Source organism: Pseudomonas umsongensis, from assembly GCF_002236105.1.
GTDB classification, from domain to species: Bacteria; Pseudomonadota; Gammaproteobacteria; order Pseudomonadales; family Pseudomonadaceae; genus Aquipseudomonas; species Aquipseudomonas umsongensis.
On the sequence record NZ_NIWU01000001.1, the window covers coordinates 342,639 to 400,309 of the forward strand.

Below are 57,671 nucleotides of genomic sequence, written 5' to 3' on the forward strand. Positions count from 1 at the left end.
CAAGCCCGCGCTTTCGATCGGGTTGTCCCAGGGCAAGAGCGCCGAAGCCTTGTCCGGCGAAACGCCACTGGCCATCGAGCAGCGTCTGAACCTGCGGGTTTATCCGCACTGCAAGGTGCTGGGCATCGACAGTACGGCACGGCGCCTGCGCACCAGTTTCGGTGACATGGAATACGGCCAGTTGGTCCTCGCCAGCGGTGCGCAACCGATTCGCTTGCCGATCCAGGGCGATACTTCAGCGCTGATCAGCGTCAACAATCTGCAGGACTACCAGGGGTTTCGTGAGCGCCTGGGCGGCGTGCGGCGCGTCGCCATTCTCGGGGACGGCCTGATCGGCTGCGAGTTTGCCAACGATCTGGCCCATAACGGTTTTGACGTCGATGTCATCGGCCTGGGCCGCTGGCCGATGGAGCGCCTGTTGCCCGCCGAGGCCGGGCAGATGCTGCAATATGCGCTGGGTGAACTCGGGGTGCGGTGGCATTTGCAGAACACGCTGCAGGCCATCGACTCCAGTGGGCAGGGCTATCGCCTGACGCTCGCCGATGGTCGCACCCTCGAGGTGGACCTGGTGTTGTCCGCCGTTGGTCTGCGCCCCGACCTGAGCCTGGCCGAGAGCGCCGGCGTGGCGGTTGGACGCGGCATTCAAGTCAACGCCCAGCTGCAAACCTCAGTACCGGGCATCTATGCCCTGGGTGACTGCATCGAGATCGGCGGGCAACTGCTGCCTTACCTGGCACCGATCAACCAGGGCATCCAGGCCCTGAGCAAAACCCTGCTCGGCCAACCGACCGCCGTCGACTACCCCTTGATGCCCGTCACGGTTAAAACCCCGGCCGCGCCGCTGTGTCTGTTGGCGCCTGCCAGCGCCTGCGAGGGTCAATGGCGCTGTACGCCGACCGAGGATGGCTTGAGTGCCGGTTTCTACGATGACCGCGGCCAGCTCAATGGTTTTGTCCTGCTTGGACGCCAAGCGCAAACGCAACGCAGCGCATTGCTGCAGTCCTGTCAGCACTCTCAGCAGGCAGTTGCCTGAGGCCAGACACATGAAAAACACGATCAACCTGCCTTACGACGATGCGAGTTGCGGCTGGTATGCAGCGTTGCCCGATCAACCGGCCTGCAGACGCCTGTCCGGCGAACAGCGTGCCGACTACGCCGTCATCGGCGCAGGCTTTGCCGGCCTGGCGGCAGCACGTCGCCTGGCCGAGCATCATCCGCAAGCCCGTATCCTGTTGGTGGATGCGCAACGGGTCGCCCATGGGGCCTCGGGGCGCAACTCGGGATTCGTGATCGACCTGCCGCACAAGTTCGCCCTCGAGCATCCGGACCCCGCGCACAAACAGCGCTTGCTATCGCTCAACCGCGCCGCGATTGCGCAGCTGCAAGGCCTGGTCGAAACCCGTGGGATCGATTGCCAGTGGTCCCATGCCGGTAAATATCAAGGCGCCGTCGGCGAGCGTGGCCTGGCTTACCTGGATCATTTCGAACGCCTGATGAGCGACCTCGGCGAACCGTTTCGCCGGGCCGATAGCGCGGAGCTGGCCAAGGTGTTGGGCACCGGCCATTATCGCGGCGCCATCTACACTCCCGGCTGCTACCTGATGCAACCGGCGGCGCTTGTCACGGGCCTGGCCCGGACCTTGCCGGCCAACGTCGAATTGCTGGAAGAATCACCCATCCAGCGGCTGGAGCGCGACGGCCGTGGCGGCTGGATCTTGCACGGCACGGCAGGGCAGATACGTACCCCGCAGTTGCTCCTGGGCACGAGCATCTTCACCCAGGAGTTCGGCTACCTGCGCAATCGCCTGTTGCCGGTCATGACCTTCGCCAGTTGGACCCGTCCCCTGACCGATGCGGAGCTGGCGACCTATGGCGGCCAACTGGACTGGGGACTGACCCCGGCGGATCACGCCGGCACCACCGTGCGCATGACCCAGGACCGCCGCCTGATTATCCGCAACACCTACAAGCACGTGCCCAAATACGGTCGCAGCACCAGCGATGCCATGCGTTCGAAAGTGCAGGATTCGCATCGCAAGGCCTTCATGGCGCGCTTCCCGCAGTTGGCGCAGGTGCCTTTCAGTCATACCTGGGGCGGCGTCTACGCCATCTCGCGTAACTTCACCAACTTCTTTGGCGAACTGGAAAACGGTGTCTACGCGTCGGCGTGCGACAACGGCGTCGGTGCCGCCTGGGGCACCATCTCCGGGACAATGCTGGCTGATCTCGCGGTGGGTGCCGAATCTGCCCAGCTCAACGATATCCGTGCGGTGACCGGCATGCCGTCGCTCAACCCGCCAGAACCCTTCCTTGGCCTTGGCGTTCGTTCGCGCATTCGCCTGGCGGCCTGGAACAGCCGGAGCGAGCTATGAGCCCGGCGGATAAAGGCAGCCGCCGGGTGCTGCGCATCGACCATCGGGACCTGGACTTTACCGTTCGAGGTGGCCCGCCAGGCGCCGCGTATGTGGCGCGAGCCCTCAGCAACGAAGTCTCGCCGAACATCGGTGTGGGTTTTGCCCGCTGGGAAGGGGCGCAAGTGGCCTGGACGGTGCTGTATGACGAGGTGATTTTCGTCATCGAAGGCTGCTTCGAGTTGCAGGTCGGCGACGAGCTGTTTGCCGTCACACCCGGCCAGTTGCTGTGGATTCCCGAAGGCACCGAACTGGTTTACGGCGGACACGCGTTGTTCGGGTATGTGGTTCACCCGGGCAACTGGAAGCAACTGCACGGTTTGGCTTGAACCACCTTTATTCAGGGAGTCGGTACGGTGATAACACTGACAAGAACCTTCGGCGCCCTCTACCTGGCCAGCTTGTTGATGCAATTGGGATCGACCTTGCTGATGACCTATCTGGCGCTGCGCCTCAATGCTTTGGGTGCAAGCGAAACGGCGGGTGGCGCGTTGATGGCCGCCAATGCCCTGGGGATGGTGCTGGGTGGCTGGGTCGGGCGCAGCCTGATCGCTCAGGTCGGGCACATTCGCACCTACGCCGCTTGCGCGGCAACGATTGCGGCGGCGGTCCTGGCCCATGAGTTCAGCACGTCCCTGGCCTTCTGGCTGGTACTGCGGGCGCTGGTGGGACTGGCCATGATGTGCCAATTGATGGTGCTGGAAAGCTGGCTCAACGACCAGGCCCGGACCGAGCAGCGCGGCGGTGTCCTGGCGCTGTACATGGTCGCCAGCTACGTCGGCATGATGCTCGGACAATTGGCCTTGAGTCTCGACGAGGGGCTGGGAATCCGTGCGCTGTTGGCTGTGGCGATGGTGTTCGCCCTGTGTTCGGTGCCGGTGGCGCTGACCCGCCGCACGCATCCCATGGCAGTACACGCGACCTCGATTGACCTGCGCTTGTTCCTGCGGCGCGTTCCACAGGCATTGGGGACGATCCTGGTGTCGGGCATGCTCAATGGCAGCTTCTACGGCCTGGCTGCGATCTATGCGAGCAAGCAAGGATTGGGCACGGCGCAGGTCGGTCAGTTCCTGGCGTTGACCATCGGTGCCGGGCTATTGGCCCAGTTGCCGTTGGGCTGGCTGTCGGACCGGCTGCCCCGGGCGAGCCTGATCCGCGCGGTGGCGGTATTGCTGGTACTCATCAGCCTGCCGCTGGGGTTCGCTCAAGCGCCATCGTTCACGACATTGCTGTGGTTCGGTGCAGGCATCGGTTTTCTGCAGTTCTGCCTGTACCCGCTGGGCGTGGCGTTGGCCAATGACAACATGGAGCCGTCCTTGCGCGTTTCGCTCTCGGGCATGCTGTTGATCACCTTTGGGGTCGGCGCCTGTATCGGGCCACTCATTGCGGGGGCGCTGATGGAAGGCTTCGGTGCGTCGAGCTTTTATTTTTTCCTCGGGGGCAGCGCCGTGTTGCTGGCCCTGTTCGTAGGGCAGGCGAAAGTCACGCTCTTGAGCGAACAGGGGGCCTGCGAAAGTACCCTGGAAACAGGCGCTTGATTGCGTCCTATTGATGCGTTTTTCTCATGAGTCGGTGACGAAAAATGGTTTGAGCGCTGGTCAGCTTTAAACGATCTTGGTGACGCTGCCAAAGGCGTAATAAACCGGAATTTACCTGCAGGTGAAACCGTCCTGGTGTCATTCGATACCAGGCGATAAGCGAACTGCGGAACATATCCAAACCCTTAAACAAAAACAAAAGGGGAAAACAATGCGTGCTCAATCCGGCCTGTTGAAAGGCCTTAATCCGAATGTGACCGTGGCTTCGATATTAGCGGTGATCATATTTGTCGTGTTCTGTGCATTTAAAGACGAGCAGGCAGCCAAGGCTTTTGAAATGGCTTCGGTGTTTATCCTGCATAACTTCAAATGGTATTACATCGCCCTGATCAGTGGCGTGCTTGGCGTACTGCTTTATATATCGATCAGCCGTTTCGGCAACTTAAAACTTGGCACCGAACAGGATATTCCCGAGTTCAGTTTCGCTTCATGGATTGCCATGCTGTTCAGCGCGGGAATGGGCATCGGACTGATTTTCTGGTCCGTGGCCGAACCCATGCTGCACTACGCCGACAACCCGTTTTCCAAGGGCTTGACGGACGAGTCCGCGACCCTGGCGATGCGCATCACCCTGTTCCACTGGGGCCTGCATCCATGGGCGATCTTCTCCATGATTGGCTTGAGCCTGGCGTACTTCGCCTACCGTAAAGGTTTGCCGCTGGCCCTGCGATCGCTGCTTTATCCGCTGATTGGCGATCGTATCTACGGCTGGATCGGCCATGTGGTCGATATCATGGGAGTGGTCATCACGGCCTTTGGCGTGTCCCAGTCCCTTGGCCTCGGTGTGGTGCAGATCAATACCGGATTGCATCAGGTATTCGGTATTCCGGTCAGTGTCGGCTTGCAGTTATCGATCATTCTGTTTGTCAGTATCGTTGCTTGTATTTCGCTGTTGGCCGGACTGTCCAAGGGAATGAAGCGTATCTCCACGCTCAATATGTACCTGTCATTCATCCTGATGCTGGCCGTGTTGGCAATTGGTCCCACCCGTTACATTCTCAACCTGATGTTTGAATCCACCGGCGACTATGTGCAAAACATAGTTGGCCTGAGTTTCTGGATGGACACGCAAAAAGACAGCGAATGGCAAAACTGGTGGACGGCGTTCTACTGGCCATGGTGGATGACCTGGGGGCCTTTTGTCGGCCTGTTCATCGCGCGCATTTCCAAAGGCCGGACCATCCGCGAACTGGTGATCGGGGCGCTGGTGGTGCCGACCCTGGTGACCATCCTGTGGATGTCGGTGTTCGGTGGCGCGGCGCTGAAAAACGAACAGCAGGACAGGCAGGCCTACCAGGCGTCCGTCGCCAGCCAGGTGGTGACCCAGGAGCAGCCGAAGTTCGAAGGCGGCACCGTGTTGCTCGCCACCAAGAAAGAAACCACCGCGGCCATGTTCACCTTGCTGCAGTCGCTCGATGGCCAGGCCATGGGTGCCGCGCTGTCGATACTGGTTTGCGTGTTGCTGGGTGTGCATTTCGTCACCACCGCGGATGCCGGCACCCAGGTTCTGTGCACCTTGTGTGCGTTGGGCAGCACCAATCCGCCGAACTGGATCAGGCTGCTCTGGTGCATTCTTGAAGGTGCCATTGCCGCAGGGTTGTTGCTGGCCGGGGGACTCAAGGCCATTCAGATGGCGAGTATCGCGGCCGGTTTGCCGATCGCCATGTTGCTGCTGGTGATGTCCTATACGCTGATCCACAGCTTGCGCAAGGAGATGCCGAGCGTGCCGGCCTGGGCCCCGGCGCTGGATCGCCTGCCGCAGCAGGGGCGTTCTTCACAAGAGGGGCGTGAAGCTCTGGCGGCCACTGCCGCCTGATGAGCCTCGCTGAGGCATGCGTGAACATACCGCAACCGTCTGCTGCCAACACAGCTGACGGTTGCGGTTTGATGACCTCCTGCAGATTTCGATCCCTGCATTCCTACGCATTCTGTTCACAGTGTTTATCCGCCAGGGCGCTGTTTGGCGCCCGGGCAATCCCCTAGCATCGTCTCTACCGAAGGAACCTGGGCCAAGGGTTCCAGAGGTACTCATCCACCCTGAACGAGACGGTGAACCCCATGAAAAGAATCGCGATTTTGCTTGCACTTAGTTGCATCGGTGCCCAGGCCTTTGCCGAAGAAAGCCATGCCAGAATCTCGGCCAATAAGCCACCGATCGAGACCTACACCTACGGTTCGAGACTGGACATCAAGAAGGTCATTTCCGTGACCGATGTCGCGCCAGAGTGTGGTCCGGTTTCGGCGCAGATGACCTACGAAGACTCCCAGGGCCTGCGCCATGTCATGCAGTATCAAGTCATGGGCACTGGGTGCTCGAACGGTTGAGTACGGCGGTGACGGTGGAGGGTCGACACTCCATCCTCAGATGTTTGCAGGGCGTCTTGATGAACGGGCAATTTTGTCATCGTCAGCCAGCAACCCGGGCAGGTAGTCCTTGAGAAACTCCACCCAGGTTTTTATTTTTGCATCGACGAATTTTCGTGAAGGGTAGATGGCAAACAGGTTCAACTCTTCAAAATGGTACTGCGGCAGTACCCGAACCAGGGTGCCTGCCTTGAGGCCGGCCACGGCGGACGCGATCGGCTGGATGCCAATGCCCATGCCACGGGTGATGGCGACGGTCATGGCATCGGCGGTATTGACGTGAAACGGCGACACCGGTGTGTTGACGGCCTCCACGCCTTCGGGCCCCTCGAATACCCAGTGCTCGGCCGGCATTACCGTGTTGACGATTCTCAGGCAATCATGTGTGCCAAGCGAACCCGGCGTGTCGGGTATTCCGCGTTTTTCAAGGTACGTGGGCGATGCGCAGAGAATGCTGTAGGTGATGCCCAGCCGCTGGGCGACGAAGCCTGAGTCGGGCAGGTCGCGCGCCAGCACGATCGACATGTCATAACCTTCTTCCAGTAGATCGGGCAGCCGATTGGTCAAGGCCAGGTCAAACAGGACCGAGGGGTGTGTCTCGCGGTATTTGGCAATGGCGTCGATCACGTAGTGGTTGCCGATGGCCGACATCGCGTGAATCTTCAGGCGGCCCACGGGGGTGACCTGTGCGGTGCCTGCTTCCTCCTCCGCATCTCGCAGTTCTTCCAGAATCTTCTCGCAGCGTTCCAGATAGCGCGTGCCGGCTTCGGTCAAGGCCAGGCGCCGGGTCGTACGGTTGATCAGGCGGGTTTGCAGGCGGGCCTCGAGACTGGAGACCGCCTTGGAAACGTTGGTCGTGGTGGTGTCCAGCAAATGCGCGGCTGCGGTAAAGCTGCCGCTCTGGGCGACCGCCAGGAAAAATCGCATGCTCTGGAATACATCCATCGTTGTCGCCTCTTGGGTCAACTGGAAAAAAAGGACGGCACATGACCGTCCCCTCGAGGCCTGTCATTGTTTGCGCGGGATGAACCCCGGTACTCCGGTTTCCACCACGGAATTGAAGCGTATCCGCGTTGTGATCTCCTGGCGAATTTCCAGCATGGCCCTGTGGGGCAGGGTGGTGATATCGAAGTTTTCCTGGATATGGGCGGGTGTCGCCGAGGTGGTCAGGAACGCGACACCGCGCTGTACCGCCCAGGCCAGTGCGACCTGGGCCGGGGTTCTTTGCAAGTGCCGGGCGATGCCCAGGATCACTTCGTCCTCCAGCACGTTCGGTTCCATGCCGTGGCCCAGCGGCGCGAAGGCCAGGAGGATGATCCCGTGTTCCTTGCAGTACTCCAGCAATTCCCATTCCGGCAGGTACGGGTGGGATTCGACTTGCACCACCGCGGGTTTGATTCGCGCCACGGCGACGATTTCTTTCAGCGCCTCCAAGGTGATGTCCGACAGGCCGATGGACCTGCAACGACCTTGATCGACCAGTTGCTCAAGGGCCCGCCAGGTGTCGATCAGGGTTACACCAGAGTCGTAGAGGACATGGCCGAAGGCATCCCTGGGGTCCTGGTCGTCCCCGGCCTGGAACGCGAAGGGCGTGTGGATCAGATAGCAATCGATGTAATCCACCTGCAGCCGTCGGCAACTGGCTTCAAAGGCCGGCAACACCCGTTCGGGGCGGTGGTTGGTGTTCCACAGCTTGGTGGTGATGAACAGGTCTTCGCGCCGGGCCTTCCCCGCGTCCATGAAAGCTTGCAGGGCAACGCCGACCGATTCCTCGTTGCGATAACGCTCGGCGCAATCGAAATGACGGAACCCGGTTTCCAGCGCGTGGGTGATCGCCTGGGTGGTGACGCCGAGGTCCTTGAACAGGGTGCCGAAACCCACGGCGGGCATCTGCGCCGAACCGTGATTGAGGGCAAACCGGGTATCTCGCAGTTCATCGTGAAAGGCTTCGTAGGACATGTCTTGACTCCAATTACCGAGGCCGCAGCCTCTACTGATACGAACGTTGTGGTGCCTGGCGGCTGGCCAACCGTTGCTCGAACACGCCGACGGAGTTGCCGCCGAGGGCTACAAACAGCTGCACGGTGTCGAGGTATTGCGCGGTCTTGACGCGGATCTGGCTCAGCAGCGCCTGTTGATAGGCGCGCTCGGCTTCGAGCACCTGGAGCGTGCTGTTCTCGCCCAAGGCATAGGCTTGCCGGTTCAGACGCAAGCTGGTGTCGGCCGCTTGCAATGCATCCTCCTGGGCGCGAAATTCCTGCGCGTCGTGGTTGATTGCTTGCAGCGTATCCGCAACCTGGCCGAACGAGCTGATGACGGTCTGCTGGTAGCCAGCGAGCGTGGCGTTGTAACCCTCGACGGCGGCCTGTTGTTCCGCCTTGAGGGTGCCACCGTTGAAGATCGGCCCGGCGATTCCCGCCGCGAACCCCCAGAGTGCGGCGCCGCCATTGCCTGATGCGGCCTGGGCCAGGGAGGCGGACAACGTCACCCGCGGATAGAGATTGGCGGTCGCCACGCCGACCGCGGCGCTGGCGATGTGCAGCTCGGCCTCGGCCTGGCGCACGTCCGGACGGTCGTGGGCCATTTCCGAGGGCAGGCTGACCGGCACGTTCGACGGCAAGGCAAATTCGTCGAGGTCAAAGTCCGGCGCAATCCAGTCAGCCGGGCCCTTGCCCGTCAGGATAGACAGCGCATGGCGCGCAGCATCCCGTTGCTGGGCCAGGGGCGGCAGCAACGTACGGTCCTGGGCAAGCCGGGTCTCTGCCAGCGACACATCGACCTGGGTGGTGGTGCCGCTGGCATGGGCCGCGCGCACCAGTTCGAGGTTGCGGGTGTCGTTGTCCAGCAAGGTCTCCACGGCCTGCATCTGCGCATTGGCAGAAGCCACCAGCAACGCCTGGCTGGCGACCTCGCCGGTCAGGGTCAGGTACGCGGCTTCGTAACGATGCTTTTGCAAGTCGCTAAAGGCTTGCTGCTGTTCGACGAGCCGCTTGTTGCCACCGAAGACATCGAGGTCGAAACCCACCCGCGGCCCGATTGCATAAAAGTTGGTGACCGACGGGTCCTTGGTGTTGTGCAGCCGTTGGCGACCCGCTGCCGCAGCGAAGTCGACCTGCGGATACAGCGCGCCTCGTGCCGCAGCCACCGATTGTGATGCCTGCCGTATCGTTGCATCGGCAGCGACCAGCTCCAGATTGCCGTCGATGGCCCGGCGCACCAGTTGGTCGAGCGTGGGCGAGCCAAAGGCGGACCACCATTGCCCGGTGACCTTGTTGCCCAGGGCAATGCGCTGCGAACTCCCCTGGCCAAGACGCTGCTCGGCCTGTTGATCGTAGTGCTGCGATTGGCTCGTCGGCGGGGCCTTGAAGTCAGGGCCGACGGTACAGGCAGAGAGCAAGACCATTGCCGACACTGCCGCGATTTTCGTTGGGAACAGATGACTGGATTTCATTGCACAGACTCCACGAAAATTAATTGGCCGGTATCGGTTTGCGCAGAAAGACCACCAGCGGGCTGACCACCAGCATCGCCACCAGCAGGATCTTGAACTGGCCGATAACGGCGATGAACGCGGCCTGATGGGTGATCATGTGGTTAAGCCCTTCGAGTGCCGGCAACGACATCGACGCCGTGCCCCCATGAGCGGCAGCGCGATAGGGCGTCACGTTGGCGGCCAATGCCAGGTGCATCGCCTGGGTATTGTTGAAGAAGAAAATCTGCACGATCGCTACGCCCAGGGTGCTGCCGTAGACCCGCGAAAGATTGAACAGGCCGGTCCCCTCCGCCCGAAGTGCGGGGTCAAGGGTGCTGAACGCGACCTTGGTCAGTGCCGGCATCAGCAGGCCGATGCCGATGCCCTGGATGGCCCCGGCAACCGCCACCGGCGACCAGTCCATCAAGGGCGAATAGTCGAGCATCAGCCCGTTGGCAAAGATCACCAGGGCCACGCCTGCCGCCACGAATAGCCGGCGATCGAAACGCTCGGGCACCCAGCCCATCAGCACAAACGCACCCACCAGCCCGATGCCACGCGGGATGGTCAGGGCACCGGTGGTATCTGGGGGGTAGCCGAGAATTTCATCGAGCATCGGCGAGGTCAGCGCCATGGTCGACAGCAGCACGAAACCCACGGCGAAAAAGATCAGCGTCGACAGCACGAAATTGCGATCACGGAACAGGCGCTTGTTGAGGAAATGCGTCTTGCTGGTCAATACGTGCACCATGAGCAAGTACAACCCCAGCCCACAGGCCAGTGCTTCGATCCGGATTTCCGGCGAATCGAACCAGTCCAGGCGTTCGCCACGGTCGAGCAGCATCTGCAGGCCGATCAAGGCCAGGGTGAAACTGCCGAAGCCGAAGAAGTCGAAAGAAGGCGCTTCCTCGGGTTTTTTCTCGGCCAGCAGCAGGGCCACGACCAAAAAGATGTACGCCGACAGCGGCAGGCTGATGTAGAAGATCGGGCGCCAATCGAAGTGCTCGGCGATCCAGCCACCGATGCTCGGGCCGCTGACGATGCCCAGGAGCACGATGGCGGTCCAGGTCGCACCAAATTTCATGCGCTTCTCGGGCGCCAATGTCTCCATGGCAATCGCCATCGACAGGGGCGCCAGCACGCCACTGGCCAGGCCCTGGATGATCCGCGCAGCGATAAATTGCAGCGGCGTCGTGGCCACCGTCGCGAGCAGCAAGCCGAGGACGAAGACAGCCAGCGCGGCTTGATAGACAAGCTTCAGGCCAAGACGTCCGGCAAGCCACTGGGCAATCGGCAGGGTGATGGCGCTCGCCGCGAGGTACGCCGTGAAAATCCATCCGGCCTGGTCGTCAGTCATCGACAGGGTGCCTTGAATCAGCCGCAGCACCGCATTGGGCAGCGGCAGGTTGGCGGACTGCATGTAAGTGGCGAGCAGCACCGCCAATCGGAGCGAGTGCGCACGGCCCGGATCCGCGGATGTCTGTGCATGGGCGTTCATCAGAAGTTACCTGCGGTCAGCAGCGACTTGAGCGGGTGCCACCATGGCGTGCGATGTCCGGTATCGACCTCGACCGTGGCACTGGTGCCGGAAAACAGTGGCAGGGCAGGGTCCGCGTCATCCAGTTCGAGGCGAACCGGTACCCGCTGGACCACCTTGACCCAGTTACCGGTGGCGTTTTCCGGCGGCAGCACGGCGAAGTCCGACCCGGCGCCGGGGCTCATGCTGGTCACGTGGGCCTTGAATACGCGCCCGGGGTAAGTGTCGATGCTGATGCGCGCTTCCTGGCCTGCTCGCATGTGCGTGACCTGGGTTTCCCGGAAGTTGGCCTCGACCCAGATCTCATGGTCGCTGATCAACGCGAAGGCGGGTGCGCCGCTGTTGAGGTAGTTGCCCACCTGCAAGTCGTCGACCTTGGCAACTATGCCGTCAGCAGGCGCATAGACCGTGGCGTAGGCAAGGTACAGCTGCGCTTCATCGAGCTGCGCCTTGGCTTCACGCACCGAAGGGTGACTGTCGGCCTCGATGTTCGGGTTGCCGTCCAGGGCGACGACGGTGCTGGCGATCTGTTGTTCGATCGAGGCGATGCGTTGCCGAGCGATCTTCAGGTCGGTTTCCGCGCGCTCATAAATGGCCCGGGAAACAAAGTCGGTCGCAACCAGCGTTTTCTTGCGGGCGAATTCCTTCTGGTCAAAGTCCGCTGACTCTTTGGCCGATTGCAGTTCTGCCTGCTGTTGACGGTAGCTGGCCTTGAGCCCATCGATGCGCAGCCGCGCGACACTCAGTTGCGCTTGCGCACGATCGATTGCGATATGCAGGGGCTTGGGGTCGAGGCGAAACAGCACTTGGCCCTTGCTGACCTTCTGGTTGTCCTGGACGGCGATGTCCACGACCTGCCCGGAAATCCGTGCATTGACCGAGGCCTTGGCCACTCGGGCGTAGGCGTTATCGGTGGTAACGAAGGGTTCGCCAGCCACGTAGTACGCATAGCCAATGACAGCGAAAAGGGTAGGCAGGCCCACCATGAGCCAAGGCCGCAGCTTCTCCTTCAGGGGTTTGTTGATCGGCGATTGGGCCTCATAGGCTTGCGAAGCCGTGATGTCGATGGATTGAGTCATGATCGAATGGACCTTTAACCGGGAAGGCGGGCCTGCAGCAATCGCCTGGCACCGACGTCAATGAATGTTGTGGTAAAGCAAACCCGCAGGTGCTTGGGAGGATCGCTCCGGCACCGCTGTTTCGTCGCTGCAACACCCGGTTTGAGCTGCGCTTGAACAAACATGAATCAAGGAATTTGTGGTTCCTTATTTTTGTGCGATTGTGTAAAAATATCCCCGCATCCACCTTCCTGCAAGGATTTTATACGACATGGCACAAAATAAAGTGACAGCGGGCAAAGGCCGCGGCCGACCCCGCGCGTATGACCCGCAGACAGCGTTGCAACAAGCGCTCGGTGTGTTCTGGAGCACTGGCTATTCCGGCGCCTCCCTGGACAGCATCGCCACCGCGGCCGGGATGAATCGCCCCAGCCTCTATGCGGCCTTTGGTGACAAACATGCGCTGTACATCAAGGCGCTCGAGCAGTACTGGGAGTTTGCCGCCGCCGACATGCAGGCCGCGCTGGCCGACAACCAACTGAAGTTGTGCCAGGCGCTGATGCGTTTCTACGAGGGACAGTTGTCGATCTACTTTTCGGGCGACGGTCAGCCACGTGGCTGCTTCGCGATTGGCACGGCGACCACCGAGGCTGTCGAGGATCCGCAGATCCGAGCGGTGCTCAGTGATCGCCTGAGCAGGTTGGATGCCGATCTGGAGGCGCGCCTGCGCAGGGCCATTGCATCTGGCGAATTAAAAGACGATGTCGATGCAGGAGCCCTGGCGGTGCTCGCTTCATCGCTGCTGCACAGCATTTCGATCCGTGCGCGAGCCGGCAAGTCGCGTGAGGAATTGACGGCGCTCGCACGTAATGCGGTCGGTGTGATCTGCGGTGAGTGAAGGGCTCGACGATATACTGGCGCCACAATTGGACGTGGTTTTTTGCGGCATCAACCCAGGCGTGACTGCCGCGGCCCAGGGGCATCATTTTGCCGGTCGGGGCAATCGTTTTTGGCGCACATTGCACCTCGCCGGTTTTACGTCACATCAACTTCAGCCGGAGCAAGACCAGGACATTCTGCGCCATGGCTGTGGTTTGACCGCCGTGGTCCAGCGGCCGACGGCGCGGGCGGACCAGCTGTCGGCCCATGAATTTGTCGCGGCCGCGGCGGCTTTCGAACAAAAGATCGCCGGTATTGCGCCACGTTTCGTGGCGTTTCTCGGTAAGGCGGCGTACTGCGCCTTGTCCGATCAGCGCGACGCTGCCTGGGGACCGCAGCCGAAGACATTCGGCAATGCCGCGGTCTGGGTCCTTCCCAACCCCAGCGGGCGAAATCGTGCCTTTTCCCTTGAGCAATTGGTCGCTGAGTACAGCCAACTGTATGTTGCACTGGGCGCGCGCCTGTTTTAGCGCGAGAGTCCAGAAAAGTCTTGGGTGTGCACCAAGGACGCGCCTGACGCCATTTTTTCCGGCCCTGAATATCGCTCGCCCAGACCCGTTCCGTGGCACTGTGTGGCAGTGATCGGCTGTCCGATGGGAGGCGATCTACGCCGACGCTCGACGGCATCTTCGTTGCATTGGTTTATGTGTGCGATGGGTGATTTGACGGCGTTTTTATAAGAGGCCACTGCATGCATAAACACTTGCTGTCTCTGACAATTCACTTAGGCTGCTTGCGTCGTTTTTTTGACGTTATCCGCCGCCGTTTTATATTTCTATTTATTATTGTGACGTGCTATTGACGTACTGGCTATCTGCTTATAGGCTCCATTTAGCCTGATTCAGATTTCCTCAATCGACTCATCCCAAACCCTCAGCGCAGGGAGGCGGTTATATGCGGACGACAGTTTTCATTAAGTTGATTGTGTTATTTGCGACTCTGAATGGAGTAGCCGTTGCCACTGCCCAAGCAGCCAATTTGCCCTATGAAATTAGTCGCATAAGTAGCGCTTGCGAGGGTGCAAGGACTCAGGCAGCCGTGGCTTCGACCGAAGCTGCGACTGCGGCGTCGACGAGCCTTGGTACAGTCCATGGTGGCTCTTCGCTAGATGCCAAAAGTGCCAAAATTTCCAACGCTGATAATGGATCCAAGTCGGGAGTAAATGCTTCCGTCAATAGTTCAGCATGCGACGGTTTAATGACGGAAGTTGCCAAGCAGCCGTTCGCGATTAATTCAGTACAAGACAAGGGGCTGGCGGGTGATTCGGCGTTTCACGACACTCAGCCCAATGCAGTCCCGGTCTCTGCGGTTGTATGGTTATTCTCTTCCGCACTATTAGGTTTCATCGTTGTCGCCAATCGGCGCAAGATTTAAGTGTGAGTTTTGCGAAATAGTTTTTCTTGTGGGTGCTACAGGCCTAAAGAGGACGCTGATTGTAACGGTTGATCCTCATTAGATGAGCTAACCAGGCGGAGGATTCCAGATGCTGCGTTTAATGTTACCTGCACTGTGTGCGCTGGCGATCTTGCCCGGCGTGGCCCGTGCCGCCGAAGACAACTCCTATCTCCTGAACGCTGGAGACAAGGTTGAAGTGTCCATTTGGGGCGAGCCAGCGGAAAAAATAGAGCGCGTAGATGTGCTGCCCAATGGCTACATCACTTTGAAGCTGGCGGGGCCGGTCAAGGTCAAAGGGCTTGATACGGCTCAAGCTGAAAAGATAATCACTGAAAAACTCACGAAATATTATCCCGATCCGGTAGTCAGCGTTGTGGTAACCGAGGCCAAGGGCAATGTCGTCTATGTCCAGGGCAAGGTAATCAAGCCCGGCAAGGTGCAGATGAACGGTGAGACCGATGTGCTGCAAGCCTTGAGCGAGGCTGGCGGGTTGGACAAGTTCGCTGACAAGGACGAAATCAAGCTCTTGCGGCGCGAAGGGAAAAAACAGAAAGTACTGCTCGTCAACTACGACGATCTGATCGCCGGACGTGACATGTCCACTAACTTTGAACTTCAGGCCGGCGATACGCTGGTCGTTCCCTGACATTGCGCGATGCATTAAGGATTAACTTGCGTTCATTGCAAACAACCGGAGTGGTGATGGCAATATTGACTTTGCCATGTTCCGGCATGACCTACGCCGGCGCCTGGCAGTCGGCAGTTGCGCTGCCCATGACAGTCGAGCACGACAGCAATCCATTGCTCTTGACGAGTGACGAGAAAGCGATCACGCGAACGATCATTGCCCCCGATTACACGCTGGTGGGTAATTTTGATCGGGACCAGTGGAAGTTTGGCCTCGGTGTCAATGTGGAGCGCTCGTCCGATACCGACGTCGTGTCCAATCGAGAAGACCCGAGGCTATCGTTTGGTTGGCAGCGTGAGACCGAAAAGGGTGGCTATGGACTCACGGCGAGATACATCGAGAGTTCGACGCTTTCCACTGAAGTCCAGCAAACCGGTGTCACAGACTCGACCGATGGCACGCAAAAGCTCTCGAACATCGGCGGTAACTGGCGATCCGCGGTGACCGAGCGCAGCAGCCTGGTCGACGAAATCGACCTCACCCATGTCGAATACGACACCGCCTCGCTGACCAACTACGATGAGCTGACCAACCGTCTCAGCTGGCTTTATCAATGGAATGAGCGGGTCGAACTGTTCACCCGATTCGAAGCGACGCGTTATGAGCCCAAGGACGACACCAGCACCCTGGGCTCCTCGAACAGCTACACCCCGGTGGTCGGCGTGAACTACCAGATCTCCGAGCGGTTTACGGGATCTGTGTACGGCGGTATGAACAAGGTATCCAACAGCAACAGTGGTCCCACTGGCCAGGGTGGCGTGAGCCTGCGTTACACCGGTGAGCGTGTCGAGACCAATGCCGAAGCCAGTCGCAGCACGATCGCCAACGGGGAGAACGGCCTGGTCGAGTCCGATGAGCTTCGGGGTAACTGGAGTTATCTACTCGACGAGACCAGTCGTGTCGGTGTTGATGGCTCCTGGCAAAAAACCAAAGGGGACGCGCCCAGTACCTTTCGCACATACGGCGCGTTTGTGAGTCGCGAGCTCTCGCCTTTTTGGCTTGCACGCCTATCCTTCACCTACAAAGAGCGCGAGCGAGACGGCTTGCCAAATGCCGATGCCAACATCATAGGGATGACCTTGATCTATAGTCACCCCGACTTCTGACCTTCAGCAGCGTGGTATTTATGTCCTCTGAATACGAAATGTCGGTCAACGACTACATTGCAGTAATCAAGCACCGGGCCTGGCTGTTGATTGTGACGGGGGCCGTGATAATCGGGGCGGCTGTATTGGTGGCGACCTCCATGCCACCGATCTATCAGTCGTCCGGAACTATCCTGGTGGAATCTCAGCAGATTTCGCCGGACCTGGTGGCGGGGAACAATAATACCTTTGCTGACGAGCGCATCGAAGTCATCCGCCAGCGTGTGATGACCCGTGAGCACTTGGAGGCGATCATCAACAAGTACAATCTTTTCGAAACGGGCAGCCGGCGCCTGACCCTGACCGAAAAGATCGAAGAGATGCGCAATGCGATTTCCGTCGCCCTGGTCAGTGCGGCGGTGAAGGGGCGAGGCGAGGTAACGATTGCCTTCCGCCTTGCCTTCGAGCACAGGGAGCCAGAAGTCGCGAACGAAGTGGCCAACGAACTGGTGACGCTGTTCCTCAATGAGAACATCAAGCAGCGTACCGAGCGCGCCAGTGAAACCACGGAGTTCCTGACCCAGGAGGCGAACAAGCTGCGCACTGAACTGGAAGTGCTGGAGAACAAGCTGGCGGACTTCAAGCAAGCCCATGGCAACGCGTTGCCTGAGCATCAGGAACTGCGCATGAACATGTTGTCGCGCTCTGAACTCGAGCTCAAGGATATCGACCGTGACTACAAGGCGGCCAACGAGGATTTGCGCTTCCAGGACCTGGAACTGTCGGCGGCCCATGCCGGTCTATCGATCAAGCAGGGCACGGCAGGTGCGGCCGCTGAACCGGTAGAGGATCTGGCCAGCCTCAAGGCCGAGTACGCCCGGCTGCTGACGATCTACACCGAAGCCCACCCGGATGTTCGGACGGTCAAACGCAAGATCGCCGCCATGCAGGCCAGTCAAGGTCGCGGCGGTTCCGTCACGCCGGTCAGCCTGGACGTTGCCAGGGTCCAGGCGCGCATTGCCGCCTCGGAACAGCGCATGCGATCGCTGGCCGCGCAGAAGCAGCAGTTGTTGGACAAGATCGCGACCCTGGAAAGCCAGATTCTCGAGGCGCCGCAAGTGGAACGTGGCCTGGTCACGCTGATGCGCGACCATGAAAACGCACGCAAGAAATACGAAGAAATTCGCACCAAGGAGATGAGTGCGAAGATTACCGAAAGCCTGGAGCAGGAAAACAAAGCCGAGCGTTTTGTGCTGCTCGAAGCGCCGCTGATGCCGGAAAAACCGGTACGGCCGAACCGCAAGAAAGTCGTGGCCCTGGGCTTTGTCCTTGCGCCGGTAGGGGCGGGTGCACTGGTGATGTTGCTGGAGATGCTGAGCCAGCGGGTACGGGGTGTCGACGCGCTAACCAGTGTGCTGGGCAGGCGCGTACTGGTTGCCATTCCCTACATTCATACCCAGGCGGAACTGGCTCGTCGCAAACAGTGGCGAACGATACTGGTGCTCTGTGGCGTCTTGATGATCGTGGTCTCTCTGGTGCTCCTGCACTTCTTCTACATGCCACTGGATCTGCTGATGTTCAAGGCTCTGGCGCGGTTTGAATAAGGAATATTGCGATGGAAATTATTAAGCCACCTCTGGGTAAGGGCGAACAATCGCCTTCGTCAGGCCTGGTGCTCTCTTCATCCGGACAGCCTGCACCGCTCAATGCGCTCAGTTACGTACAAACCAAGGTTGTACCGTTGCGGGCCGAGCACCTGGAGCGCCATCGCATTGTCGCCTACAACAAGAATTCGAACATGGGCTGGGCGTTCGATCTGCTGCGTACCCAGGTCTTGAAGGCCATGGAGGAGAATGGCTGGCGCACGCTCGCCATCACCTCGCCGACGCCGGAGGCGGGCAAGTCGGTGTTGGCGATCAACCTGGCAATGAGTATCGCGCACCACACGACCAAGACGGCGCTGCTGGTGGATTTCGATCTGCGTTGTCCCAAGGTCGGTAGCTACCTGGGGCTGCCGATGGAAAAATCGCTCAATGAATTCCTGACCAACGAAGCAGAGCTGCAAGAGGTCCTGGTCAATCCGACCTTGCCGCGCTTTGTGGTCTTGCCGACGCGCGAACCGATTCCGCTCTCCACCGAGGTGCTGTCTTCGCCGGTGGTGGGCGATTTGATCGTTGATCTGCGCGAACGCTACAACTCTCGAGTTGTGATCTTCGATTTGCCGCCGGTGCTGAGTTCGGATGATGTGATAACTATCCTGCCCAAGTTCGACTGTGTCTTGCTGGTGGTTGCCAATGGCATGAATACCAAGAAAGAGATCGAGGAGAGTCTGCATCATCTGGGCAGGGCGAACCTGATTGGTACGGTGCTGAACAAGTCGGGGCCGGCGAAACGGCCTTACTAGGAATTGCCGCACGGCTCGCGGTTGTCCCCGATCAACTGTGGGAGCGAGCCTGCTCGCGAAGGTGGCCTGACGGCCGACCTATTGTTCGTTGTCTGAGTTCATATCCATTGGTGCGGTAAAGGCTGGATTTCGCTTTTACCTTAGGAGCCAGGCTTGCCGGCGAAGGCGTCCTGGCGGCCAATGGGGATTTGTGACTGAGTACATATCCATTCCTGCGGTAACGGTCACTTATGGTTTCGCCCTTACGGCGAGTCACTTGGAAGAGCCCCAAGTAACCAAGGGCTCTTGCCCCTGGCGTTCGGTGCCTCGCTAAGGCTCGGCATACCCTCGCTCCGGTCCTGCTCCGTGGGCCCGCCGCGATGGGCCATCCTTGGCCCAGCGCGGCTAAACCGGCATCCTTGCCGGTTTACCCACTGCGCAGAACCTCCACTCGGCCTCTCGAGGGGGCAAGAAAATCAAAAGCCAGATCACAATCAAAAGCGAGGCGGCCGACCGGCCGGCCTGACCGGAAGCCATACGCATACCTCCTGTAGGAGCGAGCATGCTCGCGAAAAACCTGAGAGCACTGCGGGCTACCAGGTGCCCGGCGTTATCGTTGACGACCATCGCGACGGTGCGACGATTCGACATGCTCGCTTCTACAGGGGATCGAGGTACACCCGTAACAGTCAGGTCGGCTTTAAGGCCGCCTCGCTTTTGTTTTTGATCTGGGCGCCCCGTTAACCACGATGGCCGAACGCAGGCGTTGCGCAGTGGGTAAACCGGCAGGACGCCGGTTTAGCCGCGCTGGGCCAGGGATGGCCCTTCGCGGCGACCCACGGAGCAATGCCGGAGAGAGGGCATGCCGAGCCCAAGCGAGGCACCGAGTGGTGGGGCAAAGCCTTTTGCTTCCTTTTTGGCGTTTGAAAAAGGGAGTCGCTGTAAAAGCGAAACCATAGGAGGCCGTTACCGCAGCAATGGATATGTACTCCGACAACCAATTTCACACAGGGCTTCCTGTGACGCTTCGCATCAACGTTGCGCACGGCTCAATTAACGCGTCGTCAGTGGAACGCAGAGCGTCCCTGGCGGCATTCCCACGCAGAGCGTGGGAACGATCAAAACACAGGCATCACCAAAAGCAGGTCGGCTTTAAGGCCGCCTCGCTTTGCTGTTGATCGCGAGCGCCCCGTTAACCACGATGGCCGAACGCAGGCATTGCGCAGTGGGGAAACCGGCAGGACGCCGGTTTAGCCGCGCAGGGCCAAGGATGGCCCATCGCGGCGACCCACGGAGCAATGCCGGAGAGAGGGCATGCCGAGCTCTAGCGAGGCACCGAGTGGTGGGGCAAAGCCTTTTGCTTCCTTTTTGCTGGGCCGGCACTCCGGCGTTTGAAAAAGGGAGTCGCCGTAAGGGCGAAACCATAGGCGGCCGTTACCGCAGCAATGGATATGCACTCCGACAACCAATTTCACACAGGGCTTCCTGTGACGCCCCGCATCACCGTCGCGCACGGCTCAATTAATGCGTCATCAGCGGAACGCGGAGCGTCCCTGGCGGCATTCCCACGCAGAGCGTGGGAACGATCAATCGAGGTACACCCGTCAAAGTCAGGTCGGCTTTAAGGCCGCCTCGCTTTGCTTTTGATCGCGAGCGCCCCGTTAACCACGATGGCCGAACGCAGGCATTGCGCAGTGGGTAAACCGGCAGGACGCCGGTTTAGCCGCGCTGGGCCAGGGAAGGCCCATCGCGGCGACCCACGGAGCAATGCCGGAGAGAGGGCATGCCGAGCCCAAGCGAGGCGCCGAGTGGTGGGGCAAAGCCTTTTGCTTCCTTTTTGCTGGGCCGGCACTCCGGCGTTTGAAAAAGGGAGTCGCCGTAAGGGCGAAACCATAAGTGGCCGTTACCGCAGCAATGGATATGTACTCCGACAACCAATTTCACACAGGGCTTCCTGTGACGCCCCGCATCATCGTCGCGCACGGCTCAATTAATGCGTCATCAGCGGAACGCGGAGCGCCCTGGCGGCATTCCCACGCAGAGCGTGGGAACGATCAATCAACAGGCTCAGGGCCCGAGGGGACTCTTGATTAGCTGCCCACCGCAATAGGCCTTAAATAATCAGTGCGCCCCAGCAGCCTTGTTCAAATCGCTCTCAGCCCATTCGGTATAAACACAGGCATCGGCAGTCGCCCAGCGCACACGCACCGGATCCCCCGCCTTCATGGGCATGCCCGCCGCGGAAAGCGCCTTGACGGTCATCGACGTACCGCCCGAAGTCACCACGCTGCACGTCTGGCTTTCCCCCAGGAAAAGCACTTCCACCACCTTGGCCGTCACTTCATTCCAACCGGCGGCCAACGGCTCCTGAGCGGCTTGCTCGAGACTCAAGGCCAGCGCCTTTTCCGGTCGCACCATCAACAGTACGTCCTGGTTGGTTTGCAGGCCGGCTGTCAGGCGGATCGACAGCGACTGCCCCTCAAACGTTGCCACGGCGTTGCCCTGGGCCTTGAGCTTGAGGAAGTTCGAGTTACCAAGGAACGAGGCGACAAAGGCATTCGGCGGATTCTGGTACAGGTCGTAACCGCTGCCCAGGCCGACGATCTTGCCGTGGCTGAAGATGGCGATGCGCTGGGACAGGCGCATGGCTTCTTCCTGGTCGTGGGTCACGTAGACGATGGTGATGCCCAGGCGCCGATGCAGCTGGCGCAGTTCGTCCTGCAAATCTTCACGCAGTTTCTTGTCCAGTGCGCCCAGCGGTTCATCCATCAGCAGGATGCGTGGCTCGTAGACCAGCGCCCGAGCGATGGCGACCCGTTGCTGCTGGCCGCCGGAGAGTTGCGAAGGGCGGCGATGGGCGAATTGCTCAAGCTGCACCAGCTTGAGCATCGCATCGACCCGGCGATCACGCTCGGCCGGGGCCAGTTTGCGGATGGCCAGCGGGAAGGCAATGTTGTCGCGCACCGACAGGTGCGGGAACAGCGAGTAGCGCTGGAACACCATACCGATGTCACGCTTGTGCGGCGGCACATTGACCAGTGACTGGCCGTTGACCAGGATCTCGCCGCTGCTCGGGGTTTCGAAACCGGCGAGCATCGACAGCGTCGTACTTTTACCCGAGCCGCTGGAGCCGAGGAAGGTCAGGAATTCACCGTCCTTGATGTCCAGCGAGATGTCGTCCACGGCAGCAAAGTCGCCGTAGTATTTATTCAAGTTGCGCAAGCTCACCAGGGGCTTGTCATTTTGCTGCGCGGTATCTTTGATCACTGCACTCATGTCGTACTCCTGCGCGCTCAGGCGCTGATTTCATTGCGCCGGCGCAGTGCGGCGGCGATCACCATGACCAATACCGAGAGGCCGATCAGCAGCGTCGAGGCGACGGCGATCACGGGCGTCAGGTCCTGGCGCAGGGTGGTCCACATTTTCACGGGGAGGGTTTGCAGGGTCGGGCTTGCCATCATCACGCTCAGCACCACTTCATCCCACGAGACAAGGAAGGCGAAGAGGGCGCCGGCCACCATGCCCGGGCGAATCGCCGGGAAGGTCACCTTGAATACCGCTTGCAGGCGCGAGGCGCCGCAAATCACTGCGGCATCCTCGATCGACTGGTCGAACAGCTTCAGCGAGTTGATGATCGAGATGATGGTGAACGGCAACGCGACGATGACGTGGCTGACCACGAACGCGAACATGGTTCCGGTGTAGCCCAGTTTCAGGAACAACGCGTACACCGCGACCGCAATGATCACCAGCGGCACGATCATCGGCAGGGTAAACAGGCCGTAGAGCATTTCCCGGCCCGGAAAGCGCCCGCGTACCAGGGCGAAAGCGGTCGGCAGGCCCAGGGCCACGGCAAAGAACGTGGTCAGTACCGCGACCTTGAGGCTGGCCATGGCCGCGTTCATCCAGTCGGCATTGGAGAAGAACTGGCCGTACCATTTGAGCGTCCAGCCCGGTGGTGGGAACACCAGCCACTGGGATGAGCCGAATGACAGCAGGACGATGAACACGATCGGTAGCAACAGGAACAGCCCGATCAGCCCGGTGGTGGCGTACAGGCCAAGGCGCATCCGGCGGCTCATGGCATTGGGGGTCAGGAGCATGACGGCTTACCTCGCGTTGCTGGCGCCAACCGGGGATTCCGGCTGAAGCTTCAGGTAGAAGTAGAACAGCACCAGCGTGATGACGATCAGCAACGCGGCACCGGCGCTGGCCAGGCCCCAGTTGAGGAACGACTGCACCTGCTGGATGATGAACTCGGGCAGCATCATGTTCTGCGCACCGCCCAGCAGGGCCGGGGTGACGTAGTAACCGAGCGACATCACGAACACCATCAAGCCACCGGAGAACAGCCCCGGCCGGCACAGCGGCAGGAATACCCGGAAGAAGTTGGTCCACGGACTGGCCCCGCAGATCGAACCGGCCTGCAGGATCATCGGGTCGATGGCCTGCATGGTTGCCTGCAATGGCAACACGATGAACGGGATCATGATGTAGCTCATGCCGATCACCACGCCGGTGAGGTTATGCACCATCTCCAGCGGCTGATCGATGATGCCCATGGCCATCAACGCCTTGTTGATCACCCCGGAGGCTTGCAGCAACACCAGCCAGGAATAGGTGCGGGCGAGCAGGCTGGTCCACATCGACAACAGCACGATGTTCAGGATCCAGCGACCCCAGCCACGGGGCACCAACGTGATCGCCCAGGCCAGCGGGAAACCCAATAGCAGGCTGAACAGCGTCACCAGTCCGGCCACCGAGAAGGTGTTGAGCAAGACCCGGGCATACGCCGAGTTGGCGAAAAGTTGCTCGTAGTTGCCCAGCCCCGGAGTCGGTTCCAGCACGCCGCGTAGCAGCAAGCCGATCAGTGGTGCGAGGAAGAACAGGCCGAGGAACAGCAGGGCGGGGATCAGGTTGCTCGATCCGCGCCAGCGTTGCGCCAGGGTCGGGGTTTGCGTCATCGCAGCCGCCTTGCCGGCAGCGCCGGAGGCGCTCCCGACCGGCGTGGATGGACGGGACGCGGTTACCGTCATTTTCATTTGACCAGCCATTCGTTCCACCGTGTCGCGATAGCAGGACCGTTCTTGGCCCAGTACGCGAAATCAAGAGTGATTTGATCCTTGGCGTAGGCAGTCGGCAGGTTGGGCGCCAGGGTCGAGTCCAGGCGCGCCACGCTGTCGACGTTGACCGGGGCGTAGGCGGTCAGGTTGGAGAAGTCGGCCTGGCCTTTGGCACTGCTGGCATTGGCCAGGAACTTCATCGCCGCGTCCTTGTTCTTCGAACCCTTTGGAATGACCAGGATGTCGGCCATGACCAGGTTCTGTTTCCAGCTCACGCCAACCGGCGCACCGTCTTCTTGGAGGGCATGAATGCGGCCGTTCCAGAACTGGCCCATGCTCGCTTCACCGGAGGCCAGCAGCTGTTGCGACTGAGCGCCGCCGCCCCACCAGACGATGTCTTTCTTGATGGTGTCGAGCTTCTTGAAGGCGCGGTCCAGGTCCAGCGGATAGAGCTTGTCGGCGGCGACGCCATCGGCCAGCAGCGCCAGCTCCAGCACGCCAGGACTTGGCCATTTATACAGGGCGCGTTTGCCGGGGTAGGTCTTGGTGTCGAACAGCGCGGACCAGTCCTGGGGTTTGTTGGCACCCAACTTGCCTTCGTTGTAGCCGAGGACGAAGGAGAAGAAGAACGAGCCGACGCCGTGATCGGAGACGAATCGCGGGTCGATCTTGTCGCGATCGATGACTTTGAAATCGAGGGGTTCGAGCAGGCCTTCGGAGGCCGCGCGCAAGGCGAAGTCAGCTTCGACGTCGACCACGTCCCACTGCACGTTGCCGCTTTCGACCATGGCCTTGAGCTTGCCGTAGTCGGTGGGGCCATCCTGGACCACGGTGATGCCGCTGGCCTTGCTGAACGGATCGGCCCAAGCCTGCTTCTGTGCATCCTGGGTGCTACCGCCCCAGCTGACGAAGTTGACGCTTTCAGCAGCCGTTGCCATATGACTGACCGTGGCCAACAAGCCTGCGAACAGTACTGCGGATGCACGTTTGTTCAACACCATTTTCACGCCCTCATTTGTTGTGTTTTTGAGCGGGCTTGGTAATGCCCGCCTATCGGGAGCAGTAGGTCCATCTGGCCTTGAAAGGCGACCGTGCCAAGGGCTGTTGTGAGTGCTTTCCCTCGCGGGTGCGCTTGGCTAAATCGTCCGGTCTATGGAATATCATATTATGGTATTCCAAACTTTGTGCAAGCACTTTGCCTTACCGGCTATCCGCCAAAAATGCTTTTTTCGAGCTGCGGGGCGTACCCGGTACCGCGCAAACATCGCAATCCTTGTGGGAGCGAGCCCGCTCGCGAAGAGGGCGTGTCAGTTGACACACATGTTGCCGGGTACATCGCCTTCGCGAGCAGGCTCGCTCCCACAGGGGACTACACATATCCGAGGATCACTGGGTGAACGGGATGCTTTCCACCACTTCCAGGTCATACCCGGTCAAACCTGCATATTTCAGCGGCGCCCCCAGATGCCTCAGCTTGCCCACGCCGAGGTTCTGCAGGATCTGCGCACCGGTGCCGACTTCCGAATAGATCCGCGACTGCGAACGGCTGAACTGCCGCGGCGCCTGGGTCAATTGCGGCACCCGCTCCAGCAACGCTTGCGACGATTCGTGGTTGGCCAGGACCACAACGACGCCGCGACCTTCCTCAGCCACTCGCTGCAAAGCCGCCCACAACGTCCAGTTCGAAGGGCCGCTGTATTCGGCGCCGACCAGGTCGCGCAACGGGTCGATGACGTGCACGCGCACCAGCGTCGCTTCCTCGCGGCGCAGATCACCCATGACCATTGCCATGTGGACACCGCCTTCGATGCGATCCTCAAAGGTGATCAGACGAAAGGTGCCATGCACCGTCGGCAGCTCGCGCTCGCCAATGCGCACCACCGTGTGCTCGGTACTTAAACGATAGTGGATCAGGTCGGCGATGGTGCCGATCTTGATTCCGTGTTTTCGCGCGAACACTTCCAGGTCCGGGCGGCGGGCCATGGTGCCGTCATCGTTCATCACTTCGACGATCACCGAGGCGGGGGTAAAACCGGCCAGGCGCGCCAGGTCGCAACCGGCTTCGGTATGGCCGGCGCGGGTCAATACGCCACCCTCCCGGGCACGCAGGGGGAAGATGTGGCCGGGCTGCACGATATCGGCGGCACTCGCGCCATGGGCAACGGCAGCGGCCACGGTACGCGCCCGGTCGGCGGCGGAGATGCCGGTGGTCACGCCAACAGCCGCTTCGATCGATACGGTGAATGCGGTACTGAACACGCTGCCATTGCTTGGCACCATCTGCTCGAGGCCCAAGCGCTGGCAATGCTCGTCGGTCAAGGTCAGGCAGATCAGGCCGCGCGCTTCACGGGCCATGAAGCTGATGGCTTCGGCGCTGCAGCGGTCGGCGGCCAGCAGCAGGTCGCCTTCATTTTCCCGGTCCTCGTCGTCCACCAGGAGCACCATCTTGCCTTGGCGGTAGTCTTCGATGATTTCTTCGATGCTGTTGAAGGCCATTTGGGGATTCTCGATGTTTGATGGAGATATACTGTGGTATACCATAATACAAAACAGGCAGAGAGGTCACTATGAAGGCGTACTGGATTGCTCACGTGGATATCACCGCCCCCGATCAATACAGCCAATACACCCAGCGGGCACCCCAGGCGTTTGCCCAATACGGTGGTCGGATATTGGCGCGTGGCGGGCGCAGCGAAGCGATGGAAGGTCGGTCGACGCCGCAACGCAGCGTGGTGATCGAATTTGATTCCTACGAACAGGCGCTGGCCTGCTATCGATCCGATCTGTATCAGGAGGCGAAAGGGCACCGCGAAGGCGTGGCGAAGGCAGAGGTGATCATTGTCGAAGGAATCGCCCCGGCATAACCCTGTAGGAGCTGCCGCAGGCTGCGATCTTTTGATCTTGATCTTGATCTTCGGGCAGCCTTCAGGGCGCCAAAGATCAAAAGATCGCAGCCTGCGGCAGCTCCTACAGTGATTGTGTCGCGTTCTGTCAGCGAATGAAGTGAATCTTGCCGCTATCGTCGTTGCCGATGTAGATCCCGTAGACCCCGGCCTGCCGCTCCTCGATGTAGCGTTCGAGAATCTGCCGGATTGCCGGGTAGTAGATGCTGTCCCAGGGAATGTCCTCGGGCGCGAAGAATTTGTAGTCGAGGGTTTCCGGTCCGTACTGCCCGGTGATCTCCAGCGCGATGGCGCGGAAGATGATGTACACCTCGCAGATTGTAGGCACGCTGAAGATCGAGTAGGGCGAGAGGATTTCCGCGCGCACGCCGCTCTCTTCCCAGACCTCGCGCAACGCCGCCTGCTCGGTGGTCTCACCACCTTCCATGAAGCCCGCCGGCAAGGTCCAGGTGCCGGGGCGCGGAGGGATTGCGCGTTGGCACAGCAAGTACTTGCCGTCCTGCTCGATGATGCAGCCGGCAATGATTTTCGGATTGACGTAGTGGATGTAGCCGCAGCCGCGGCACATCAGGCGCTCGTGCGTATCGCCCGGTGGCAACTGTGACTTGAGGTCATTGCTGCCGCACCTTGGACAATAGCTCGGGCTGAACATGATCAACGACCTATGCGGGGTTCTTTGAGGGCGATGGGCTGGGTGATCTCGGGGATCGCCCCGGTTTCTTCCTGCTTGCGCTTGAGGTAATCGAGGGCGACGGTGGCGGCGGCCCGAACGTGGTCGACGCAAGCCTGGTGGGCGGCCAGGGGATCGCCGCTCTTGATCGCTTCGACCATGCGTTCCATTTCCTGGTTGCTGGCGCCGCGACGGTTTTCCTGGGACACCGAAGTCGCGCGCAGGTAGCTGATGCGCGCCTGCAGTTGACGCAACTGGGTCGCGGCGACATGGTTGCCAGAGCCTTCGAGCAGGACGTCGTAGAAACCTTGCACGGAGTCGATGACCTGTTGCAGTTCGCCTTCCTTCAAGGCCTGGCGGTTTTCTTCCAGGGCCTTTTCCAGGGCCTTGATGTCCTTGGCCTTGGCACGCAGGGTGAACAGTTGAACGATCAGGCCTTCCAGTACGCAACGCAGCTCATAGATATCGACGGCATCGGCCAGGGTGATGATCGCTACCCGAGGGCCCTTGGCATCGGCGAACTCCACCAGGCCTTCGGATTCAAGGTGACGCAGCGCTTCGCGCACCGAAGTGCGGCTCACGCCCAGGCGATCGCACAGATCGCGTTCGACCAGTCGATCTCCCGGCAGAAGCTGGAAGTTCATGATGGCGCTTCGCAGTTTATCCAGCACGATTTCGCGCAGGGTAACGGGGTTGCGATTGACCTTGAAGCTGTCGTCGAGTGGCAGGCGTTTCATGGGGTCCGCTCTGAATGTGGCTGTCCATGCAAAAAGAGCACTTTGATCGTAATAATCCTAGTGCTCGTTCAGTCAGATAGCCAAGGGTTAACTGGAGGCCTCGGCATCGGCTTCGGCGAACGCTTCACGGGCGAGCCGGAAACTGTCCACGGCCGCGGGGACACCGCAATAAATACCGACCTGAAGCAGAATTTCGCGTATTTGTTCACGACTCAGCCCGTTACGCAAGGCACCACGCACGTGCAGCTTGAGTTCGTGAGGCCGATTGAGGGCCGAAATCATCGCCAAGTTTATCATGCTGCGCTCTTTAAGCGACAAACCCTCACGCCCCCACACGTGGCCCCAGCAGTACTCGGTGACCATTTCCTGCAGGGGGCGGGTGAAGTCATCGGCGTTTTCGATGGAGCGGTTCACATAGGCTTCGCCCAGCACCTGGGTGCGGATCTTCAAGCCTTTTTCGTACTTTTCGTTACTCACTTCAGAGCCCGCCCATTAGTGTGTATTTGAGTTCCAGATAATCCTCGATGCCGTACTTGGAGCCTTCACGACCCAGGCCCGAGGATTTGATCCCGCCAAACGGCGCGACTTCGGTGGAAATCAGTCCTTCGTTGATCCCGACCATGCCGTATTCCAGCGCCTCACTCATGCGCCAGGCGCGGCCCAGGTCGCGGGTGTAGCAGTAGGCAGCGAGGCCGAATTCGGTGTCGTTGGCCATCTGCACGGCCTGCGCCTCGCTGGTGAAACGAAACACCGCGGCGAGAGGGCCGAAGGTCTCATCCCGGGCAACTTTCATCTGCGTGGTGACGCCGGACAATACCGTTGGCTGGAAAAAGCCGTGGCCCAGCGCATGACGTTCGCCACCGCAAACCAACCGGGCACCTTGCGCCAGTGCGTCCAGCACATGGTCTTCAACCTTGGCCACGGCGCGCTCGTTGATCAGCGGACCCTGGGTGACGCCGTCAGTGAAACCACTGCCCACCTTGAGCTGCGACACCCGCTCGGCCAGGCGCGCAACAAAGGCGTCGTGTATGCCGTCTTGCACCAGGAAGCGATTGACGCAGACGCAGGTCTGGCCAGCATTGCGAAACTTGGCAATCATCGCGCCTTCTACCGCACGCTCAAGGTCGGCATCGTCGAAGACAATGAACGGTGCGTTGCCGCCCAGTTCCAGCGAAACTTTCTTCAGCGTCGGCGCGCACTGCGCCATCAGCAACTTGCCAATCGCCGTGGAGCCGGTGAACGACAGTTTGCGCACCAATGGGCTTGCCGTCAGCTCAGCGCCGATGGCGATGGCATCGCCGGTGATCACGTTAAAAATACCCGCAGGAATGCCGGCCTGTTCGGCCAGCGCCGCCATGGCCAGCGCCGAGAATGGCGTCTCCGGTGCCGGCTTGACGATGCACGGACAACCGGCGGCCAGCGCCGGGCCGGCCTTGCGGGTGATCATCGCTGCGGGGAAGTTCCACGGCGTGATGGCCGCGACGACACCGATCGGTTCCTTGCTGACGACGATGCGCGCATCGCCCTTGTGGCTGGGAATCGTGTCGCCATAGATGCGCTTGGCTTCTTCGGCGAACCACTCGATGAAACTGGCGGCGTAGAGGATTTCACCCTTGGCTTCGGCCAACGGCTTGCCTTGTTCGAGGGTCAGGATTTCGGCAAGGGCATCGGCGTTTTCCAGCATCAGCGCGTGCCAGCGCTTGAGGGTGTTGCTGCGCTCCTTGGCGGTCAGGGCGCGCCAGGCCGGCCAGGCGTTGTTGGCGGCAACGATGGCTTGGCGGGCGTGCTCAGTGCCAAGGTTCGGCACGCTACCGATGAGTTCACCGGTGGCGGGGTTGAAGATGTCCTGTCGCGCCCCATCGGGCGCATCCAGCCATTGGCCGTTGATGTACGCCTGCTGGCGGAACAGTTGCGAGGCTGCTGGGCTCATGCCGGCTCCTGGAGAAACATAAAAGACCTACGCGGGCCCCTGTGGGAGCGGGCTTGCTCGCGAAAGCGGTGGGTCAGTCAATATTGATGTCAACTGACACTCGGCCTTCGCGAGCAAGCCCGCTCCCACAGGGCATTGTGTAGAGCCATCAGGCCAGGGCGGGCAGGGGGCCCAGCTTGCCTTTGTGGTAGATCATCGGCGTCACCGGTTGCTCGGGCAGGATCAGGTTCTTCACCGCGCCGACGATGATGGCGTGGTCGCCGCCATCGTATTCACGCCACAGTTCGCACTCGATGATCGCCGTGGCTTTGCGCAGCAACGGGTTGCCCAGTTCGCTCAAGTGCCATTCGATGCCATTGGCCTTATCCTTGCCCTTGCCGGCGAACGCATAGGCTTCGGCGGTCTGGTCGGCGGACAGCAAATGAATTGCGAATTGCTTGCTGTCGCGCAGGATCGGGTACGTGTCAGAGGCGTAGTTGGGGCAGAACAGCACCAGTGCCGGATCGATCGATAGCGCACTGAAGGCGCTGGCGGTGATGCCGACGATGCCGCCGTCCGGGTCCAGGGTGGTGACCACCGTGACCCCGGAAGGGAACGAGCTCATGACGTCTTTGTAAATGCCGGGTTCGATCATTTCTCAGGACTCCTAGCGCATCACAAACGGATCAGGCATCGGTGCCTGGGAAAGATTGATCCACACCGTTTTCAGCTCGGTGTAGGCCAGCACGGAATCGATGCCGCTTTCGCGTCCATAGCCACTGTTCTTGAAGCCGCCGATCGGCGCCATGGCCGACACGGCGCGGTAGGTATTGACCCAGATGATCCCCGAACGCACGTCCCGGGCCAGGCGATGGGCACGGCCCAGGTCGCGGGTCCAGATGCCGGCGGCGAGGCCGAACTGCGAGTCGTTGGCAATCGCCAGGGCTTCGGCTTCGTCCTTGAAACGGATGACCGAGGCCACCGGACCAAAGACTTCTTCCTGCATGATCTTCATCGAGTTGCGGTCGCATTCGAACAGGGTCGGCTCATAGAACCAGCCTTCGCCCAGGTTCTGCGGACGCTTGCCACCGAGGCGCAAACGCGCACCTTCGGCAATGGCATCCGCCACCAGGCCTTCCACCACGGCCAGTTGCTGGGCAGTGGCCATCGGGCCCATTTCACTGCTGTCTTCCTGCGGGTTGCCGATGCGGATGCGCTGGGCGCGTTCCACCAGGCGAGCGACGAATTCGTCGTAGATTTCGTCCTGCACCAACAGACGCGAACCCGACACACAGCTTTGCCCGGACGCGGCATAGATCCCGGCGATGGCGCCGTTGATCGCGCTGTCGAGGTCGGCGTCGGCGAAAATGATGTTCGGCGATTTGCCGCCCAGTTCCAGGGACAATTTCGCGAAGTTCTCGGCACTGCTGCGCACCACATGCCGGGCCGTGGCCGCGCCGCCGGTGAAGGCGATCTTGCGTACCAGCGGATGGCGGGTCAGGGCGGCGCCGGTGCTCGGGCCGTAACCGGTGACGACATTGACCACTCCCGGTGGAATCCCGGCTTCCAGCGCCAGGCGCGCCAGTTCCAGAATGGTCGCCGAGGCGTGTTCGGACGGCTTGATCACGATGGTATTGCCTGCCGCGAGGGCCGGCGCCAGTTTGATTGCGGTCAGGTACAGCGGACTGTTCCACGGAATGATCGCGGCGACCACGCCCATGGCTTCGTGCACGGTGTAGGCAAACAGGTCCGGCTTGTCGAGGGGCAGGGTGCCGCCTTCGAGTTTGTCGGCCAGGCCTGCGGTGTAGTGGAAGAACTCCGGCAAATAGCCGACCTGGCCGCGGGTCTCGCGGATCAGCTTGCCGTTGTCGCGGCTTTCCAGCTGCGCCAGTTGTTCCTTGTTTTCGGCGATCAGGTCGCCCAGGCGCCGCAGCAACTTGCCGCGTGCCGTGGCGGTCAGACTGCGCCAGGCCGGGCTGTCGAAGGCGCCCTGCGCCGCCTGTACGGCGCGCTCGACGTCGGCTTCGTCGGCATCGGGCAATTCGGCCCAAGGTTCGGCCAGGGCCGGATTGAGGCTTTCAAAAGTCTTGCCGGACAGGGCATCGACCCATTCACCGCCGATGCACATCTGGAAGCGTGAGAGAGTCATGCAACGATCCCCTTAATCTGGTTTGGTCGGGCGTGCGCCGTGTCGAGGAACTCCAGCAACAGCTGGTTGACCAGGCGCGGCGATTCTACGGGCATCATATGCCGCTGCTCGCCGAGTACGGCAACCTTGGCGCCGGGAATGCGCCCGGCCAGTTGCTCGGCCATTTCCGGGGTCGACCCCGGATCGAGTTCGCCGGTAGCGACCAGCGTCGGCACCTGGATGCTGGCCAGGTCATCGGCGCGGTACATGTCCTGGGTGGCGAACAATTCATAGGTAGTCAGGTAGCCCTGCGGATCATTCTGCGCGAGCGTCTGGCGCAAAGCGGCGATCTGCGCCGGATTGGCTGCCTGGTATTCGCGGCTGAACCAGCGCGACAGTGCGGCTTCGGCGTTGGCATCCGGCCCGTGTTCGGCCGCCTGGGCTGTGCGGGCGATGACACCGGCGCGTTGCTCGGCGGTGCGATTGAACACACTGTTGAGCACCACAAGGCTCTGCAGGCGCTGCGGGTAATGCAGGGCAAAAGCCCGCGCCACCAGGCCGCCCATGGAGAAACCGATCACTGCCGCCTTGGGCAATTGCAAATGATCGAGCAGCTCCAGCAACTGGTCGGCGTAACCGAGCAGCGGCGTGCCGCTTTCCGGACGCGGGCTGGCGCCATGACCGAGCATGTCGTAGGCGATCACGCGGTATTGGGTGGCCAGGCCAACGATCTGGCCGCCCCACATTTCTTTGTTCAGGCCCACGCCGTGGATCAAGACCACGGGCTGGCCTTGGCCGGTCGCCAGGTAACTGGTGCCAGCCGGGGTGCGTTCAGCGGTGAGCCGAATCATGGAGCGCTCCTGCATACCTTTTTGTTGTAGTGACCGACCGGCTTACTGGGCTTTTTCGGCGGCCAGTTCTTCCAGGTCGATGTAGCGATTGCCGATGCGTGGGTGCAGGCGGCCGCCATCGGCGCAACCCAGGACCACGACGATTTCGTCGGCACGCGGCGCGTCTTCGATCTGCATTTCCAGGGTGATGTAGTGCGAACGCAGGCCTTCGTCGTCCTTGTGCATCATCGGGATCTGGATCGAGGTGCCCGGGCCGCCGCGCTTGTTGGTGAAGCTCAGGTAGCTCTTGGCTTTCACCGCTTCGCGGTAGTGGTTGCCGAAGCGCAGGGTGTGGATCACCGCGGAGGCGTGTTCGATTTCACCGTCGGCGCCGACCACGGCGGCCTTGCCGTACGCTTCGATTTTCTCGGCACCGCCGATGATGCCCACCAGGCGCTCGACCATCAGCGCGCCGAGGTCGGAGCAGTTGGCGCGGATTTGCGGCTTGAGGTCTTCAACGAAGCCGTTGCCCAACCAAGGGTTCTTCATCACAACGGCCAGCCCGACCATGGTTACGGGCTTGTCGGTGGCCTTGCCGCCTTCAATGAAGGTTTCTTCGACATAGCTGACGATCTTGCGGATTTCGAAACTCATGAGCTGCTCCGTATCAGGGTGAAAAAGCGTTTGTGCGTATGATGGTATACCATAATACCGGATGCGCAATACCCTGAAAGGAGTTTCTGGTCGGATGGTGATGAAAACTGTAGGAGCGAGGCTTACCCGCGAAGGCGGCCTGTCAGCCGACCTGCGTTTGGTTGACTGCGGACAGACCAGCAATCCGGTCGGCTGTCAGGGAGTACATATCCATTGCTGCGATAACGGCCTCCTATGGTTTCGCTTTTACAGCGACTCCCTTTTTCAAACACCAAAAAGGAAGCAAAAGGCTTTGCCCCACCACTCGGTGCCTCGCTGGGGCTCGGCATGCCCTCTCTCCGGCATTGCTCCGTGGGTCGCCGCGATGGGCCATCCATGGCCCAGCGCGGCTAAACCGGCGTCCTGCCGGTTTACCCACTGCGCAATGCCTGCGTTCGGCCATCGTGGTTAACGGGGCGCCCAGATCAAAAACAAAAGCGAGGCGGCCTTAAAGCCGACCTGACTTTGACGGGTGTACCTCGATTGATCGTTCCCACGCTCTGCGTGGGAATGCCGCCAGGGACGCTCCGCGTTCCGCTGACGACGCATTAGTTGAGCCGTACGCAACGGTGATGCGGGGCGTCACAGGAAGCCCTGTGTGAAATTGGTTGCCTGCGTACATATCCGTTGCTGCGGTAACGGCGGCTTATGGTTTCGCCCTTACGGCGACTCCCTTTTCCAAACGCCGAAAAGGAAGCAAAAGGCTTTGCCCCACCACTCGGTGCCTCGCTGGGGCTCGGCATGCCCTCTCTCCGGCATTGCTCCGTGGGTCGCCGCGATGGGCCATCCATGGCCCAGCGCGGCTAAACCGGCGTCCTGCCGGTTTCCCCACTGCGCAATGCCTGCGTTCGGCCATCGTGGTTAACGGGGCGCCCGCGATCAACAGCAAAGCGAGGCGGCCTTAAAGCCGACCTGACTTTGACGGGTGCACCTGGATCCCCTGTGGGAGCGAGCCTGCTGGCGATTGATCGTTCCCACGCTCTGCGTGGGAATGCCGCCAGGGACGCTCTGCGTTCCGCTGACGACGCATTAATTGAGCCGTGCGCAGCAGTGATGTGGGGCGTCACAGGAAGCCCTATGTGAAATTGGTTGCCTGCGTACATATCCATTGCTGCGGTAACGGCCACCTATGGTTTCGCCCTTACGGCGACTCCCTTTTCCAAACGCCGAAAAGGAAGCAAAAGGCTTTTGCCCCACCACTCGGTGCCTCGCTTAGGCTCGGCATGCCAGAACGAAGGCATTGCTCCGTGGGTCGCCGCGATGGGCCATCCATGGCCCATCGCGGCTAAACCGGCGTCCTGCCGTTTTCCCCACTGCGCAATGCCTGCGTTCGGCCATCGTGGTTAACGGGGCGCCCAGATCAAAAACAAAAGCGAGGCGGCCTGACAGCCGACCTGACTTTTCGGGTGCACCTGGATCCCCTGTGGGAGCGAGCCTGCTCGCGATTGATCGTTCCCACGCGCAGCAAAGGAATGCCGCCAGGGACGCTCCGCGTTCCGCTGACGACGCATTAATTGAGCCGTGCGCAACGGTGATGCGAAGCGTCACAGGAAGCCCTGTGTGAAGTTGGTTGTCGGAGTACATATCCATTGCTGCGATAACGGCCACTTAGGGTTTCGCTTTTACAGCGACTCCCTTTTTCAAACGCCAAAAAGGAAGCAAAAGGCTTTGCCCCACCACTCGGTGCCTCGCTGGGGCTCGGCATGCCCTCTCTCCGGCATTGCTCCGTGGGTCGCCGCGATGGGCCATCCATGGCCCAGCGCGGCTAAACCGGCGTCCTGCCGGTTTACCCACTGCGCAATGCCTGCGTTCGGCCATCGTGGTTAACGGGGCGCTCGCGATCAACAGCAAAGCGAGGCGGCCTTAAAGCCGACCTGACTTTGACGGGTGTACCTCGATCCCCTGTAGGAGTGAGCATGCTCCGGGCGGCGTTCCGACGATGGTCGTTAACGATGACGCGGGGCACCTGGTAGCCCGCGGTGCTCTCAGGTTCATCGCGAGCATGCTCGCTCCTACAGAGGGTATGCGTATGGCTTCCGGTCAGGCCGGCCGGTCGGCCGCCTCGCTTTTGATTGTGATCTGGCTTTTGATTTTCTTGCCCCCTCGAGAGGCCGAGTGGAGGTTCTGCGCAGTGGGTAAACCGGCAAGGATGCCGGTTTAGCCGCGCTGGGCCAAGGATGGCCCATCGCGGCGGGCCCACGGAGCAGGACCGGAGCGAGGGTATGCCGAGCCTTAGCGAGGCACCGAACGCCAGGGGCAAGAGCCCTTGGTTACTTGGGGCCGGGCGGCGTTCCGTTTTTCCAAGTGACTCGCCGTAAGGGCGAAACCCCAAGTGGTCGTTACCGCAGCAATGGATATGTACGCCTGAAAGACAATTATCGCCTGCCAGGACGCCTTCGCCGGCAAGCCTGGCTCCTACAGTTAAAGCGGAACCCTGAGTGGTCGTTACCGCAGGAATGGATATGTACACCAAGGGAACGGCTCGGCTGTCAGAGCTGAAACCTGCCTCAGACACCAATATTCGAAGACGCAGCCAACCGAACCCCACTGCGCACTTCCCTGGCCGTACACCCAAAGTGCTGGCGAAAGCTTCGCGTAAATTGCGCCTGGTCGCTGAAGCCCCAGCGCATGGCCAGCTCGCCGATCGACAGGTGGCAGTTGGGGTCGCGCAGGCCTCTGTTGACCGCCTCAAGGCGGCGCAGGCGAATCCATTCGCCGAGGCTGTAGGACGTGGTGCTGAAGAGTTTGTGCACATAACGCACGGACAACCCGCAGGCCTCGGCGATCATCGGCGGCGCCAGGTCCGGGTTGCCCAGTTGCTGGTCGACGTACTGCTCGATGCGTTGCAAATGCAGGGCGGCCAGGTTCGAGCTTTCGCTGCTCAGCACCCGCTCATCATCACGCAATGCCATCAACAACGTCGAAAGGGCCTGCTCCAGCAGCATATGCCGGGCGGCCTCGTCGCACTCGTCGAAACGTGCGGCGCACATCGCCAGTTGGTCGACAAAGACCCGCCCGAGTGCGCGCCTGGCGTCGAAGCACAGGCGCGTGTAGCGTTCGGCTCCGCGCAATTGGCCATGCAGCGCGCGTTCGGGGAGCTTGAACACCCACAGATCGTTGTCGCTGGCATAGTGAAAGCGGTAGGGCGCGTCGCCCCGTTCGAAGATGAAACCACCCGGTTGGCAATGCAAGGCGCGGCCGTCCTGTTCGAAATGCACTTCGCTGCGCCGCGGTACGGTGACGAGGTAGCAGGCTTCGTGGTCTTCGCTGACCTGGGCTTTGCTGCGCGAATAGCCCAGTTGGCTGGAGCGCAAGCGAGAAAGGGTTAGCGCGGTGCTGCCGGTTTCCCAGATCTGCAGGCTGCCGCTGAAAGGGCGGTCAGGTGCGAATTCCAGGGACAGCGGAAAGTAGGCACTGCCAATGGCCTGGGCCCAGAGCGGCTGGCGTTGACTGTCTGGCCAGGAGCGTGTGGAGAGTTTGTAGGCCATGGCTGCCCTCGTATCTTTTTTATTATGAGGACGGTGCCGACGCAAAAAAGCCGTCGGCACCGTTGGGTTGCCATCATTTGCCAATGTCTACGGGCGGTCAATCACCGGGTGTCAGCCGGTAGGTGGCCGATGGCGCGAGCGTGGCCTGCCAGCCAGGAGGGACAACGATGTTGGTGGTCGCCTCTTCGATCACGCAGGGGCCTTTTACCGTTTGCCCCGATTGCAAGCGGTCACCGTTGTACACCGGCGTTTGCTGCCAGGACGACTGGGCGCTGAACAACATCGACCGATGATCGGTGGCCTTAGGCGCGACATCATCGATAGCCGGCGGTAGTTCCGGCATGGGCGGACGTTGCAGGCGCGCAATTACCGAGCACTCGAGGTTCACCAGTTCTACCGGGCTCTCGGTTTCGCTGTAGGAGAACAGCGCCTTGTGCCGGGTATGGAACGCCTCACGCAACGCAACCAGGCCCGACTGATCCAGCTGATCGCAGGTCAGCTCGACGCTGCACTCGTGAATCTGACCGAGGTAGCGGATCTCCAGGTTGTAGAGGCACTGGACGTTATTACCAGCGCCAAAGCCATCGTCGCGCAGGTTTTTCATCCCGCGCTCGCGCAGGTCACGCAAGGTCTGGTTGAGCAACGGCAGGTCGACCAGTTCGTCGTCGAGGCGCATCGGCAGCGTGGTCAATTGGTCGTAGCGGATATCGGAAAGAATCTGCCCGTAGGCGCACAGCCCGGAAGCCACTTTCGGAATCAGCACCACCTTGCTGCCGATTTCTTCGGCCAGGCGCATGACGTGCATGCCCGCCGCACCGCCCGCGCCGATCAGGGCAAAGTCCCGTGGGTCATAGCCGCGTTCGACCGATACCCGGCGAATGCCACTGACCATGTTCAGGTTGACCAAGGTGATGATGCCGATCGCCGCGCGTTCGACGCTGATGCCCAAGGGTTCGGCGATTTTGCTCCGGATCGCCTCTATGGCGGCCTGGCGATTGAGCCGGATGCTGCCGCCCAACAGCGCGCCGTCGGCCAGGTAACCCAGGGCCAGGTTGGCGTCGGTCACGGTCGGCTCGGTGCCGCCCTTGCCGTAGCACACCGGTCCCGGGTTGGCGCCGGCGCTGCGCGGGCCGACCTGGAGCATGCCGAAATCGTCGAGATAGGCGATCGAGCCGCCGCCGGCGCCTAGGGTTTCCACCTGGATCATCGGCACGCCGATGCGATAGCGCAGGAAGTCAGTGTCCTTGCTGAAGTTGGTGCGTCCTGACTTGCTCAAGGTGATGTCGAACGAAGTGCCGCCCATGTCCACCGTGATCACGTTGTCTATGCCGAATGGCTGCGCCACGCACAACCCGGCTTGCGGCGCGGACGCGGGCCCTGAGTTGATCGCATTCACCGCGCGTTCGCGCATCACCACACCGGGTGCCAGGCCACCGTTGGATTGAAAGTAGCGCGTGGGCTGCTGCGCGCCGAGCTCTTCGAACAAGGCGTCGATGCGTTCGATGTAGCGGCCCATGACCGGGCTTAGGTACGCGTTGACCACGGTGGTCGAGGTGCGGGTGTATTCGCGGATCTGCGGGAACACTTCGTTGCCGGTGCAGACGAATACACCCGGCAATGCCGCGCGCACCCTCTCGGCGGCGCGTTGTTCGTGGCTCGGATTGCGCACCGACCAGACGAACGAAATGGCCACGGCCTTGACGTCCTGTTCGCGGAAATACTCGATTGCTTCAGCAATCGCGTTTTCGTCGAGGGCGGCGTATTCGCTGCCGTCACTGAGGATCCTGCCGCCGATGGGGCGCCGCAGATGACGCGGCACCAGCATGTAGGCCGGCGGGTAGCTGGCATCGTAGCGATGGCCGTCTTCCTTGTGGCCCAGGCGGATTTCCAGGCTGTCCTCATGCCCTTCGGTGCACAGCAGGCCAACCTTGACCCCGGTTTTCTCGATCAACGCGTTGAGGGCCACGGTGGTGCCGTTGATGCACAGGTCACAGTCGCCAATGATTTCGGCGGGGGTGCGGCCGATGGCGTCAGCGATTTGCGCCAGCCCGTTGCGGATGGCGATCGTGCCGTCCTGGGGCGTCGACGGTGCCTTGAACAACTGCACGTTGCCGCTGCGATCGGCCAGGATGAAATCGGTGAAGGTGCCGCCGGCGTCGATGCCCAGGCGATATTGTTGTTTGCTCATGATCAGGGGTTCCAGATAGCTCAAAGGGGGGCGATCAATGCGTGGCGCGGCACGCACGAGTCGCGGCGTCATCGACCTGGCCGTTGCCGTCGATCACCACGCCGTATTCCAGGCGGGCGCCTTCGCGGGACACCAGGCCGTTGCGTACGTCGTCGGCCACGCTGGCAACCGGGCGCCGCAGGGGATCGCCATAGCCACCGCCGCCAGGGTTGATGTTGATCACCCGTTCGCCCGGTTGCGCGATGAGCTGCGCGTTGTAGATAAAGGACTGCTCCTCACCGTCGTTCTTGCGGTGAATCAATCGGCCCAGCTTCGGTTCGAGCAGGACGTTGTTCGCGTCCGCGGCACCAGACGTCGGCAGTTGTCGACCCTCGCCAAAACCGACCACGGTCATCGCGTGATCCAGCGGTTCGATTTCGATTCGCGTGCCAGAACCACCGCGAAATTCGCCGGCACCACCGCTGTCAGTCATCAGGCTGTAGCGATGGATGAGGATCGGGTAGGCGTACTCCAGCAACTCGATATCACCGGACATCAACGCGCCGAAACAGCACAACGGACCGCACGCCGGCCAACCGTCCATGGCCTTGTTCGCACCGGCGCCGGAAATGATCGAGGCGAGCACCATGGTCACGTACTCGTCGTTGCCATTGCGCGGATCATGGCCGGCAATGTTGATCCCGCTGGCGTGGCCCCAGGAGGCCGTGACCCGATCGGGGGCCGCTTGTTCCAGGGCCTGGCGCACCGCGTCGGCCAGGGTTTCCATCGGTGTGGTGGTGCTGTTGACGTGGGGCGCCGGTTCCTGGGCGTTGCACAAGGTGCCCGGCGGGCCGAGGTCGACCGTCACGCAGCGGTACAGCCCTTCGTTGTACGGTGGCGGTACCTGGGCGAACATCATCAGCCCCAGGTACACCCCGGACACCGAGTTGCCGGCGTAGGAGTTGATGAAGTACGGCACCTGCGGCGGACTTTCGATCAGGATGTGCGCCTCGTCGCCGCGAATTTCCACTTGCGCGGTGATCGACAGTTCACCCAGCCCATGGCCCGAGTCTTCCAGCACGGCAGTGCCGCTGTAGAGGCCATCCGGTACTTCTCGCAGCAAGGCCCGCATGTGCCGGTCCGCCATGTCTTTCAATTCGGCGATACACGCACGCACCTGCGCCACGCCATAACGATCGAGCAGTTCCAGCAAATGCCGTTCACCCACATTGCAGGCGCCGTACTGGGCGTTGAGATCGCCTTCCTGATAGGCCCGGGCGCGCATGTTGGTCAGCAGCAGGTTGATCACGTCTTCACGGCGCTTGCCTTGGGACCAGAGCTTGACCGGCGGGATCCGCAAGCCTTCGGCGTAGATTTCCCTGGCATCCGGGTTGTAGCCGGCAGGCACCGGTCCGCCGATGTCGGTCAGGTGACCTTTGCACACCGCCCAGAACACCAGCTCGCCTTGGTAGAACACCGGTTTGTACATGCAGCAGTCGAGAATATGGCTGCCCATGTAAGCGGGGTCATTGTGATAAATCACATCGCCTTCCTGGACGTCATCGCCGAAGAAACCGGCCACGCATTTCATCGCCGGAATCAGCGATCCGAGGTGAATCGGGATGTCCTGGCCTTGCAGGATCATTTCCGGAAGGTGATCGAAGAGTGCGTTGGAGTAATCGTGGGCCAGGTTGAAAACGCTTGAACGACCGGTTTTCTCAAGGGTGATGGTCATTTCCCGTTGCGCGGTTTCGAGCGCGCCACGCACGACTGCCAGGGTGATCGGATCTACTGTGCTCATGGGTCACCAGAAATCTTGTTGTTATTCAGGTGGAGGTCAGGACGAACGTCTAACCCACGACACAAAACTACGCGCTCGAACCAGGGGCTGGCTTGGCGCAAAGTGCACTGGTTTTTGATTGTCAGTGCACTTGTGATGGCGGCCTGACAGCCGACCAGGATGTTGGTGACTGAGTACATATCCATTGCTGCGGTAACGGCCGCCTATGGTTTCGCCCTTACGGCGAGTCCCTTTTTCAAACGCCAAAAAGGAACCAAAAGGCTTTGCCCCACCACTCGGTGCCTCGCTTGGGCTCGGCATGCCCTCTCTCCGGCATTGCTCCGTGGGTCGCCGCGATGGGCCATCCATGGCCCAGCGCGGCTAAACCGGCGTCCTGCCGGTTTACCCACTGCGCAATGCCTGCGTTCGGCCATCGTGGTTAACGGGGCACCCATATCAAAAGCCAAAGCGAGGCGGCCTTAAAGCCGACCTGACTTTTTACAGATACCCCCAATCCCCTGTGGGAGCCAGCCTGCTGGCGATGGACGTTAACGATAACGCGCCCTGTCTGGATGAACGCATTGCCTGGTAGTCCATCGCCAGCAGGCTGGCTCCCACAATGGGATCGCTGGCAGACCTGCAATCAGGTCGGCTTTAAGGCCGCCTCGTTTTGGTTGTTGATCTTGATCTGGCTTTTGATGTTCTTGCCCCCTCGAGAGGCCGAGTGGAGGTTCTGCGCAGTGGGTAAACCGGCATGGATGCCGGTTTAGCCACGCTGGGCCAAGGATGGCCCATCGCGGCGGGCCCACGGAGCAGGGCCGGAGCGAGGGTATGCCGAGCCTTAGCGAGGCACCGAACGCCAGGGGCAAGAGCCCTTGGTTACTTGGGGCTTTTCCAAGTGACTCGCTGTAAGAGCGAAACCCTAGGTGGCCGTTACCGCAGGAATGGATATGTACTCGGTCTACAAAATCCAGCTCGGCTGTCAGCCCCCTATCGCAGGGGCCTCAAAGATGATCCGCATCAATCACCGCCTTGGCGAACGCCTGCGGATCTTCCTGTGGCAAGTTGTGGCCGATGCCGCCGCTGATCAGGCGGAATTCGTACTTGCCGGTAAAGCGCTTGGCGTAATCCTCGGGGGCGGGGTGCGGTGCGCCGTTGGCGTCGCCTTCCAGGGTGATGGTCGGCACGCTGATGGAAGGTGCGGTGGCCAGTTTCTGTTCCAGCGCTTCGTAGCGGCTCTCGCCCTGGACCAGGCCTAGGCGCCAGCGGTAGTTGAACACGGTGATGTCGACATGGTCGGGGTTTTCCAGCGCCTTGGCGCTGCGGTCGAAGGTGGCGTCATCGAAGGCCCATTTTGGCGAGGCCGTTTGCCAGATCAGCTTGGCGAAGTCATGGGTGTTTTTCTCGTACCCGGCGCGGCCGCGGTCGGTGGCGAAGTAGAACTGGTACCACCACTGCAGCTCGGCCTTGGGTGGCAGCGGGTTCTTGCCGGCGGCCTGGTTGCCGATCAGGTACCCACTGACCGAGACCAGTGCCTTGACCCGTTCTGGCCACAGCGCCGAAACGATGTCGGCCGAGCGTGCGCCCCAATCATAGCCACCGAGCACGGCTTGCTTGATTTTCAGCGCGTCCATGAAGTCGATGACGTCGCTGGCCAGGGCGGCCGGCTGGCCGTTGCGCAGGGTTTTTTCGGAGAGAAAATGCGTGTCCCCGTAGCCGCGGGCATAGGGCATCAACACGCGATAACCCTTGGCCGCCAACAAGGGCGCGACTGCGTCATAGCTGTGTATGTCGTACGGCCAACCGTGCAGCAGAATCACCACCGGGCCATCGGCCGGGCCCGTTTCGGCGTACGCCACGTTGAGCAGGCCGGCGTTGACATGCTTGAGCGGGCCAAATGGCAAATCTGCCGCCTGCGTGACGCCAGCCGCTGTCGCAGCAGGCTGTAGGGTAGCGGAGGTTTGTCCGTGAGCGGCTCCCAGGACGCCGAACAGACTCAGCGCGAGGATCGAAGCGCTGATCAGACTGCGGCGGGGTTTACCGGTGTTGTCGTTCTGCTGTGCCATTTTCATCGTGATCTCTCCCTTGCAAACCGCTGGCCAGGGGACCCAGCCGATCCCCTTCAAACCCTGCCTGCATTTGAGCGCGATGACGTATCTGGCCTGTGTCGAAGAGCGGGACCGGTGCAAGCACCTGTATCCCGCCGTTGTCCAGATACACAGTGATACACAGCGTCGGATCAAGCCTGCGCTGCGCTTACCTCACCACTGACCATGGACTTCCTGCGCACCGATTGATACAGCAGGCTGGACACCATGAAGCCAATGATCGCCAACCCGCTCATCAGGCTGAATACATAGGTATAGCCTTGCTCGCCAGGGAAGTGGTCGAGGATCGCGCCGTAGATCACGTAGGCGAACATGCCCGGTGCATAGCCAATCAGGCAGCCGATGCCGAAGGCCGAGCCGGTGATGTGTTGCGGGATGCCGACTTCACCCATCGGCGCCCAGAACACGCCGCGCATGGAGAACACGATCAGCGCGAAGGACAGGGTGGCGGCCATGCCGGCATAGATGAAGCTCGGGTTCTTCGGAATCAGCAGGATGATGCCCATCAGCGGCAGCAGCGCGAGGAACGCCCACTTCAGGTAGCGGCTGGTGCTCTTGAACTGCTTGTCGGCGATGAAACCGCCGGCAGGGCCACCGAGGATCTTCAGGAAGTACTGGTTGATGATGCCGTAGGCGCCCACCAGTGCCACCGGCAGGCCGTACATTTCCTTGAGGTAGGGAATGAAGTAGGTCAGGCCGCAGTAGACGATGTAGACCATGAACACGTTGAGGCTGACCAGCCAGATGCCCGGCACCTTGATGGCTTCGAACAGGTTGGCCAGGCCGTTGCCGGGCTTGGCGGTCGTTTTTGTGCCACCGCTCTTGAGCAGGAACCAGGTCAGGGTCCCGGCCAGAATGTCGATCACCGAGTAGAACAGGATCGCCGATTTCAGGCCGGCTTCACCCGACCCCATGGCGACGAACACGCCCAGCGCGCAGAAGGCCACCAGGGTATCGACGACACCACGTCCACCTTCCAGCAGGCCGAACAGCCGACCCTGCTCCTGATCATCCCCCAGGTTGCGGATGGCCTTGAGCAACGAGGGCCAGAAGAGGCAGTCGGCACACACCGCCAGCAGGCTGAACACGATCAACAGGTTGTTGAAGGGGGGAAAGGTTGCCAGGTACAACCCAAGGCTACCGGTGCCGATCAGGCCGAGGGGGATCAGTTTGCGCGTGTCGTAGCGATCGGCGAGCAGGCCGCCGACCACGAACAGCGCAGTGGCGATGATCGCGTTGGCGCTCAGCAACAGGCCGATTTCAGTGTGGCTCAAGCCCATGAATTGCTGCATGGGCACATAGAAGGCGTCCTTGAGGTTGGCCAGTTTGTAGATGGTGCCGCCACCGAGGATCAGTATCAGGAATCTGAGCCATTTGGCCTTGTTTTGAGTTGTCATTATTGTTCTCCGGGTGTAATCGGTTCGAAGCGTCGGGTTCAGGCTTGGGTCTTATTGGGCAGGGTCAGGCCAGGGTCAGCTCGGCCAGGGTGCGCAATTCGGCCAGCACACCGCGTACATAGGCCACCTGGTTGTTCGCCCAGCGGTGCTCGTCGGCCAGCATTCGCTCCAGCGAGAAGCCGTCGGGCAGGGGTGTTTCACTCATTTCCCGATAAGCGATGAAGGGGTCGGCCGCCTCAGCGGTCTGGCGGAACGCCGGCGCCACGTAGTGGTTTTCCTGCTCGAGGATGAAAGCGATCACCTGCGGGGTTGTGTCGCCCAGCATCAACAGCTCGAACAGCAGTCGGGCGCTGGGCAGGTCGTCTTCAGTGCTGCCTTGCAGCACGCCGTAATGGCCGAAGCCGTTTTGCTCGGGGACGATGCGCACACCCTTGAGGTGCGCCTGGCGGATGTGCGGTGCCAGGTTGCGCAGCGCCTGCAGGGGTTGTTCGCAGGCATTGATCATGTTGCCGAAGTCAAACAGGGCATGCAGGCGAGGGTGGTCGAGGCGGTTGAGCAGTTGCGCGATCTCGTTGCTCTTGAGCTCTTCATGCTGTTCGAAGTCGAAGTACAGGTCGTGCTCATCCGCCTGCTGCGCCAAGTAGCGCAGATCGGTTTCGATCAGGTCCATGACCCGCGACAGCGTTCCCTCGTAGCGCGAGTAGACGCGGATGTTGCGTACGCCCAGGGCGCGGGCGATGGCGATCACCTGGTCGACATCTTTCTTCTGTGTGCTGCTGATTTCCAGATGCACGTCCAGTCCCAGGGCGCGGGCCTTGTCGGCAAACACCTGCAGTTGCGCGGGCGTCATCTGGCTCAGGCTGTTGGCTTCGCCGTCGAGCAAGTGCAGGCTCAGGCCTTGCAACTCGTGGCGATAGGCGAAATCGAGCAGGTCGACGGGGGTGACGCGACCCTGGGTGAGGTTGGTCAGCAGCGGATAGGCGTGGGCAAACAGGCGCAGTTGCGCCAGTCGTTCGAGCAATTGCCGGGCCAGTGCGTCAGTCAGCACGGGCGCCGTGTCTTCCTCGACCACGTTGTGGCAAAGCAAAGCGTTGAATCGTTCCTGGATCTTATTGTTCATTCGAGTCGTTCCTGGTTCAGACACCGGGTCTTGCGGCGCAGCCTTTATCGCGCCAGCCAGGAACTCTCGATAGATCCATTATCAGTTAATTGATAAGACCACTTGTTGTGCTCAAGTGGCCTGCGTCAGGCACCCCATCGCGTCCAGGGCCCGGGCCAGCGCCTCGACGCGCTCCCGGGCCTGGTGTTCGGGGGTGCCGGCAAAGCCGATCAGCAGGGCCGGCGGCAGGATGTGCTCGATGCAGTAGTCGGAGAGGGCGTAGGTGTGGATGTTGTGTTGCGCCAGTTGCTTGGCAATGGCGTCGTCATCGAGCTCGGGAGGCAGCCAGGCGATCAGGTGCATGCCGGCGTCCACCGGGGTGATTCGCAAGAAGTTGCCGAGTTGTTGTTGCAGTTGCTCGACCAGCGCTTGCTGGCGGGCCTGGTACAGCGCGCGCATACGGCGAATATGGCCGAGAAAGTGACCTTCGCGCATGAAATCCGCGGTCACCGCCTGCAGCAGTGTGGCGGGGCTGCGATCCATCACCGCACGCAGGGTGCAGAAGGGCTCGATCAAATCCTGCGGCAGAATCACGTAACCCAGGCGCAACGAGGGGAAGAGCACTTTGCTGAATGTACCGACGTAGATCACCCGAGCCCGTTGATCCATTGCATAGAGTGCCGGCAACGGGCGGCCGTTGTAGCGAAACTCACTGTCGCAATCGTCTTCGATGATCCAGCTATGGTGGTGTGCAGCCCAATCGATGAGTGCCTGACGCCGCGCATAGCTCATGGTTACGCCCAGGGGATGCTGGCGAGACGGTGTGGTAAAAGCCAGGCGAGCTTCAGGGCAGCGGCTCAGTCCTTGCTCGACATCGATGCCCTGTTCATCGATACGCACCGGCACTACTTGACCGCCTTGGGCCTGGAACGCGATTCGCGCGGCGATATGCCCCGGGTCCTCCATCCACACGCTGTCCTGGGGGTTGAGCAACAGCATGGCCAGCAGGTTGAAGGCTTGTTGGGCACCGGAAACGATCACCACCTGCTCGACACTGCAGTCGATGCCACGGGCGTCGAAAACGTATTCGGCAATGGCCTGGCGCAGGGCCAACAGCCCTTGCAGTTCGCCATAGCCGAGCATGGCTTTGCTCGGCTTGTGCAGGTGGCGGTTCATCAGGCGTTTCCAGACCGGTTGCGGGAACGCGTCGTAGGCGCTGTGGCTGGGCAGGAATGAAATGGGCGTTTGCGCCGCCCAACCGGTATAGGAAACGCCACGAAAATGCCGGCTGCGCAACGACAGCATGGACTGGCTCAGATCGGACAAACGAGGGGGCTCGGGCTGCTGCGGTTGCTCGGCAATGCCTCGGCTTTCCCACTCAGTGCCGACGTAGGTCCCGGCCCCGGTCCGCGACGCCAGAAAGCCCTCGGCAATCAGTTGATCGAATGCATTGAGAATGGTGATCCGCGACAGTTCCAGCTCCTTGCTCAAGGTGCGGGTCGATGGCAGGCGCACGCCTCCCTGAATCCGCCCCCCGAGAATCTGTTTGCGAATCTGCAAGTAGAGTTGGCGGTAAAGGGGGATGGCGCTGGCACGGTCCAGCTCGATGCCCGACAACAGCAAACCTGCGGAGGATTTCATTACATGCTCGTCTGGATGGAGTGTGTTTGACCTGGAACGCCGTCAGGCACCCCGTAAGGGTAGCGAGCGACACTGGAGAAGTCATCCACCGCCGTCATCGCCACAGCGAGCACTGTCATGAAATGAAAAGCCATTGTCGTCTGATGAGAAGCGGCCCACCAGGCAGCATCCTACAGTCCAATCAGCGCAAATCGACGCAGCAGCCAATATTGCAGACTGGAGAATAAGAAAAATGGCCAAGGCCGTACGCTTCTACGAAACCGGTGGTCCCGAAGTCCTTCGCTACGAGGATGTCGAAGTCGGCGATCCCGGTCCAGGCCAGGTTCGACTGCGTCATGTGGCGGTCGGCCTGAACTATGCCGACACCTACTTTCGCAATGGCACCTACCCAATCCCGATGCCCAACGGCATGGGGGTCGAGGCGTCCGGTGTGGTCCAGGCCATCGGCGAAGGCGTGACCAACGTCCAGGTGGGGGACCGCGTCACCTATACCGGTTTCCTCAACACCCTTGGCGCCTACAGCACCGAACGGCTGATTGCGGCCGCGCCGCTGATCAAGCTGCCGGAAACCATCAGCTTCGAAACGGCGGCGGCGATGACCATGCGCGGCCTGACGTCTTCGTACCTGATGCGCCGCATCTACGACTTCAAGGAAGGTGACAGCATTCTGCTGCACGCCGCCGCTGGCGGTGTCGGCCTGATCGTTTCGCAGTGGGCCAAGTTGCTCGGGCTGAACGTGATCGGCACGGTGTCGACCGAGCAAAAGGCCGAGATCGCCCGGGCTCACGGTTGCGACCATACGATTAATTACAGCCATGAAGACGTCGCTGCACGCGTTCGCGAATTGACCGACGGCGTGGGCGTCAATGTGGTGTTCGACAGTGTTGGCAAGAACACCTTCATGGGTTCGCTGGATTCGCTGAAACCCCGTGGCCTGATGGTCTGCGTGGGTACTGCATCCGGGCCGATCCCGGCGTTCGACCCGGTGATGCTGGCGATGAAAGGTTCGCTGTACCTGACCCGTCCGGCCCTGGCCAACTACATCAGCGACCCGGCCGAAAAAGCCGCCCTGGCTGGTGAGTTGTTCGATCACGTCGGCAGTGGCCGGATCAAGATCGAGATCAATCAGCACTACGCCTTGCAGGATGCGGTACAAGCGCATCGTGACCTTGAGTCGCGCAAGACAACCGGTTCGTCGATTTTCGTCATTTAAGGAGCGGCCAGCCATGAAAGTCGAACAATTGACCTACAGCATCGGCGCCGAACTGATCGGCGTGAACCTCGCCGATGCGGTGCATGACGACGGTCTGTTTGCCGAGATTCGTGCCCAGTTGCTCAAGCACCGCGTGGTGTTCCTGCGTGACCAGGACATCACTCGCGCCGAACACGTGGCCTTCGCCCGGCGCTTCGGCGAACTGGAGGACCATCCGGTGGCCGGCAGCGATCCGGAGCACCCGGGGCTGGTGCGCATCTACAAGAACCCGGACCAGCCGATGGACCGCTACGAAAACGCCTGGCACACCGATGCGACCTGGCGCGAGGCACCGCCGATGGGTTGCGTGCTGCGCTGCGTGGAATGCCCACCGGTCGGTGGCGACACCATGTGGGTCAACATGGTCGAGGCCTACGCGCGCTTGCCTGAAGACGTAAAGCTGAAGATTGCCGACTTGCGCGCCCGCCACAGTATCGAAGCGAGCTTCGGTGCGGCGATGCCGATCGAGAAACGCCTGGCGCTCAAGGCCATGTACCCGGACGCCGAACATCCGGTGGTGCGCACGCACCCGGAAACCGGCGAGAAAGTGCTGTTCGTCAACGCCTTCACCACCCACTTGAGCAACTACCACACCCCTGAACGGGTGCGCTTCGGCCAGGACGCCAACCCCGGCGCGAGCGATTTGCTGCGCTACCTGATCAGCCAGGCGTATATCCCCGAGTATCAAGTGCGCTGGCGCTGGAAACCCAACAGCATCGCCATCTGGGACAACCGCAGTACCCAGCACTACGCCGTCATGGATTACCCACCGTGCCATCGCAAGATGGAGCGCGCCGGGATCATCGGCGACAAGACGTACTGATCGACCCTTTCTGCATACGCACTCGTAAACACGCCTGCCCGGCACGCATCCGGGTGGGCGGGACAATCATAAGAACTGGAGTAACTCATGCAATTCTTCGACGATTCCCTGCACCCCGAAAACATGGAAAAAGTGGTCATCACCGTGGCCCCGTACGGCCCGGAATGGATGCCGGAAGACTTCCCGGAAGACATCCCGTTGACCATGGACGAGCAAGTCCAGAAAGCGGTCGATTGCTATGAAGCCGGCGCCACGGTCCTGCACCTGCATGTACGTGAACTGGACGGCAAGGGCTCCAAGCGCCTGTCGAAGTTCAACGAGCTGATCGCCGGTGTGCGCGAAGCCGTGCCGGACATGATCATCCAGGTGGGTGGCTCGATTTCCTTCGCCCCGGAAAGTGATGGCGAAGCCGCCAAGTGGCTGTCCGACGACACTCGCCACATGCTGGCCGAGCTGACGCCAAAACCGGACCAGGTCACGGTGGCGATCAACACCACCCAGATGAACATCATGGAGCTGCTGTACCCGGAATACCTGGAAGGCACTTCCCTGGCCAACCCGCTGGTCCAGGCTGCCTACAGCGAAATGACCGTACCGGCAGGGCCAGCCTGGGTTGCCGAGCACCTCAAGCGCCTGATGGACAACGACATCCAGCCGCACTTCCAGCTGACCGGCATTCATGCCTACGAAACCCTGGAGCGCCTGGTGCGCAAGGGCATCTACAAAGGCCCGCTGAACCTGACCTGGATCGGCATCGGCGGTGGTTTCGACGGTCCGAACCCGTTCAACTTCTTCAACTTCATCCACCGTGTTCCGGACGGCTGCACCCTGACTTCGGAGTCGCTGCTCAAGAACGTGCTGCCGTTCAACACCATGGCGATGTCCATGGGGCTGCACCCGCGCGTTGGCAACGAAGACACTATCATTGATCACAAGGGCGAGCGTTTCGGCTCGGTTGCGCAAATCCAGCAAACCGTGCGCATTGCCCACGAACTGGGTCGCGAAATCGCCACGGGCAAAGAAGCCCGCGAGATTTATCGCATCGGCGTGAAGTACGACAGCATCGAGCAGACCCTGCTGGCCAACGGTATGTCGCCCAACCGCAAGGCCGGGCAAAAAGGTGTGCCGCAACGCGGCTGACCCGTGGTGCGCACGAGAGGCCGTGACCCCTCGTGCGCACTGCAAAACGCTTGATAACAAAAATAAATAAAAGCTTTGAGGAGGCTGCATGGCCTTTCACCCAATCGCCGACGATGACGACGCTGGTTGCGTCAACGTTGCGCGTAAATATGCCTGGATTGTCTTCGCACTGACGTTCGGCCTGTTGATTTCCGACTACATGTCACGCCAGGTGCTGAACGCGGTGTTCCCGCTGCTCAAGGGCGAATGGGCCTTGAGCGACGGGCAGCTTGGCCTGCTCAGTGGCATTGTCGCGCTGATGGTTGGCCTGCTGACATTTCCGCTGTCGCTGATGGCTGACCGCTTTGGCCGGGTCAAGAGCCTGGCGCTGATGGCGATGCTGTGGAGCCTGGCCACGCTGGGTTGCGCGTTGGCGCAGGACTATCAGCAAATGTTCATCGCGCGGTTCATGGTCGGCGTCGGCGAAGCCGCCTACGGCAGTGTCGGCATCGCGGTGGTGATTTCGGTGTTTCCGAAACACATGCGGGCGACCCTGGCCAGCGCGTTCATGGCGGGCGGGATGTTTGGCTCGGTGTTGGGCATGGCGTTGGGCGGTGCTATCGCCGCCAAGCTTGGCTGGCGCTGGTCGTTCGCTGGCATGGCGCTGTTTGGTTTGCTGCTGGCAATCCTGTACCCGATCATCGTCAAGGAAGCACGCATTGCGCCCAAGCGTGCAGCCCAGTTGGCGAACAAGGTAGCCGCGGCCAAGCGTCCGCTGCGTACGCTGTGGTCCAGTCGTTCGGTGGTGGCTACCTACATCGGCAGCGGCTTGCAGCTGTTCGTCGGCGGCACGGTAATGGTGTGGATTCCCAGCTACCTCAATCGCTACTACGACATGCCCACGGACAAGGCTGGCGGCATGGCCGCAATCATCGTGCTGTGCAGTGGTACCGGGATGATCCTGTGCGGCATGCTCAGCGATCGCCTGTGTCGCAACTCGCCGGAACGCAAGGTCAGCCTGGCCATCGCGTTTTGCCTGGGCAGTTGCCTGTTGCTGTCGGCGGCGTTCGCGCTACAGGCAGGGCCGTTGCAGCTGGCACTGATCTGCCTGGGCATGCTGATTGCCACCGGTACCACCGGCCCGGCTGGCGCGATGGTTGCCAACCTGACCCATTACTCGGTCCATGGCACGGCCTTCGCCACGCTGACATTGGCCAACAACATGCTGGGACTGGCGCCAGGACCGTTCATCACCGGAAGGGTGTCGGACCTCATCGGCCTGCATGCCGCTTTTCAACTGGTGCCACTGGTCAGCCTCGCGGCAGCGGCCGTGTTCTTCTACGCCAAGTGTCATTACCACAAAGATATTGCCCGTCTTCAGGGTCAGACCGTGCCTGACCGCGTCAGCCAAGCCGGGTTAGAGGTGAAGTTGTGAGTCGTCGTCTACAGATTGATGTGTTTTTCGATTTTATCTGCCCCTGGTGCCTGATCGGCAAGCGCCAGCTGGAGCATGCGCAGGTACAGTTTCGCAGTCGCCACCCGGATGTGCAGATCAGCACGCAGTGGCATGGCGTGCAGTTGCTGCCACAGTTGCCGGTAGAAGGTGAGCCTTTCGCCGATTTCTACCGCAAGCGCCTGGGCAATGCCGACGCCATGACCATGCGTCAGGCCCAGGTACAACGGGCTGCCGCGGCGGTTGGACTGAACATCGACCTGACCCAGATCGAGACGATGCCCAACACCGCCGATGCCCATCGCCTGTTCGAGCGGATCAGCGCATTGGGCAATGCTGCCCAGTGTGAAATGTTGCTCGAGCGGCTGTTCGCCGCTTACTTCCGCAAGCGCGAGAACCTGGGGTGCCACGAGACTTTGCTCGCCATCGCCCGCTCCTGCGGTTTCGATAGCGCCGCTGTACTCGATTGCCTGAAGGGCGATGCCACGCCGTTTGCAGGATCACCTGGTGCGACCAGTGGTGTGCCGAGCTTCCAGTTCGACCGGCGCATAACGGTGATCGGTGCACAACCTGCCCAGGCGCTGCTCAGCGCGATGAACGAAGCGCTCAAGGAACCTGAGCACGAGCGGCAGCCGGCATGACCCGGCGCATTCCCGTACCTGTCGGCAAACATCCGCAGGCCGGTGGCCGGGCGCTGTTCGAGTTCGAGGACAAAAGCCTGGCGTTGTTCAACGTCGACGGACAGCTGTTTGCCATCGACGACAGCTGTCCGCACCAGGGCGCCTCGCTGTGTGGCGGACGTCTCGAGGGGCGGGTGATCCAATGTTGCGCCCATGGTTTGCGCTTCGATTTGCACAGCGGCTACCTGCTCAATTCCAGGCAGGTCAAAGTCAACAACTACCCGGTCGAGATCATCGACGGCCAGGCGTTCATCGTCATAGTTCCTGAGGAGTCCGCGCCATGAGCGCCATCGCTCTTACCCGCATCCATAGTCGCACGCGCGAACTGGCCCCGGGCTTCATCGTCAGTCTGATCGTGGCTGCCGCCGCGTCGTTCTTGTCCGAGCACTACGGTGCGCCCGTCATGCTGTTTGCCCTGCTGCTGGGCATGGCCCTGAATTTCCTCGCCGGTGACGGCGTCTGCAAGGCCGGTATCGAGTTCACCGCACGCACCGTGTTGCGAATCGGGGTGGCGCTGCTGGGCATGCGCATCACCCTCGAACAGATGGCGGCGCTGGGCTGGAAGCCGGTGGCCCTGGTGGTGATCCTGGTGGTGGTGACCATCGGCGTGTCGGTAATCGCGGCCAAGGCGCTGGGCTTTCAGCGTTTGTTCGGCATGCTCACGGGTGGGGCTACCGCGATCTGTGGTGCATCGGCCGCATTGGCGCTGGCGGCAGCGCTGCCTAATCACCCGCAGAAAGAACGCGCGACCCTGTTCACGGTGATCGGAGTCTCGGCGCTGTCGACATTGGCGATGATCGTCTACCCGATGATCGCCAATTGGCTGCAACTGTCGCCGCAAGTGGCCGGGGTGTTTCTTGGAGCGACCATCCACGATGTGGCGCAGGTGGTCGGTGCCGGCTACAGCATGTCAACCGAGACCGGTGATACGGCGACAGTGGTCAAGCTGATGCGCGTCGCCATGCTGCTGCCGGTGATCGTCACCGCCGCGATGATCACGCGCATGCAGGGCGCCGATCCGACCGGCAAGCGGCCACCGTTGCTGCCATGGTTCGCTGTCGGTTTCCTGATTCTGGCGTGCATCAACAGCACCGGGTGGATAGCCCCGGCGGTGCAGGGCTCGATCAATGAGCTGTCGCGCTGGTGCCTGGTGGTGTCCATCAGTGCCTTGGGCATGAAGACCCAGCTCAAGGAGCTGGCGGCGGTGGGCATCAAGCCGATCCTGCTGATGGTGGGGGAGACGGTGTTCCTCGTCGTGCTGGTGCTGTTGTTGCTGCACTGGGGCCTATGACTGCCGACGTAAATCGTTTTCTGGCAGAGGACCGCACCGCAGTTGGCTCCTAGCTGCGGTGGTGTTCTCGACCGGTGTCGATGACACTGGTTTTTCACGGCGACTGTACCAGCAGTCGCCGTTTTTTTTGCCCGGTGGGCCTGTGTGAAATTTTCTGTCGGAGTACATATCCATTGCTGCGGTAACGGCCACTTAGGGTTTCGCCCTTACGGCGACTCCCTTTTTCAAACGCCGGAGTGCCGGCCCAGCAAAAAGGAAGCAAAAGGCTTTGCCCCACCACTCGGTGCCTCGCTTGGGCTCGGCATGCCCTCTCTCCGGCATTGCTCCGTGGGTCGCCGCGATGGGCCATCCTTGGCCCAGCGCGGCTAAACCGGCGTCCTGCCGGTTTCCCCACTGCGCAATGCCTGCGTTCGGCCATCGTGGTTAACGGGGCGCTCGCGATCAACAGCAACGCGAGGCGGCCTGACAGCCGACCTGACTGTTACGGGTGTACCTGAATCCCCTGTGGGAGCGAGCCTGCTGGCGATTGATCGTTCCCACGCTCTGCGTGGGAATGCCGCCAGGGACGCTCCGCGTTCCGCTGACGACGCATTAATTGAGCCGTGCGCAACGGTGATGCGGGGCGTCACAGGAAGCTATGTGAGATTTATTGTCGGAGTGCATATCCATTGCCGCGGTAACGGCCTCCTATGGTTTCGCCCTTACGGCGACTCCCTTTTTCAAACGCCAAAAAGGAAGCAAAAGGCTTTGCCCCACCACTCGGTGCCTCGCTAGGGCTCGGCATGCCAGAACGAAGGCATTGCTCCGTGGGTCGCCGCGATGGGCCGTCCCTGGCCCAGCGCGGCTAAACCGGCGTCCTGCCGGTTTCCCCACTGCGCAATGCCTGCGTTCGGCCATCGTGGTTAACGGGGCGCTCGCGATCAACAGCAAAGCGAGGCGGCCTTAAAGCCGACCTGACTTTGACCGGTGCACCTGGATCCCCGGTGGGAGCGAGCCTGCTCGCGAAGGCGGCAGCACATTGATCGTTCCCACGCTCTGCGTGGGAATGCCGCCAGGGACGCTCCGCGTTCCGCTGACGACGCATTAGTTGAGCCGTACGCAACGGCGATGCGGGGCGTAACAGGAAGCTCTGTGTGAAATTGGTTGTCGGGGTACATATCCATTGCTGCGGTAACGGCGGCTGGCGGTTTCGCTTTTACAGCGACTCCCTTTTTCAAACGCCAAAAAGGAAGCAAAAGGCTTTGCCCCACCACTCGGTGCCTCGCTAGAGCTCGGCATGCCCTCACTCCGGCATTGCTCCGTGGGTCGCCGCGATGGGCCATCCCTGGCCCAGCGCGGCTAAACCGGCGTCCTGCCGGTTTACCCACTGCGCAATGCCTGCGTTCGGCCATCGTGGTTAACGGGGCGCCCGCGATCAACAGCAAAGCGAGGCGGCCTTAAAGCCGACCTGACTTTGACGGGTGCACCTGGATCCCCTGTGGGAGCGAGCCTGCTCGCGAAGGCGGCAGCACATTGATTGATCGTTCCCACGCTCTGCGTGGGAATGCCGCCAGGGACGCTCCGCGTTCCACTGACGACGCCTTAATTGAGCCGTGCGCAGCGGTGATGCGAAGCGTCACAGGAAGCCCTGTGTGAAATTGGTTGTCGGAGTGCATATCCATTGCCGCGGTAACGGCCTCCTATGGTTTCGCCCTTACGGCGACTCCCTTTTTCAAACACCAAAAAGGAAGCAAAAGGCTTTGCCCCACCACTCGGTGCCTCGCTAGAGCTCGGCATGTCCTCTCTCCGGCATTGCTCCGTGGGTCGCCGCGATGGGCCGTCCCTGGCCCAGCGCGGCTAAACCGGCGTCCTGCCGGTTTCCCCACTGCGCAATGCCTGCGTTCAGCCATCGTGGTTAACGGGGCGCCCAGATCAAAAACAAAAGCGAGGCGGCCTTAAAGCCGACCTGACTGTTACGGGTGTACCTCGATCCCCTGTAGAAGCGAGCATGTCGAATCGTCGAATCGTCGCACCGTCGCGATGGTCGTCAACGATAACGCCGGGCACCTGGTAGCCCGCAGTGCTCTCAGGTTTTTCGCGAGCATGCTCGCTCCTACAGAAGGTATGCGTATGGCTTCCGGTCAGGTCGGCTTTAAGGCCGCCTCATTTTTGATGGTGATCTGGCTTTTGATGTTCTTGCCCCCTCGAGAGGCCGAGTGGAGGTTCTGCGCAGTGGGTAAACCGGCATGGATGCCGGTTTAGCCGCGCTGGGCTAAGGATGGCCCATCGCGGCGACCCACGGAGCAGGACCGGAGCGAGGGCATGCCGAGCCTTGGCGAGGCACCGAACGCCAGGGGCAAGAGCGTTTGGTTACTTTGCGCCGGGCGGCGTTCCGCTTCTCAAAGTGACTCGCTGTAAAAGCGAAACCCTAGGTGGCCGTTACCGCAGGAATGGATATGTACTCAGTCACAAATCCCCATTGGCCGCCAGGACGCCTTCGCCGGCAAGCCTGGCTCCTACAGTAAAAGCGAAACCCTAAGTGGCCGTTACCGCAGGAATGGATATGTACACCTGAAAGAAATTGGTCCGCTGACAGGCCGCTTTCGCGAGCAGGCTCGCTCCCACAGTAGATCGGGTACAACCGCAAGCGACTGGTCCGCTGTCAGGCCGCCTTCGCGAGCAGGCTCGCTCCCACAGTAGATCGGGTACAACCGCAAGCGACTGGTCCGCTGACAGGCCGCTTTCGCGAGCAGGCTCGCTCCCACAGTAGATCGGGTACAACCGCAAGCGACTGGTCGGCTGTCAGGCCGCCTTCGCGAGCAAGTCCGCTCCCACAACAGGCGTGATAATCAGGAGGGCTTGGGTGGGGCTGCATCCGACGGGGCTTTTGCCGAACCCTGCTTTTGCGCGCGCCACGTCGCCGGAGGCATGCCGAACTGGCTGATGAACCAGCGCGTAAACGAACTCGCCATTGAGTAGCCAAGCATGTCGGCAATGCGACTGAGCGAGTAATTCGGGTTGTCCAGGTAACGCAGCACCAGGTCGCGGCGCACGTCGTTGATCACATCGTTGAAGGCACAGCCATCATCCTTGAGGCGACGTTGCAGCGTGCGCACGTTCATGCCCTGGCTCTGCGCGACCTGTTCGATGGTGGCACGGCCCATCGGCAGCAGCAGGTAGATGGCCTTGCGCACTTCGAACAGCATCGAAGTGCCTTGGTGGCTTTGCAGCGAATCGAGGTAGCTCTGGGCATAGCGCGCCATGGCAGGGTCGGCGTTGGGGTTGGTCATGTCCAGGCTGGCGCCGGCGCAGACGATGCCGTTGAACTCACTGCCGAACTCCAGGGTGCAGCCGAACAGGCGGCGGTGCAGTTGAAGGTTGTCGGGGGCCTGGTGGGTGAAGTTGACGCTGTAGGGGTGCCAGTGTGAGCCGAGCAGGGCGGCGCACAGGCGGAACATCACGCCGATGGCCAGCTCGGTGGCCTGTCGACAGGGCATCGGCGATTCCGTGACCACCTCTTCGCGAATGATC

At 61.0% G+C, this 57,671-nt stretch carries 47 protein-coding genes (2 of these 47 cut by a window edge); 21 read left to right on the forward strand and 26 right to left on the reverse strand.

The genetic code is table 11. The features are described from left to right. From PSUM_RS01590 to PSUM_RS01615, 6 genes are all read left to right on the forward strand, one after another. Positions 1-1,033: the 3' portion of an FAD-dependent oxidoreductase gene (locus PSUM_RS01590; RefSeq protein ID WP_020798163.1), read on the forward strand. Its footprint begins 365 nt before the window's first position; only the last 1,033 of its 1,398 coding nucleotides appear in the window; its start codon lies beyond the left edge, outside the window; the stop codon is at positions 1,031-1,033. Positions 1,034-1,043: 10 nt separating this feature from the next. Then, a complete protein-coding gene (locus PSUM_RS01595) occupies positions 1,044-2,372 on the forward strand; it encodes an NAD(P)/FAD-dependent oxidoreductase (protein ID WP_083348841.1) in 1,329 nt (442 codons plus the stop codon). Then, positions 2,369-2,740: an ethanolamine utilization protein EutQ gene (locus PSUM_RS01600; RefSeq protein ID WP_083348842.1), complete on the forward strand. Its 372-nt coding sequence runs from the start codon at positions 2,369-2,371 to the stop codon at positions 2,738-2,740. The genes PSUM_RS01595 and PSUM_RS01600 overlap by 4 nt, the downstream gene beginning before the upstream one ends. A gap of 27 nt (positions 2,741-2,767) precedes the next feature. Then, positions 2,768-3,949, forward strand: coding sequence for an MFS transporter (locus PSUM_RS01605; RefSeq protein WP_020798160.1), 1,182 nt, complete (start codon positions 2,768-2,770; stop codon positions 3,947-3,949). A 211-nt stretch (positions 3,950-4,160) separates the two neighbouring features. Then, positions 4,161-5,825 carry a BCCT family transporter gene (locus tag PSUM_RS01610; protein WP_083348843.1) on the forward strand — a complete coding sequence of 555 codons (1,665 nt, stop codon included), beginning with the start codon at positions 4,161-4,163 and terminating at the stop codon, positions 5,823-5,825. A 242-nt stretch (positions 5,826-6,067) separates the two neighbouring features. Next, complete coding sequence (locus PSUM_RS01615; RefSeq protein WP_083348844.1) at positions 6,068-6,334, forward strand: DUF2790 domain-containing protein; 267 nt, start codon at positions 6,068-6,070, stop codon at positions 6,332-6,334. A 36-nt stretch (positions 6,335-6,370) separates the two neighbouring features. On the opposite strand, the gene PSUM_RS01620 is transcribed toward PSUM_RS01615, so the two are convergent. The 5 genes from PSUM_RS01620 to PSUM_RS01640 form a co-directional block, all read right to left on the reverse strand. After that, positions 6,371-7,318: a LysR family transcriptional regulator gene (locus PSUM_RS01620; protein ID WP_083348845.1), complete on the reverse strand. Its 948-nt coding sequence runs from the start codon at positions 7,316-7,318 to the stop codon at positions 6,371-6,373. A 63-nt stretch (positions 7,319-7,381) separates the two neighbouring features. Beyond that, positions 7,382-8,332: an aldo/keto reductase gene (locus PSUM_RS01625; RefSeq protein WP_083348846.1), complete on the reverse strand. Its 951-nt coding sequence runs from the start codon at positions 8,330-8,332 to the stop codon at positions 7,382-7,384. A gap of 31 nt (positions 8,333-8,363) precedes the next feature. Next, positions 8,364-9,824: an efflux transporter outer membrane subunit gene (locus PSUM_RS01630; protein WP_083348847.1), complete on the reverse strand. Its 1,461-nt coding sequence runs from the start codon at positions 9,822-9,824 to the stop codon at positions 8,364-8,366. A 19-nt stretch (positions 9,825-9,843) separates the two neighbouring features. Further along, positions 9,844-11,343 (reverse strand): DHA2 family efflux MFS transporter permease subunit, encoded by a 1,500-nt coding sequence (locus PSUM_RS01635; RefSeq protein ID WP_033043904.1) that lies wholly within the window; start codon positions 11,341-11,343, stop codon positions 9,844-9,846. Further along, positions 11,343-12,461, reverse strand: coding sequence for an HlyD family secretion protein (locus tag PSUM_RS01640; RefSeq protein WP_083348848.1), 1,119 nt, complete (start codon positions 12,459-12,461; stop codon positions 11,343-11,345). Before PSUM_RS01640 ends, PSUM_RS01635 begins: the two co-directional genes overlap by 1 nt. A 250-nt stretch (positions 12,462-12,711) precedes the next feature. Here PSUM_RS01640 and PSUM_RS01645 point away from each other — a divergent pair, with 250 nt between their 5' ends. The 7 genes from PSUM_RS01645 (at position 12,712) to PSUM_RS01675 (ending at position 18,951) form a co-directional block, all read left to right on the forward strand. Then, positions 12,712-13,338, forward strand: coding sequence for a TetR/AcrR family transcriptional regulator (locus PSUM_RS01645; protein WP_083348849.1), 627 nt, complete (start codon positions 12,712-12,714; stop codon positions 13,336-13,338). Then, a complete protein-coding gene (gene mug / locus PSUM_RS01650; RefSeq protein WP_083348850.1) occupies positions 13,331-13,849 on the forward strand; it encodes a G/U mismatch-specific DNA glycosylase in 519 nt (172 codons plus the stop codon). The genes PSUM_RS01645 and mug overlap by 8 nt, the downstream gene beginning before the upstream one ends. Before the next feature lie 568 nt (positions 13,850-14,417). Then, positions 14,418-14,753 (forward strand): hypothetical protein, encoded by a 336-nt coding sequence (locus tag PSUM_RS01655; protein ID WP_141195465.1) that lies wholly within the window; start codon positions 14,418-14,420, stop codon positions 14,751-14,753. Between the two features lie 109 nt (positions 14,754-14,862). Further along, positions 14,863-15,420, forward strand: coding sequence for a polysaccharide biosynthesis/export family protein (locus PSUM_RS01660; protein ID WP_020798150.1), 558 nt, complete (start codon positions 14,863-14,865; stop codon positions 15,418-15,420). A 56-nt stretch (positions 15,421-15,476) separates the two neighbouring features. After that, positions 15,477-16,568, forward strand: coding sequence for a hypothetical protein (locus PSUM_RS01665; RefSeq protein ID WP_033043908.1), 1,092 nt, complete (start codon positions 15,477-15,479; stop codon positions 16,566-16,568). Between the two features lie 20 nt (positions 16,569-16,588). Beyond that, complete coding sequence (locus tag PSUM_RS01670; RefSeq protein WP_020798148.1) at positions 16,589-18,151, forward strand: GumC family protein; 1,563 nt, start codon at positions 16,589-16,591, stop codon at positions 18,149-18,151. A gap of 11 nt (positions 18,152-18,162) precedes the next feature. Then, positions 18,163-18,951 carry a CpsD/CapB family tyrosine-protein kinase gene (locus PSUM_RS01675; RefSeq protein WP_020798147.1) on the forward strand — a complete coding sequence of 263 codons (789 nt, stop codon included), beginning with the start codon at positions 18,163-18,165 and terminating at the stop codon, positions 18,949-18,951. 2,100 nt (positions 18,952-21,051) lie between these two features. On the opposite strand, the gene PSUM_RS01700 is transcribed toward PSUM_RS01675, so the two are convergent. The 5 genes from PSUM_RS01700 to ribBA form a co-directional block, all read right to left on the reverse strand. Continuing rightward, positions 21,052-22,206, reverse strand: a complete 1,155-nt coding sequence (locus PSUM_RS01700; RefSeq protein ID WP_033045523.1) for an ABC transporter ATP-binding protein — start codon at positions 22,204-22,206, stop codon at positions 21,052-21,054. Between the two features lie 17 nt (positions 22,207-22,223). Beyond that, positions 22,224-23,033 (reverse strand): ABC transporter permease, encoded by an 810-nt coding sequence (locus PSUM_RS01705; RefSeq protein WP_008059566.1) that lies wholly within the window; start codon positions 23,031-23,033, stop codon positions 22,224-22,226. A 6-nt stretch (positions 23,034-23,039) separates the two neighbouring features. Next, entirely contained in the window at positions 23,040-23,972 is a 933-nt protein-coding gene (locus PSUM_RS01710; RefSeq protein ID WP_042955897.1) for an ABC transporter permease, read from the reverse strand. Next, positions 23,969-24,994, reverse strand: coding sequence for an ABC transporter substrate-binding protein (locus PSUM_RS01715; protein WP_020800939.1), 1,026 nt, complete (start codon positions 24,992-24,994; stop codon positions 23,969-23,971). Before PSUM_RS01715 ends, PSUM_RS01710 begins: the two co-directional genes overlap by 4 nt. A gap of 385 nt (positions 24,995-25,379) precedes the next feature. After that, positions 25,380-26,489 carry a bifunctional 3,4-dihydroxy-2-butanone-4-phosphate synthase/GTP cyclohydrolase II gene (gene ribBA, locus PSUM_RS01720; RefSeq protein WP_083348855.1) on the reverse strand — a complete coding sequence of 370 codons (1,110 nt, stop codon included), beginning with the start codon at positions 26,487-26,489 and terminating at the stop codon, positions 25,380-25,382. A gap of 71 nt (positions 26,490-26,560) precedes the next feature. Between ribBA and PSUM_RS01725 the strand changes: the two genes are divergently transcribed. Beyond that, on the forward strand, positions 26,561-26,857 hold the full coding sequence (locus PSUM_RS01725) for a DUF1330 domain-containing protein (RefSeq protein WP_020800937.1): 297 nt from the start codon (positions 26,561-26,563) through the stop codon (positions 26,855-26,857). 127 nt (positions 26,858-26,984) lie between these two features. Here the strand turns inward: PSUM_RS01725 and PSUM_RS01730 are convergent, their stop codons facing one another. From PSUM_RS01730 to pdxR, 15 genes are all read right to left on the reverse strand, one after another. Then, a complete protein-coding gene (locus tag PSUM_RS01730) occupies positions 26,985-27,548 on the reverse strand; it encodes an NUDIX hydrolase (RefSeq protein ID WP_033043500.1) in 564 nt (187 codons plus the stop codon). 2 nt (positions 27,549-27,550) lie between these two features. Next, positions 27,551-28,303 carry a GntR family transcriptional regulator gene (locus tag PSUM_RS01735; RefSeq protein WP_020800935.1) on the reverse strand — a complete coding sequence of 251 codons (753 nt, stop codon included), beginning with the start codon at positions 28,301-28,303 and terminating at the stop codon, positions 27,551-27,553. Between the two features lie 87 nt (positions 28,304-28,390). Next, positions 28,391-28,780, reverse strand: coding sequence for a carboxymuconolactone decarboxylase family protein (locus tag PSUM_RS01740; RefSeq protein ID WP_008059553.1), 390 nt, complete (start codon positions 28,778-28,780; stop codon positions 28,391-28,393). 1 nt (position 28,781) lies between these two features. Then, positions 28,782-30,233: an NAD-dependent succinate-semialdehyde dehydrogenase gene (locus PSUM_RS01745; RefSeq protein WP_083348856.1), complete on the reverse strand. Its 1,452-nt coding sequence runs from the start codon at positions 30,231-30,233 to the stop codon at positions 28,782-28,784. Positions 30,234-30,381: 148 nt separating this feature from the next. Continuing rightward, positions 30,382-30,867, reverse strand: a complete 486-nt coding sequence (locus PSUM_RS01750; RefSeq protein ID WP_020800933.1) for a flavin reductase family protein — start codon at positions 30,865-30,867, stop codon at positions 30,382-30,384. Between the two features lie 12 nt (positions 30,868-30,879). After that, on the reverse strand, positions 30,880-32,361 hold the full coding sequence (locus PSUM_RS01755) for an aldehyde dehydrogenase (protein ID WP_020800932.1): 1,482 nt from the start codon (positions 32,359-32,361) through the stop codon (positions 30,880-30,882). Further along, positions 32,358-33,191, reverse strand: a complete 834-nt coding sequence (locus tag PSUM_RS01760; RefSeq protein WP_020800931.1) for an alpha/beta fold hydrolase — start codon at positions 33,189-33,191, stop codon at positions 32,358-32,360. The genes PSUM_RS01755 and PSUM_RS01760 overlap by 4 nt, the downstream gene beginning before the upstream one ends. A 42-nt stretch (positions 33,192-33,233) precedes the next feature. Next, positions 33,234-33,824 carry an amino acid synthesis family protein gene (locus PSUM_RS01765; protein ID WP_007978708.1) on the reverse strand — a complete coding sequence of 197 codons (591 nt, stop codon included), beginning with the start codon at positions 33,822-33,824 and terminating at the stop codon, positions 33,234-33,236. 2,546 nt (positions 33,825-36,370) lie between these two features. Further along, a complete protein-coding gene (locus tag PSUM_RS01790) occupies positions 36,371-37,351 on the reverse strand; it encodes an AraC-like ligand-binding domain-containing protein (RefSeq protein WP_020800834.1) in 981 nt (326 codons plus the stop codon). A 97-nt stretch (positions 37,352-37,448) separates the two neighbouring features. Further along, positions 37,449-39,539 carry a caprolactamase subunit alpha gene (capA, locus tag PSUM_RS01795; protein ID WP_083350145.1) on the reverse strand — a complete coding sequence of 697 codons (2,091 nt, stop codon included), beginning with the start codon at positions 39,537-39,539 and terminating at the stop codon, positions 37,449-37,451. A gap of 34 nt (positions 39,540-39,573) precedes the next feature. After that, the gene (gene capB / locus PSUM_RS01800) at positions 39,574-41,319 is read right to left on the reverse strand and encodes a caprolactamase subunit beta (RefSeq protein WP_033042672.1); all 1,746 of its coding nucleotides are present in this window, start codon (positions 41,317-41,319) and stop codon (positions 39,574-39,576) included. Between the two features lie 983 nt (positions 41,320-42,302). Continuing rightward, the gene (locus PSUM_RS01810) at positions 42,303-43,370 is read right to left on the reverse strand and encodes an alpha/beta fold hydrolase (protein WP_020798549.1); all 1,068 of its coding nucleotides are present in this window, start codon (positions 43,368-43,370) and stop codon (positions 42,303-42,305) included. A 167-nt stretch (positions 43,371-43,537) separates the two neighbouring features. Beyond that, positions 43,538-44,803 carry an MFS transporter gene (locus PSUM_RS01815; RefSeq protein ID WP_033043380.1) on the reverse strand — a complete coding sequence of 422 codons (1,266 nt, stop codon included), beginning with the start codon at positions 44,801-44,803 and terminating at the stop codon, positions 43,538-43,540. Between the two features lie 64 nt (positions 44,804-44,867). Next, entirely contained in the window at positions 44,868-45,923 is a 1,056-nt protein-coding gene (locus PSUM_RS01820) for a sugar phosphate isomerase/epimerase family protein (RefSeq protein ID WP_083348858.1), read from the reverse strand. Positions 45,924-46,034: 111 nt separating this feature from the next. Further along, the gene (pdxR, locus tag PSUM_RS01825) at positions 46,035-47,543 is read right to left on the reverse strand and encodes a MocR-like pyridoxine biosynthesis transcription factor PdxR (protein WP_083348859.1); all 1,509 of its coding nucleotides are present in this window, start codon (positions 47,541-47,543) and stop codon (positions 46,035-46,037) included. Positions 47,544-47,775: 232 nt separating this feature from the next. On the opposite strand from pdxR, the gene PSUM_RS01830 reads away from it, so the two are divergent. The 7 genes from PSUM_RS01830 (at position 47,776) to PSUM_RS01860 (ending at position 54,161) form a co-directional block, all read left to right on the forward strand. Next, on the forward strand, positions 47,776-48,756 hold the full coding sequence (locus PSUM_RS01830) for a quinone oxidoreductase family protein (protein WP_020798544.1): 981 nt from the start codon (positions 47,776-47,778) through the stop codon (positions 48,754-48,756). 13 nt (positions 48,757-48,769) lie between these two features. Continuing rightward, complete coding sequence (locus tag PSUM_RS01835) at positions 48,770-49,618, forward strand: TauD/TfdA dioxygenase family protein (RefSeq protein ID WP_020798543.1); 849 nt, start codon at positions 48,770-48,772, stop codon at positions 49,616-49,618. Positions 49,619-49,705: 87 nt separating this feature from the next. Beyond that, positions 49,706-50,758 carry a beta-keto acid cleavage family enzyme gene (locus PSUM_RS01840; RefSeq protein ID WP_020798542.1) on the forward strand — a complete coding sequence of 351 codons (1,053 nt, stop codon included), beginning with the start codon at positions 49,706-49,708 and terminating at the stop codon, positions 50,756-50,758. An 88-nt stretch (positions 50,759-50,846) separates the two neighbouring features. Continuing rightward, positions 50,847-52,172, forward strand: coding sequence for an MFS transporter (locus tag PSUM_RS01845; protein WP_020798541.1), 1,326 nt, complete (start codon positions 50,847-50,849; stop codon positions 52,170-52,172). Beyond that, positions 52,169-52,831 carry a DsbA family oxidoreductase gene (locus PSUM_RS01850; RefSeq protein ID WP_083348860.1) on the forward strand — a complete coding sequence of 221 codons (663 nt, stop codon included), beginning with the start codon at positions 52,169-52,171 and terminating at the stop codon, positions 52,829-52,831. Before PSUM_RS01845 ends, PSUM_RS01850 begins: the two co-directional genes overlap by 4 nt. After that, a complete protein-coding gene (locus PSUM_RS01855; protein ID WP_020798539.1) occupies positions 52,828-53,154 on the forward strand; it encodes a Rieske (2Fe-2S) protein in 327 nt (108 codons plus the stop codon). The genes PSUM_RS01850 and PSUM_RS01855 overlap by 4 nt, the downstream gene beginning before the upstream one ends. Then, complete coding sequence (locus tag PSUM_RS01860) at positions 53,151-54,161, forward strand: YeiH family protein (RefSeq protein ID WP_020798538.1); 1,011 nt, start codon at positions 53,151-53,153, stop codon at positions 54,159-54,161. Before PSUM_RS01855 ends, PSUM_RS01860 begins: the two co-directional genes overlap by 4 nt. Positions 54,162-56,989: 2,828 nt before the next feature. On the opposite strand, the gene PSUM_RS01880 is transcribed toward PSUM_RS01860, so the two are convergent. Then, positions 56,990-57,671: the 3' portion of an AraC family transcriptional regulator gene (locus PSUM_RS01880; protein WP_033044354.1), read on the reverse strand. The gene runs 362 nt beyond the window's last position; only the last 682 of its 1,044 coding nucleotides appear in the window; its start codon lies off the right edge, out of view — the gene reads right to left on this strand; the stop codon is at positions 56,990-56,992.

Coding starts and splice junctions, on each gene's coding strand:
- PSUM_RS01660 (WP_020798150.1), top strand. CDS start 14,863: ATGCTGCGTTTAATGTTACCTGCACTGTGTGCGCTGGCGATCTTGCCC.
- PSUM_RS01700 (WP_033045523.1), bottom strand. CDS start 22,206: ATGAGTGCAGTGATCAAAGATACCGCGCAGCAAAATGACAAGCCCCTG.
- PSUM_RS01635 (WP_033043904.1), bottom strand. CDS start 11,343: ATGAACGCCCATGCACAGACATCCGCGGATCCGGGCCGTGCGCACTCG.
- ribBA (WP_083348855.1), bottom strand. CDS start 26,489: ATGGCCTTCAACAGCATCGAAGAAATCATCGAAGACTACCGCCAAGGC.
- PSUM_RS01810 (WP_020798549.1), bottom strand. CDS start 43,370: ATGAAAATGGCACAGCAGAACGACAACACCGGTAAACCCCGCCGCAGT.
- PSUM_RS01835 (WP_020798543.1), top strand. CDS start 48,770: ATGAAAGTCGAACAATTGACCTACAGCATCGGCGCCGAACTGATCGGC.
- PSUM_RS01625 (WP_083348846.1), bottom strand. CDS start 8,332: ATGTCCTACGAAGCCTTTCACGATGAACTGCGAGATACCCGGTTTGCC.
- capB (WP_033042672.1), bottom strand. CDS start 41,319: ATGAGCACAGTAGATCCGATCACCCTGGCAGTCGTGCGTGGCGCGCTC.
- PSUM_RS01820 (WP_083348858.1), bottom strand. CDS start 45,923: ATGAACAATAAGATCCAGGAACGATTCAACGCTTTGCTTTGCCACAAC.
- PSUM_RS01595 (WP_083348841.1), top strand. CDS start 1,044: ATGAAAAACACGATCAACCTGCCTTACGACGATGCGAGTTGCGGCTGG.
- PSUM_RS01620 (WP_083348845.1), bottom strand. CDS start 7,318: ATGGATGTATTCCAGAGCATGCGATTTTTCCTGGCGGTCGCCCAGAGC.
- PSUM_RS01640 (WP_083348848.1), bottom strand. CDS start 12,461: ATGACTCAATCCATCGACATCACGGCTTCGCAAGCCTATGAGGCCCAA.
- PSUM_RS01665 (WP_033043908.1), top strand. CDS start 15,477: ATGGCAATATTGACTTTGCCATGTTCCGGCATGACCTACGCCGGCGCC.
- PSUM_RS01600 (WP_083348842.1), top strand. CDS start 2,369: ATGAGCCCGGCGGATAAAGGCAGCCGCCGGGTGCTGCGCATCGACCAT.
- PSUM_RS01760 (WP_020800931.1), bottom strand. CDS start 33,191: ATGATTCGGCTCACCGCTGAACGCACCCCGGCTGGCACCAGTTACCTG.
- PSUM_RS01735 (WP_020800935.1), bottom strand. CDS start 28,303: ATGAAACGCCTGCCACTCGACGACAGCTTCAAGGTCAATCGCAACCCC.
- PSUM_RS01670 (WP_020798148.1), top strand. CDS start 16,589: ATGTCCTCTGAATACGAAATGTCGGTCAACGACTACATTGCAGTAATC.
- PSUM_RS01815 (WP_033043380.1), bottom strand. CDS start 44,803: ATGACAACTCAAAACAAGGCCAAATGGCTCAGATTCCTGATACTGATC.
- PSUM_RS01845 (WP_020798541.1), top strand. CDS start 50,847: ATGGCCTTTCACCCAATCGCCGACGATGACGACGCTGGTTGCGTCAAC.
- PSUM_RS01715 (WP_020800939.1), bottom strand. CDS start 24,994: ATGGTGTTGAACAAACGTGCATCCGCAGTACTGTTCGCAGGCTTGTTG.
- PSUM_RS01745 (WP_083348856.1), bottom strand. CDS start 30,233: ATGAGCCCAGCAGCCTCGCAACTGTTCCGCCAGCAGGCGTACATCAAC.
- PSUM_RS01840 (WP_020798542.1), top strand. CDS start 49,706: ATGCAATTCTTCGACGATTCCCTGCACCCCGAAAACATGGAAAAAGTG.
- PSUM_RS01860 (WP_020798538.1), top strand. CDS start 53,151: ATGAGCGCCATCGCTCTTACCCGCATCCATAGTCGCACGCGCGAACTG.
- PSUM_RS01730 (WP_033043500.1), bottom strand. CDS start 27,548: ATGTTCAGCCCGAGCTATTGTCCAAGGTGCGGCAGCAATGACCTCAAG.
- PSUM_RS01790 (WP_020800834.1), bottom strand. CDS start 37,351: ATGGCCTACAAACTCTCCACACGCTCCTGGCCAGACAGTCAACGCCAG.
- PSUM_RS01710 (WP_042955897.1), bottom strand. CDS start 23,972: ATGAAAATGACGGTAACCGCGTCCCGTCCATCCACGCCGGTCGGGAGC.
- PSUM_RS01645 (WP_083348849.1), top strand. CDS start 12,712: ATGGCACAAAATAAAGTGACAGCGGGCAAAGGCCGCGGCCGACCCCGC.
- PSUM_RS01750 (WP_020800933.1), bottom strand. CDS start 30,867: ATGATCGAACCCGGCATTTACAAAGACGTCATGAGCTCGTTCCCTTCC.
- PSUM_RS01725 (WP_020800937.1), top strand. CDS start 26,561: ATGAAGGCGTACTGGATTGCTCACGTGGATATCACCGCCCCCGATCAA.
- PSUM_RS01855 (WP_020798539.1), top strand. CDS start 52,828: ATGACCCGGCGCATTCCCGTACCTGTCGGCAAACATCCGCAGGCCGGT.
- PSUM_RS01615 (WP_083348844.1), top strand. CDS start 6,068: ATGAAAAGAATCGCGATTTTGCTTGCACTTAGTTGCATCGGTGCCCAG.
- PSUM_RS01630 (WP_083348847.1), bottom strand. CDS start 9,824: ATGAAATCCAGTCATCTGTTCCCAACGAAAATCGCGGCAGTGTCGGCA.
- PSUM_RS01705 (WP_008059566.1), bottom strand. CDS start 23,033: ATGCTCCTGACCCCCAATGCCATGAGCCGCCGGATGCGCCTTGGCCTG.
- PSUM_RS01610 (WP_083348843.1), top strand. CDS start 4,161: ATGCGTGCTCAATCCGGCCTGTTGAAAGGCCTTAATCCGAATGTGACC.
- capA (WP_083350145.1), bottom strand. CDS start 39,539: ATGAGCAAACAACAATATCGCCTGGGCATCGACGCCGGCGGCACCTTC.
- PSUM_RS01755 (WP_020800932.1), bottom strand. CDS start 32,361: ATGACTCTCTCACGCTTCCAGATGTGCATCGGCGGTGAATGGGTCGAT.
- PSUM_RS01675 (WP_020798147.1), top strand. CDS start 18,163: ATGGAAATTATTAAGCCACCTCTGGGTAAGGGCGAACAATCGCCTTCG.
- PSUM_RS01830 (WP_020798544.1), top strand. CDS start 47,776: ATGGCCAAGGCCGTACGCTTCTACGAAACCGGTGGTCCCGAAGTCCTT.
- pdxR (WP_083348859.1), bottom strand. CDS start 47,543: ATGAAATCCTCCGCAGGTTTGCTGTTGTCGGGCATCGAGCTGGACCGT.
- PSUM_RS01765 (WP_007978708.1), bottom strand. CDS start 33,824: ATGAGTTTCGAAATCCGCAAGATCGTCAGCTATGTCGAAGAAACCTTC.